Source organism: Paenibacillus alkalitolerans (assembly GCF_016482785.1).
GTDB lineage: Bacteria > Bacillota > Bacilli > Paenibacillales > YIM-B00363 > Paenibacillus_AE > Paenibacillus_AE alkalitolerans.
Genome location: NZ_JAEMXM010000002.1, coordinates 115,343 through 172,433, shown reverse-complemented (window position 1 = coordinate 172,433; position 57,091 = coordinate 115,343). Strand labels below are relative to the sequence as shown.

The following is a 57,091-nucleotide window of genomic DNA, read 5'->3' as shown; positions in this document are numbered from 1 at the left end:
TTTTTATGATATTTGAACAAAAGGAAACCCATCGCCGCATCGTGCACCCCCCATTTCTAACATTTCACGATGAACAATGAGATTAATTATAACGCAGTGCGTATTTTTTGCAACGAGCAGGTATCGCTAACGGCGGCAATTAGTTCCTGATTCCGCGCTGTTTTAGACGTTTCTCTCGGATTTTTACAGTAATTTACAACCCCATATCTTCAAATTTTCTTTACATTCGTCAACGACGATTCGCGCACGATCAGCCGGTGAGGGATGATATGGCGTTTCATCGCCGGAGCGTTTTCACCTTTAATGGTTCGGATCAACTCTTGCGATGCCGTGTAACCCAACTGGTAGATGCCGATGTCTATGCTCGTAATCGGCGGAGTGGCAAGCTCCGAAAACGCAATGTTATTAAACGAAACTAAGCTCATATCCTGCGGTACGGAGAAACCGAGCTCCCCGAGACCGCGAAGTATACCGAACGTGACGACGTCGTCCACTACGACAAGACCGGTGGGCCGCTCCGGCAAACCCATCAAGAACGACATCGCCCGATACCCGCTCTCTTGAAGAAATTCGCCTTCAACGATCCATTCGCTTTGCACGGGAAGACCGGCTTCCTTCATAGCGTTCATGTAACCGTCAAGTCTGTCGCGGGACACGATCAAATTTCTGGGCCCGCTCACAAAGCCGATCCGTTCGTGACCTTGCGCGAGCAAGTGTCTTGTCGCGTCGTATGCGGCTTGAACGTTGTCGTTATCGATCGACAGCATGTCTTCGTAATCCGAGCTTCTTCCGACTAGAACAAAAGGGAAATTAAGCTCTCTCAACAGCGAAATCACCGGGTCGTTAATTCTAGAGTACAACAGAAGAATGCCGTCCACCCGGCGCCCTTTCACAAGCCGAGTGACCGTCTCCAACTCCTCCCGTTCCGTCGCGCCGGTCGCCATCAATAAATCGTACCCGGATCGTGTCGCTTGGGTCACGATGCCGCGGATCACTTCGGAGAAAAACAAGTTCAGAAACAGCTCCTCGGCCGGCTTCGGCAAAATGACGGCAATGGTGCGGGTCGTTCTCGAAACGAGGCTTTTCGCCATAATGTTCGGATGATATCCGATTTCCTCCATCACTTTGCGGACTTTCTCCGATGTCGAGGCGCTGATTCTCGGGTGGTTAGAGATGACGCGGGAGACGGTGGAGGGGGATACCCCGGCTCGTTTGGCCACATCTTTGATCGTAACGATCATGCGTAATCAGCTCCTGTATATTGAAAAATTGGCGTCGTTATTGTGCAACCGTTTTCGCACCGCATTAATTAGTGCAATCGTTTTCACTTGTAAATATTATGTTAACCTATGGTTCGGCTCTTGTAAACCGGGAAAATATAAGGGTAAAAGTCCATGTGATAAATAATACGCAAAAAAGGAAGTAAATTGGAGTAAATGTGAGTAATAACTACATAGTTTATAATAATTGCGGTATTTCGGTAATTTCGTCTGCGTGCAAACGATTTAACGATTGCGCTATAATCAGGTCGAAAGATGCACGTAAAGCGTTTACAATCGAAATGAAAACGCTTTTGTATTACCGGAAAAGCCATTTCGCGACTTTTTTGCACAATCGTTTGCACAAAGAAGTGTGCAAACCGTGAATATGGCAATAACATTGCGGAGTGGAGGAACGCAGCCGCCTCCGGTGCGGGTTGCACCGTAACGCACGGACCGGTGGCCAAGCCTCATCCTAAATAATTTTATTGAAAGAGGGTCAAGCATCTACATGAAGATGAAACCGTGGTTTGCACTCATTCTTGCGCTTGTTCTCGCGTTCTCGCTCGCTGCATGCGGCGGCAGCAACGCAACGGAGGAAAATGATGCGGCAGGAGGCGATCAAGCTTCCGCCGAACCGGCAAATCAAGAAGCTGAAAATACCGGCGAAACCGATGAGTTGACACCGGAAGACGGAGCGAAGCTCGTTGTGTGGGAATCCCAAGAAGAAAAGCCATTCATTGAAGAGGTCGGCAAACGCTTCGAAGAGAAATACGGCGTACCTGTAACTGTCGAAGTAGTTCCGGGAGGAGACCAAGGCGGGCGCCTTGCGACGGACGGACCCGCGGGGTTGGCCGCGGACATCCTTACGCTCCCGCATGATCAAATCGGTCCGGCGGTGACGGCGACACTGCTGCTTCCGAACGACATTCATGAAGAAGAAACCCGCAACAGCATGGTAGAAGCGGCGATTACCGCTTCCAGCTACGACGGAATGCTGTACGGCTACCCGAAATCCGTTGAAACCTATGCATTGTTCTATAACAAAGACCTTCTTCCCGAAGCACCGAAAACATGGGATGAAGTGATCGAGTTCTCCAAGACATTCAACGACGTTAACAATAAGAAATACGGAATAATGTGGGAAGTCGGCAACTTCTATTTCGGCCACATCTTCTTCTCCGGCTTCGGCGGATACGTATTCGGAGACAACGGTACGAATCCGGAAGACTTCGGCCTGAATAACGAAGGCTCGGTCGAAGGCTTGAAGTTCATGCAAAGCTTGAAAGAAATTCTTCCGGTCAACACAGGCGACATTACTTGGGACGTGAAGACCCAATTGTTCACGGAAGGCAAATTGGCGATGAACATTGACGGTCCTTGGGCGGTAAGCTCTTTCCGCGACAAAGTGAACTTTGGCGTGGCACCTCTGCCGAAATTCCCGAACGGCAAAGATCCGATTTCGTTCTCAGGTGTTAAATCTTATTATGTAAACTCGTACACGAAATATCCGAATGCGGCGAAATTGTTCGCGCAATTCGCATCCAGTAAGGAAATTCAGTTGTTGAACCATGAAATGACGGGAATTATCCCTGCGAACAAAGAAGCGAATCAAGATCCGGTCATTGTGGATAACCCGATTGTCAGCGGCTTCTCGCAGCAATTCGTGAATTCCACGCCGATGCCTTCCATTCCCGCAATGCGTGACGTATGGGAGCCGGGCGCGGGCGCATTGACGACGGTATGGAACGACGGCGCCGACGTGAAGGCGACGCTCGATACGAACGCAAACACCATTAAGGAAAAAATTAAAGCCGCTCAGTAACCGTTCGAACTAAAGATTTATGCAGGATTTCGTCTCTTCCAAGGATGCGGAATCCTGTCATTTTACTTGCGGGGGAGGATGGGAGAACGTGGCAAGCCGGCACCAAAAAACAGCTGCACTGCTGTCCGTCCTGTTTATGGGTTTAGGCCAGCTGTACAATCGGCAATGGATCAAAGGTGTTCTGTTTTTAGCCATCGGCGTTCTCGGTTGGTATTTCTTCATAACCGATTTGGCTGAATCGATTAGAGGATTAATCACGCTCGGCGATCAGGCTGGCGGATTGGTAAAGGTCGGAAAGCAATTCAAAAGAGTGGAAGGCGATCACTCCGTCTACTTAATGATAGAAGGTCTTATCGCGTTTATCGTTATGGGAATTATTGCATTTTTGTACACATTAAACGTAAAAGACGCTTCTCAAACCGGAAAACTTCGAGATGCTGGGAAGGACATATATTCGTTTCGGCAGACCTTGACTAACGTGAACGAAAAGTATTTCCCTTTCATCATACTGTTTCTACCCATCATCGTTACTATATTTTTAACCGTATTGCCGCTCGTCTTCAGTATTTTGATTGCGTTCACCAACTTCGGCGGGAACAATTTGCCTCCGGGGAAGCTCGTCGACTGGACGGGATTTAAGACGTTCTTGAATCTGGTGCAGTTAAAGACTTGGAGCCGAACGTTCGCCGGCGTTCTCTCATGGACATTGATTTGGGCCGTCATCGCGACAGTTACGACGTATTTCGCAGGAATACTGGTTGCCTTGCTCATTGAACAGCCTCGTGTCCGATTGAAAAAATTGTGGAGAACGGTTCTCATTATTCCATTTGCCATTCCAAACTTGGTATCTTTGCTTGTCATGCGCAACCTGTTCAACAACCAGTTCGGTCCGATCAACGATTATTTGCGGATGTTCGGCTTGCAAGGGCTGCCTTGGCTGACCGATCCGTTCTGGGCGAAAATAACGGTCATTCTGGTCAACATGTGGATCGGCATTCCGGTTTCGATGATATTGGTTTGCGGCGTATTAACGACGATTCCGCGGGATATGTACGAAGCTGCGGAAGTTGACGGGGCAAATCCGTTCCAAAAATTTAAAAATATTACGATGCCGTTCGTATTGTTTGCTACCGCGCCTATCCTGATCATGCAATTTGCGGGAAACATCAATAACTTTAACGTGATCTTTTTGTTAACGAACGGGGATCCGGTCAACCCGAAATATCAGTATGCGGGCAGTACCGATTTGCTCATTACATGGCTTTATAAATTGACCTTGAATAACCAGGAGTACAACTTTGCATCCGCTCTGGGCATCATTATTTTCGTGATGATTGCCACGTTCTCCATATATAATTTCCGCAAAACGAAGTCGTTCAAAGAGGAGGATATGATCCAATGAGCCGACGGGGAAAGGGCAACGCCGGGTTGTTTCTAAGTTACGTTATATTGATTCTGCTTTGTCTCGCGGCCATTTATCCTGCGCTTTGGATCGTCATGTCCTCTTTAAAAGCCGGAAACAGTTTATATAGCGATACACTGATTCCAAGAGCTTTCACGGTGGAGCATTACCGCAACTTGTTCACGAAGACGGATTATCCGCTTTGGTTCATGAATACGCTCAAAATAGCGGTTTTTTCGACCATGTTCGGCACCTTCTTAACGCTATTGACTTCATATGCGATCTCGAGGTACCGGTTCAAAGGCCGTAAGCAGGGATTGACAGCCGTACTTGTTTTACAAATGTTTCCCAGCTTCATGGCGATGATCGCCATCTACATTTTCCTATTGCAATTGAACTTATTGAACAACCATTGGGCGTTGATTTTGGTTTATAGTGCCGGATCGATTATTCCGAACGTGTGGGTGGCCAAAGGTTTCTACGATTCCATCCCGAGAAGCTTGGACGAGGCGGCGAGAATTGACGGGGCGGGTCATTGGACTATCTTCTTCAAAATAATGATGCCGCTGACGAAACCGATGATCACGTATGTGGGCCTGATGATTTTTAACGGAGCGTGGGTCGATTTCTTGTTCGCCCAGCTCATCTTGCGAACGGAGGAGCAGCGCACGCTCGCGGTAGGTCTTTGGAGTATGGTCAACCAGCGCAATTCCACAGAATTTACGCTGTTTGCGGCAGGCGCTGTCCTTGTCGCCATACCGGTCACGATTTTGTTTATTTGGTTGCAGCGATACCTCATTCAAGGATTGACGGCGGGTGCTTCCAAAGGATGATAAAGACTGTGCGTCTGATCGTTCCCTTGTTGGTTCTCATCTTGCTGTTCACGGGCTGTACATCGCCGTCGCCGGAAGCGGCAGCGTTTACGGCTGCGGATCAGCCGTCACGTGTTTATTATGAAATATTCGTCCGCACCTTCTACGACACGAACGGTGACGGCATCGGCGATTTGAACGGCGTTACCGAAAAGCTGGATTACTTGGCCGATCTGGGTGTGCGCGGCATATGGCTAATGCCGGTCAATCCGTCCCCAAGCTATCATGGGTACGACGTAACCGATTATTATGGCATTAACCCCGATTACGGTACTGTTGATGATTTGAAGCGTTTAACGGATGAAGCGCATAAACGCGATATAAAGATAATCATGGATTTTGTCGTGAACCATTCCAGCGTGCAGCATCCGTGGTTCATCGAGTCGGCGAAAGGGGAAGACAGCCCGAAGCGCGATTGGTATACGTGGGCCGACGTGGAAACGCCGGTTACCGGCGGCAGCGCGACAGGCGCGTCCAAAGCGTGGCACGCGAAGAACGGATCGCACTACTTGGGTGTATTCTGGGAAGGCATGCCCGATCTGAATTTGGACAACCCCGAAGTTCGCCAAGAAATGATCGCCGTCGGGAAACATTGGCTTGAACTCGGCGTTGACGGATTCCGTCTCGATGCAGCTAAACACATATACGAGAACTTGCAGAGCGATCGCGGCAAGCCTGAAACAGCGGAGAAAAACATGGCCTGGTGGCAGGAGTTTCGGAAGGCGATGGAGGAACAAAATCACGGCATCGTCATGATCGGGGAAGTATGGGACAGTCCCGCCGTCGTCGCGCCTTACTTCAATCATGCGATGAGCTCGGCCTTTAACTTTGATCTTGCCAAACGCGTGCTTGATATGGTTCGATCGGAAACGAGCTCCAATATCGCTTTCTCGTTGGATCGAATATACGCGTTATACCATAAGTCTGCCGGAGGAGCTTTTACCGATTCGATCTTTCTCGCCAATCACGATCAAAACCGTGTAATAAGCGTATTGGGCGGTAACTTAGACCATGCGAGAATGGCTGCCTCCGTGCTGCTGACGCTGCCCGGCAATCCGTTCCTCTACTACGGGGAAGAAATCGGTATGGCGGGAATGAAGCCTGACGAACATATCCGCGAACCGTTCCCGTGGACGAACGACCGGACTGCCGCCGGAAACACGTCTTGGATCGTTCCGAAGTTTAACGGGAAGGAAGCCGCGTCCGCCGAAGAGATGGTTTCTGATCCCGACTCTCTGTATTCGCACTATAAGAGGCTAATCGAATACCGGAACGGCGACCCGGCGATGCATAACGGCGGAATAGTGGAATTCAAATTGGACAATGACAAAATAGAATCCTACATTCGGGCGACTTCGGGAGGAGACGCTTCACTGGTCGTCCACAACTTGGGCAAAGAACCGGCCGAAGTGAACATTGCTTCCGTTATGGGCGGAGAGACCTTCAAGAACGCAGCCTTCACCACCGCGGATGGAGCTGCACTGCATGCTGACGGGACATTGACGCTTCCGGGCTACTCGACGGTAATATTGAAACCGTAAGGGAAATGCGGCGGATATAGCATAAGAAAAATTTCTTCGAAGTATGCAAAGAAGCCAGACCGCGATAAGAGGGAGTTTTTCTTGAAACTCTAGATAGCAGTTCACTTCGTGAAAACTATGGGATTCTAGAGTTATAACAAGAGCAGTCGGACAAGGGTTACCCTGACCAACTGCTCTTTCTGTTTGGTATTCCCCTGCGATGACTCTCGGTAACAGCCCGTTCCGTCCGTTATGGAAAAGGTCAGTTTATAAACTGTTGTCTTCTCGTACGTAATTTTAGTTATTTTCTATCAGCGGTTTTAATTATGGCAATGGAGTGTTTACAAAATGTAGTCCGGACAACACGATACGGACATTCCATTGCCATAACCCTGAGTTTACATCGTGATTGCGCCAAACTATGAACACTCGGACAACAGCATGTGAACAGATTTTTGCCATAATGAACTTGAGGACGTATAGGGGCCACAAGGATAAGCAGCGGTTACTCGATCAGTTTGCTTAATCCCGGATTCTCGTGCGGTGGGTTCGATTTATTCAAAGTATTCTCCAAGATGTGCCACCAATCGTACATTTCCAGATACACCAAATCGAAGATCATAATGCCGTTCGTTTCGTTTACCGTCATTTCCACCGCTTGTTTGAACCGCTCCGGTTGGCCTTGATACTGCAGCAAGTATAAACTGCCATATACAAACGTATCCTGATCCACCACTTCGGTGCTCAAATGCGCCGCGCCTTCGACGCTCATCCATTCCGGATTGCTCTTCGCGACCGCTTCTTCTTCGGTAATTTCAGGGTAGTAAAGGCCCGTCATAATAAAGTCCAGCAAACCGGCATACCCGTATTTATGGTAATCTTCGCTGGCCCACGGTTCATCAGGGATGTACCGCTTGCTTCCCCAGTTAACTCCTTCGTTGTAGTAGTACGGGTACCAAGATCCGACATAGGTGCTGAAGTACACGTCGTCTTTAACCGATTTGACTAAATCCCGGGCATCGTTGAAGAAATTGTAGATATTGTGCGCCCGCCATTCGATCCATTTTTTAAACCACGGACCGGCGACAAGCTCATCGCCCGTTTCGGTGAACTTGACTTGGAATATATCTTCCGGCCAGTTTTCCACTTGCGCGCCGATATACTTCTCGAATTCACTGCGGCTCAAATCGCTGAAATCCGCGTAAACGTTCGAGTAACGGGCACGATCCAGCACGACTCCGTCCACGTCGTATTTAGATACGATTTCTTTTACAATATTTAATTCGTACTGGCGCACCTCCTCGTAGATCGGATTCACAAACGTTGCGAAAGTGGGATATTGCGCAGCGGGGATAATATCCGTCCTGGATCGGCTAAGATCAACCGCATCACCGATATGCAAGTGCTGCAATATCCAGGTCCGCCCTTCGCCATGCCCCGATAAGACGTAACCGTCTTCAGGCACCGCCGCAACTTCCCCCGTCGTTACACCGTCAATTATTTGAACGACTTTATTGTCGATAACAACCGCTTCGGCTCCCCAACGGTTGACCCTTGGAGTCACATTGTAATCGGAAGTATATTTCACAATCGTATTTGCGGCCCTTACTTTATTTTGACCGAACAGATCGTATTGGCTGCCATCGGGCGCAGTCACGACTTGAACGGCATAATAATACCGGGTCTGCCAATCGGGATTTCGGAAAGCCGGACCGTCTTTATAGGTGTTGCTTCCTTCGGAAAACACGTTGACGGCCGCATGTACTTTGAGATTTCTAGCTTTCGCTTCTTCAATAACAACAGACAACAGATCATAATTCTCGTCATAATAATTTTGATACGGAGGGATGGTGCTTGAACTGATATGAGGCGCAATTTCGCTTTGATAGGCGACAAAACCTGTGTAATTTTTAACGTCGACTACGATGGTGTCGATATTTGCTTTCTTCGTTTTGTCGAGTATTGTTTGCACGGATTCACGGGAGTTCAACCGGCTTAAATTGGCGGATAAATCGAACCAGAGTATATTGCCTTTCAAACCGTTGTCTTGAATGGCTTTTCCATTATACCGTTCGGAGGGGCTTTGGCCGTTCAAACCTTTAATTTCGATACCTTGGCTGTTATAGAAGTTTTCCAACAGATGATCCTCTTCCAACAGTTCCGCTGCGTGAGGCGCTTTCGCGGCCGCCGTATAGAAAGGCAGCACCAACATGGACACCAGAATGAAAGAAACGATAATTGCTTTGCATCGCTGCTTCATTTCCATTCCTCCCTGCGCTTTTGTATACACATGCATATATTATTTTCAGTGACTGGAGGATAATTCCTTTTTATTTGCAAAAAAATAATTTTTATTTCCTATCGCGTTTTTGTGCGCATGATGGCAGATTATCAATTTTTTCCTTGAAAACAAAATGTTAGCGGCTATACTTATATAGAAATAAACAACATTGAGGTTACTAGATTAGTATGAAAACTTACTTTATAGATTTGTTCCGGCTGCCGGCGGCGGTGCGGCGATTTATCGCGACGGAGAGCTTGCTCGGCGTCGGTATCGGCATTTTCGCTTTGATTTTGAACTTGCACCTGTTGGATCGCGGAGTTCAGGAACGCGATATCGGAGCGATCAACGCCGTCGCGGCGTTAATAACAGGCATCGCCTCGATTCCGGCGGGATTCGCCATGCGGCGCATCGGCCGGAAACGCGCGCTGGTCGCCGGTCTTCTGCTCATGGCCGCAGGGTATGCGGCTTATGGCGTCGCCGATGAGCTTCCGGCCTTTTACGCGGCGCAATGCGTCGTTTCCGTCGGGGTTACGCTGCTTATTACATCCGAAATTCAATTGCTGTTCCGGTATTGCAAAGAAAAGAAAGATGAGCCGAGGGCGTACGGGGCTCTGTTCGCTTCGTTCACGTTGTTTACGGGAGCCGGGACGCTCCTCGCCGGTTGGCTTCCGAACGTACTTCCACGGGGAGAGTCGCAGTACTCGGGGGCGCTGTTCGTTGCCGCCATTTCGCTATGTATTGCGGGTTTGGCAAGAGCGGTGCTGCTTCCCGCCGAGCCGGCGGAGATGAGCTCTAAACCGAACGGTTCGGACAACGAGGAGCGGGCTGAAACCGTGCCGCCGAAGCGTGATTACCGGAACGTTGCGGTCCTGGCAGTATTCTTGTTTCTTTCCGGGATATTGTTCGGGTTTGTCGTACCGGTTCTTAATGTGATCGTCAAGCTGCGGTTCAACCTGACGGACGAGCCGTTATCCGCTATATTCGCGGTTTACGGCTTTGCGTTGTTCCTCGGATCGTTGTTGATGCCTTATGTGCTGGAACGGTGGGGAATAGGCCGAGCATTCGGGAAGTTATACGCCGCCGAGCTGTGTCTGCTCGTTTTGCTTGCGGCTCCGCTGCCGGTCGGCGCGTTCATTATCCCGTTTGTCTTGCGGGGCGGCACTTACACGATGCTGAACAATTTGGCCGAGAGTCAAACGATGTCCGCCGTACGCGACGATCTGCGCAACATATTTGCGGGAGTCCGTTCGGTTGCAAGAAATCTGGGAGTATCGCTCGCATCGTTGATTACCGGATACGTTTTGACGGCAAAACATTACGGATGGCCGTTTCTATTGGCCGCTGCGGCCATCTTGCTTCATGCATTATACTTCTATGCGGCGGCAAAACCGCTAATAGAAAAAAAATCGGAAATGAACAAGTTGTGAGAGGATACGGGAACTATGCCGAAATGGATTGCACGCGCATTAACGGTGCCGATAATACTCGCGTTCACAGCCCTAATCAGCGTTATGCCGGTCGTCATTCAACCTTCTTCCGGCGGAATCCTTTTGAATGTGTCGTCCGGTTTGGCAACGATCCGTTTATATATTATCGGACTTATTACGGGCGAATCTTGGCTGTATTACTTAGGGAAGAACGAATACGGTTTTTTGGATCATGTGCAAGGATATATCGTCGTTTCATTCGGATACGTTACGGCTGCGGCGCTTGCCGGCCTGACATTGGGTATTCTGGCGGGCGTTCTGTTTTCTTGGACGAAAAGCGAGTGGTGGAAGCGTCTCTTGGAATTAACGTCCGTGCTTCCCGATTTTGTCGTCATTATTTTGCTGCAGTTTCTCGTTGTCTACATCGTTCAACAGACGGGCATCGTCGTATTTAAAGTAGCCAGCGTGTCGTCGGATTCCGAACCGGCAATCATGCTCCCCTTACTATCCATGGTGATCGTACCGGCATTGTATGTGACAAGAAACGTCGCACTGCATATGAGGTTGACGTTGACCGAGGATTATATCGCGAATGCGAAGGCGCGTGGTTTGCCGAGAGGTTACATCTATTTCTTTCACGCGCTTCCGAATGTGTTTCCGTTCATACGCGCCGACTTACATAAGTTAATCGGCATCATAATGAGCAATTTGTTTATCGTCGAATACTTGTACAATTTGCGGGGCGTTACGTCCATGCTGTTTACCGGCGCTTTTTTATGGAACGAGACGTACCAATTCAGGCTTGTGTTTAACTGCTTGGCCACTTTATCGGCATTATACGCGGTAATCTATTTTCTGGTTCGAACCTTTTTACGGATATGGGAAAGGGCGTTTGTCCGATGAATAAAACGCTGCTCTCGGGTGTGCTCATAACGGCGTTTATGCTCGTTATTGCGGTTTGGGGACCTTCTGTGGCGCCATACGATCTTGATTACCGGGCGAAAATCGATTTTATAGTGAAAGAGGACGGAACGTCCGATTTGCTCGCGCCGCCCGTTCCGCCGGGAGCATTGTTTCCGTTCGGGACGGACAAGTGGGGAGCGGACATCATGACGCAATTGCTCTATGGAGCGAAATTTACGATATTGCTGTCGCTGGTCATCGCTTTCGCCCGGGTCGGTTTCGGCGGATTCCTTGGAATGTTTCTCGGTTATGCCGGCCAAAAGCGTAAACCGTGGCCGCTTTGGAGCGTATTGAACGGGATTCCGTTGTTTATGATCGTGTGGTTTATCATGGCGGGCATATCTTTCAATTCGCCGCTCCCTCCAAATGCGTTAACGCTCATTCTAGCAGTTGTGATGGTCGTTATCGGGCTGCCGAGCGTCGTGTCGACGGTCAAAGAAAAAGCGATTGAAATCAAGCAGCGCCCGTTCGTGCTCGCTTCCCGCTCGCTTGGCGCCGGTCATTGGAAGATCGTGAAGACCCACCTGTTTCCGCACCTGAAAGAAAGCCTGCTCATTCTGCTCCTTAACGAAATTATTTTAACGCTGACGTTATTCGGACAATTGGCGCTGTTCAACATCTTCGTCGGAGGTACGATCGTATACCCCGATCCGGTCGAATATCATAGCGCCACCAAAGAATGGGCGGGGCTCATCGGGATGGCCAAGTCGAGCATATATGCGAACAAATGGATGCTGTTCATTCCATTGGCCGCTTACGCCCTACTCATTCTCGGTTTTTACTGCATATCCAAAGGCTTGGAATCGATTTATAGAGGGAAATACAACAAAACCGCCCATGTTTAAAATTTTTTTAAAAAATGATGATAGATTCGCATCCCGGCCGGCATTGATCATATAAGGGGAGCGAAAGGAGCTTGACGCGTGCAGCAGTTGGCAGACAATGTTCAGGAAGAATTGAAATCATTGTCCGAAGAGCGGCTGACCGACTTGGCGAAAGAAGGCGACCGCCAGGCGTTCGGAGAGCTCGTGCGGCGAAGCCGTGCGAAGATGTACAGTTGGGCGCGCTCGCTTACTTATGACCATCATATGGCGGAGGACGTCGTGCAGGAGGCGTTGGTCCAAGCCTTTCTGCACGTCGGCCGGCTGGCGGACCACAGCCGGTTCACGCCGTGGCTGTCGAGAATCGTCCGCAATCAGGCGTATATGAAGCTGCGCCGCGGCGGCCCGTACGCGAAGGAACGGCCGTTCTCGAGCTTTGAGACAGGAGCTTCCGCCGCAGCTTTGCTCGGCGGCCGGCCGGCGGCGGTGGCCGTAATTGATGGAGAGGCGCACGATTGGCTAGACATCGACCGCGTTCTGTTCCACATGAGCCGCCATTCGGAAGCTGCCGCACGGGAAGAGCAGGATCCCGCCGCCGCTCTTATGCGCAAAGAGCTGGTGGACGGCATCAGGCAGCTTTTCGCTTGCTTGAGCGCACGGGAGAAAGAAATATTCGAAGCGCACTTCTTCCGGTATGTGACGCCTTATGAAATCGCCCTCGTGCTCGATACGCCGGTCGCGAACATCTACAACAGCATTTCCCGCGCCCGAGGCAAGCTGCAGCGCGAACGGCTCCGCCTGCATATCAGCATGTACGTCAAGCAGCGGCGCGACGCCGGAAAACCGAAAGCGAAGCTTCTCGCTCCTCCAATCTTATACCGTCCAAGGGAGTGTTAGGCTATGGGGAACCGCCCCGATTTCACGAACAACTTTAAGCACACGAATGTAACCGATACCGGTTCAATCTACTCGATCCTGCAATATACGGATTGGCAAAATCTATCTCTCGTTGAAGTTGCAGGATATACCGCGAACGCGTTCAGGATCATCATCGACCGCGAACGTGTGGACGTCGCCGGGTACTCGGCGTTTGAATGGCCGCTTCATCACGAAGAGCAGTTCGCGAATTTAGGCTTCCGCACCCGGTATGAAGGCGGGCCGACCGCAATCCCGCCGACACCGGAGGAGCTGGAACGGGCGCTCAAATTGATTCAGTGGAGTGTCGATAGAGGCATAGCTGTATTGGCGTGGGACCTGTTCGTGCCTGAATTCGGCATCATCTACGGCTACAATGATGAAACCCGCACTCTTCGCTGCCGCGATATTACTAAGGATGGCGAACTGCCGTATGACAAGCTGGGCCGCGGTCAAGTGCATGAACTGTACGTAATGGCCGTGACCGAAACGCTGCCTGTCGACAAACGGACGATGCTGCGCGGCGCGCTGAAGCTGGCGGTCCGGCATGCGCGCGAACAAGGTTATAAACGGGAAGACTCTCGATATCGCAACGGATTGGCAGGATATGACGCTTGGATCGAGGCGTTCGGAAACCGAAACGTCGATGTGTACGGCAACACGCTGCACGGGCTATACGTGTTTGACCAGCGATGTTTTGCGGCGCAATTCTTGAAGCAAGTCGCTTTGGAATATGAAGGCGAATCGTCTGCGGATAAACAGCTAAGTTCACTAGCCGGCAAGGCGGCCGTTCATTACGATAACGTCGCCGACCGGTTGGGCGAGTTCGTCGTCCGGTTCCCGTTTCCGAACGGAGGCGATCCGAACAACCCGGAGGAAGCTGCGGCGGCTGTCCGCATCCTAAGAGAAGCCCGGGCGGAAGAGGAGCAGGGCGTCCGGTTGTTGGAGCAGATGCTGCAAGTGCTTGACGACAATTCGAATGGATCAGCTATATGACGTTATATCAAGGAAACGGTGCATATTGTTACGCAAACTCAGCTCTAACCGCGGTTAAAATTTCCGGAAAAACACGGAAACCATAGGCGCCAACCCAACCAATACAATTAGCGGATTCATAAAATGGTAAGGAAATCACATCCTTGCATCCTCCATACACTTACCTCGGCTGCGGCCGGGGCTTTTTTGTTTTCTCATAATCCTTGCATCGAAGGAAACACTACGTGTATGCAACTATGAGGAGGGGTTATGAATGGCGCGTAGAAACCGCCGGCTGCTCGTTCCGCAAGCTGGCGACGCTATGTCCGCATTGAAGACGGATGTCATGAGGAGCGCCGGTTATGCGGTCGACCCGGCAAGACCGGATGCTGTGAAATATGAAGTTGCACGCGAGTTGAAAGTGCCGCTGGAACCGGGATATAACGGATCGTTGAGAACGGAGGAAGCAGGCAAAGTCGGAGGCGAAATCGGCGGAAAAATGGTGCGGGAGCTCATACGGCGGGCGCAGCAGCATTTGGCGGACGAGACGGGCGGGGGAGGTGGATCTCGTGGCGGAACGCGATAACTTTCAGCAAAAACGGCCCAGCAAGAGCTTCAACGAGCAAAAAAACATGGCCGAATTCGCGGAGGAAGAGACGACGCTTCGTCCCGGCAAAGCGAAGGAATTTCCGGCAAGCCTGAACAATATCAATAAAAAGCTCACGGATTGACCGTTCCAATGCGCTCCCTTACTATGAAGGTGAGCGCATTTGCACTAATCGGGGAGAGAAAGCATGTGATATTATTATTGACGGGCTTTGAACCATTCGGAGATCATCCCGAAAATCCGACGGAACGTCTGGTGCGGTCCTTGGATCGGAACGAATTCAAGAATGTCATATTGGAAACGGCCATATTGCCGGTCGTTTTCGATAAATGTGTGGTCAAGTTGATGGAAACAGTCGCAGCTGTCCGCCCCGATGCCGTTATCTGCTGCGGGTTGGCCGCCGGAAGAGCGGCCGTAACGGTGGAACGGATCGGAATTAATGTGAAGGATGTCGGCGACGGTACGGCAAGGAGAGACAATCGCGGAGCGGAACCCCATGGAGAACCGATCGTGCCCGGAGGACCGGACGGCCTGTTCGCTACCATTCCTGTGGAGCAGATCGTCCGGAACATCAAACACGCCGAAATCCCAGCCGAGATCAGCAATACGGCGGGAACCTATATATGCAACAACACGCTCTACGGTATATTGTATCAGGTGCGCGAGCGCCAGCTGCCGATCCGGGCAGGCTTCATACATTTCCCCGCAACGCCAGAGCTCGCACAACGGCCAGAGATGCCGTGCATGCCGCACGGTACGATGAAAAAAGCTTTGGAGATTGCGATACAAACGGTCGCCGCTTCAACTCATTAGTTTCGCCAGCGGCCGACTACAAACAAAAGCAGGAACGATATGGCGGCCATCACCGCGGACCAAGCCCACGCCAGCGAAAACTGTCCCGATTCTACAGCTATATAAATAGCCGAAGGGACGGTCTGCGTTCGTTCGGGTATGTTGCCGGCTACCATCAGCGTGGCGCCGAATTCACCGAGGCTGCGGGCAAAGGCGAGGATGAACGCCGCATAGAGCGAACGTCTGGCAAGCGGCAGCAGCACATAGCGAAGCAGCTGTCCAGGTGAGGCTCCCATGGAGCGGGCCGCATCCAGCAGCTCGTCCGGCACATCCTCGAAGCCGGATCGAGCGGTCATATAAGCTAAAGGAAAGGCAATGATGACCGATGCGATGACCGCGGCCGACGGAGTAAACAGGATGCCGGAATGCCATATGAGCTTAAGGAGCGGCTGGAGCGGACCGTTTTTGCCCAATACGAGCAGCAGCGAAAACCCGATCACGGTCGGAGGGAGAACGAGCGGAAGAAGAAACAGCGTCTCGAGCAGCGTCCTTCCGGTGAACCGGCGTTTTGCGAGTCCCCATGCGGCGGCGACTCCTATAATGAATGCGATGGTTCCGGACAGCGCCGCAACGCGCAGCGACAAAAACACCGGAACCCAGAACGATTCGGTAAACAAATTCAATCTACCGCCTTAACGGAGGTCAACAAAACCCATATCGGAAAATATGCGCATGGCCTCTTCTTCTTGTAAAAATGCGATAAAATCCGCAGCTTCCTCTTTATGCTCCGATTCGTCCACCAGACCGACCGGATAGACGGGCTGATCGTAACGATCGGCATCGGGGGCGAAAGCGACCTCGACCCGACCGGAAACGAGCGCGTCCGTCCGGTACACTAATCCGGCTTCCGCATTCCCCGTCTCCACGTAAGTCAACACGCTGCGCACGTCTTTTCCGAACACCAGTTTATCGGAAAGCGCGTCCCATAACCCGGCGCTGTCCAGCGCCTGTTTCGCGTATTGTCCCGCAGGAACCGTCTCCGGCTGCCCCAAAGCGATTGCGCCGAAGGTGTCTTCCTGCAGTTGTTCCAACGAACCGGGGACTTTGCCCGCGCCTTTCTTAACGATGACCACGAGCTGATTTCCCAGAAAACGCGAAACATTTTCCTTACGAATAAGCCCTTTCTCCGTCAATGCATCCATCTGTTCGGAGCCGGCGGACACAAAGATGTCGGCAGGAGCTCCTTGTTCGATTTGCCGCTGCAAAGTGCCGGAGGCAGCCAGATTGATCGATACTTCCACGTGCGGATGCTGCAATTCATATGCCGTCTCGATTTTTTTCATGCTTTCCGCCAAGCTTGCCGCCGCAAACACGAGCAGCGGAACGGGTTCCGAACCGGAATAGGAGGGCGGAGGCTGCGCTTCGCCCGGCAGACCGACATCGTTCCCGGAATGCGGAAATTCCGGTTGTTGTCCGCACGCCGCTGCGATCACTGCGGCCAATCCGAAGAGCGCGCATAGAAAACCATTTCGAAAAACCACAAACAGCACCTCGAAAAATGCAAGCAAGATTTCTCCATATCATATCATGTCCTCACCGCGAATACAGCCCGGACGCCGGGGACACGATAAAAACGGAGGAGGGAAGACAATGGAAGAGACGTTGATTGAAAAACTGAAACAATTTTACTTCGATTACCGGCAGACGGCGGATCCGGAGGAGAGCTTCTCGCTGGCGATGCAGACGATGCCGCATTTTGTTTTGCATACGGCGGGGCATATGGCCGATGAGAACGATCTCGAAGGAATTCGCAGCATCATTCGGCAATATGAAGAATTTTCTATTGCGCCTGAGGGAAGCAACGACTCCGTGCAGGAACGGTTCGAGAACGAGTTTAGAGAAGCCAGACGCAAGTCGCTAGAGCCGGTACAGTAAACTTGCGTTCGGGACATTCCGCGAGAGGGACGATCCCTGCCCGGACTCCGTCGCATAGAAGCTTCCAACGGCCGTGTACCGCTTCGGGAAGGACGATATCGGCCGGCGAACGGTTCCCGTTATGCGCAACCGCAACGGTTTGGGCATCGGTGCCATCGTCGTCTTGGCCTTTCAATGTATACAAAATCGTACCTTTGGACGAATCGTGGAAACGCAGCCGCCGCCGGATCTGCTCCGCGGTTCGCATCCTCAGCGCCGGGAACGTTTTTCTGATAGCGATCAACCCTTTTACATATTCCACCGTATCTTTATGGGCTTCCATCCGCTCCCAATCAAGACGGTTCATGTCGTCGGGAGAGCGGTAACTGTTATGCTCGCCGCCTTTCGTCCGGAAAAACTCTTGGCCCGCATGCAGGAACGGGATTCCCTGCGACGTGAGGACGATCGCCGTGGCGAGCCGGTGCATGCGCATTCGAATTTGTTCGGAATCATCCGGATTGGATAGCAAGAGTTTATCCCATAACGTATGATTGTCGTGCACTTCGGCGAAATTGACCGTTTGCTCCGGTTCGGAAGCGAAGCCGGCGATTGCACCACCGTATCTTATACCACCCGCGATGCCGGACTTGACGTCCTCGGCACGGATGCCGCCGCCGTTAACGAAGCCCCGTTCCCGTGCTCTAAATACACTTCCTTTCAACCCGTCGCGAAGCTTGTCGTGAAATTGGCCGATTTGCGGCATACGATGCGCGTTGCGTTGACTCGCTTTCTCATTCTCATCCAGCGCCGTTGGCAGAGACCAGCCTTCGCCGTAGACCAGGATCGAGGGATCGACCCGGTCGAGCGAGGCCCGGACCGCATTCATCGTCTCAACGTCGTGGATGCCCATCAAATCGAATCGAAACCCGTCGATATGATATTGCCTCGCCCAACGGACCACGGAATCGACGATCAGCTTGCGCATCATCGGCCGTTCGGACGCCGTGTCGTTGCCGACTCCCGTTCCGTCCGACGGGCGGCCGTCGGGCAAGTAACGGAAGTAGTATCCGGGCACCAGTGCCCCGAGATTCGAACGATCCGCAGAAAACATATGGTTGTATACTACATCCATGACCACGCGCAATCCTTTGGCGTGCATCGCTTGAACGAGCGATTTCAACTCCCGGATGCGCGCCGCCGGATCATAGGCGTCGCACGCGTACGATCCTTCCGGCGCGTTATAGTGTCCGGGATCGTACCCCCAATTGTACGATCGAGGAGGATCGGCCGTCTCGTCCACCGAGACGAAGTCGGCAACCGGCAGCAGCTGAACGTGCGTGACTCCGAGTCCGGCGATATAATCGAGACTTGTCGGCTCACCGTTCGGAGTCCGGGTTTCTCTCTCCGCAAGACCGGCATATTTGCCTTTCGCCCGAACGCCGCTTAACGGATGTACGGTTGCGTCCCGGACGTGCAGTTCATAAATAACGGAATCGACGGGGTGCGGCAAGGGGGGACGAGTGTCCGACTCCCATCCCGGCGGATTCGTCTCCGTCATATCGAGGATCGCTCCTTTGAGGCCGTTGACGGACAAAGCGTTGGCGTACGGATCGGTCGCTTCGTTCCATTCGCCTGCGACACGCACCAGGTATGTGTAAAATTGTCCGTGAAGATTTTGCCCGACGTCGGCCTTCCACGTTCCATGTTCCGCTCTGCCCATCGGGATCCCGCGCCCCTCCGCCGCATCCCAAGAATCGTACAGCATGACAACCGCCTCCGTTGCTGTCGGAGCCCATAAGCGAAACGAAGTGAGCGTTGGTGAACAGCTTGCGCCCAAGTCGTCTCCTTCATATGTGTACGCTTGAACAAATTGCGGGCTGTCGAACATGCCTGTCAAAGTGACGGGCGACGGTTCCCAACCGGCAATATGCAGTATGTATTCGTGAGATACATCCATCGGATGTTCCGTACGGATATGAAACATTCTCGCGCCAACGGACGTTTCAGGTTGATCGGCGGCAACCGCTTCTTCAATATTTACTTTGCGGCCATCTTCCGTTATATCGGTCAAAGAGAACATTCCCCGCACCTTGTCCGGGTCGGAAGCGGCGCAAGGAACATTGAGAGCCGCCTCAATTGTATTTTCATCGGTCATAACGGCGGAGACGATTCGGGCCGTTTTCCTCGAATGCGCCATCCGCTCATCTTCGTAGACGCGAGCGTCTCCTTGAATGATCCAAACCTCGGACGAACCGTCAGCATCCGCCCATTCTATGTACCGGTCTCCGATTTCGCGCTGATCCCATTCGTTCCCGCGCACGCTTTTTCTTATAATAAAACCGATTTTTGGCGAATGCTCCATCGAATCGACCGTGAAGCTGGCCGTAATTCCGAACTCGCCCGACTCCGAAAAACGATGCTCCGCACCTTCCCGGCCGTACGGCCACGCCCATATGTTCCAACCGTCGTAATTGCCGTCAAACCGGTAGTAGTGCAGCGTAACATGAACTTGCTCCGCTTGAATGAACAACGGTCTCTCCTCGCTTTCGATTCCGGGTGTCCATACCATTGTAAACAATTTCAAAAGCCATTACACGCATGGTATCATATGGGATGGACCGGACTAAACGATAAGGAGAGATAATTATGCGGATTACGTATCTTGGGCACTCGGGTTTCATTGCGGAGGGAGGCGGCAGGCGCGTTGCGATTGACCCTTTCCTCACCGGCAATCCGAAAGCCGCGATGGCGGCGGAACAAGTGAAGGTCGACGCTGTTGTGTTGACTCACGGCCACGGCGACCATTTGGGCGATGCGGTTGCCATCGCCAAGGCGAATGATTGTCCGATATTCGCGGTATTTGAATTGGCGGCATACTGCGCCGGCAAAGGCGCCAAGACGCACGGTATGAACACGGGCGGCTCGTTCGAAGAGAACGGCATAAGAGTCAAGTTCACTCCCGCGTTTCACAGCTCTTCCATCGAAGAAGGAGATACATTTCTATATGCCGGCCAAGCTGCGGGCGTGCTTCTAACGCTCGGCGGCAAGACGTTTTATCATACGGGAGATACGGCGCTGTTCTCGGATTTGAAGTTAATCGGCGAACGGCACCGCATCGACGTTGCGGCGCTTCCGATCGGCGATTATTTCACCATGGGTCCGGAAGATGCAGTCGATGCGGCGGTTTGGATCGGTGCGCGGCACGTCATTCCGGTTCATTACAACACGTTTCCGCTTATTGAGCAAAACGGGAACGCATTCGCCGCGCGTCTGGCGGAGAAGGGGATCCAAGGCCATCCGCTGCTCCCCGGGGAAACGTTGGAAGTGTAAGTTTGCATAGAACGATTCTGCTTCTTGGCCGGGACAATTTTCTTGCCAGGTCTGTCCCGCATCATAAGGTCAATTGTTGACCTAATATCAATTTGACCGTTCCGACCAAGTTGCAAGGTCAATATTGAGGCTTCGATTCATTGTTAACGCGAACTTGCAGTCGCTAATTTTTCGCTTACAGCGTATGTATCCGGCACTTTCGGCCCGCTGCGCCTTACTAACCGGAGAAAGTCCGGTTACAGCGCTCATTTTCGGCCGGCTGCGCCTTACTAACCGGAGAAAGTCCGGTTACAGCGCTCATTTTCGGCCGGCTGCGCCTTACTAACCGGAGAAAGTCCGGTTACAGCGCTCATTTTCGGCCGGCTGCGCCTTACTAACCGGAGAAAGTCCGGTTACAGCGCTCATTTTCGGCCGGCTGCGCCTTACTAACCGGAGAAAGTCCGGTTACAGCGCTCATTTTCGGCCGGCTGCGCCTTACTAACCGGAGAAAGTCCGGTTACAGCGCTCATTTTCGGCCGGCTGCGCCTTACTAACCGGAGAAAGTCCGGTTACAGCGCTCATTTTCGGCCGGCTGCGCCTTACTAACCGGAGAAAGTCCGGTTACAGCGCTCATTTTCGGCCGGCTGCGCCTTACTAACCGGAGAAAGTCCGGTTACAGCGCTCATTTTCGGCCGGCTGCGCCTTACTAACCGGAGAAAGTCCGGTTACAGCGCTCATTTTCGGCCGGCTGCGCCTTACTAACCGGAGAAAGTCCGGTTACAGCGCTCATTTTCGGCCGGCTGCGCCTTACTAACCGGAGAAAGTCCGGTTACAGCGCTCATTTTCGGCCGGCTGCGCCTTACTAACCGGAGAAAGTCCGGTTACAGCGCTCATTTTCGGCCGGCTGCGCCTTACTAACCGGAGAAAGTCCGGTTACAGCGCTTAGGGACACGTATCGAGATGACAGAATAGCTTATGCAGATGCCAATACTGATTTTATAAGGGGAGTACTGGAGAAACTCTCCTATTAAAAACGAAAGACCTCCCCTTCTCGGCGGTTTTCAACAACGACTATCCCCAAGGAAATTGAGGAGGCCGCCATGATCGACGGGTATGGCTGGTGGGGCATCTTCGGCAGAATGATTCTTCCGCTTTGTCTGCCGATTGCCGCGACGATTGCGATCATTGCATTTCTCCGGTTTTGGAATGATTTTTCTTTTGCGCTCGTATTCATGAATTCACAAGCGTTAAAGACGCTGCCTTTAAGCTTGTCGTTGTTCTCCGACGGCTTCGGGACGGATTACAGTCTCACGATGGGGGCGATGGCGGTGGCCGTCATTCCGACGATCGGCGCGTATTTATTGCTGCAAGAACAAATTATGAGAGGCATGATCGCAGGCGCGGTGAAGGGCTGAAACGGCGTGAGCGACCGGCTGCCGGAATTACTGCGGCCTGCCTTAATGTATCCCAATCGAGGTGAAGAACGTGGTGACTGATCGGCTTGAGACCCCTTGCATCGTCGTCGATGCGAATCAGATGCGGTGCAACATACGCCTCATGGCGGAAAGAATCGATTCTTGCGGCGTCGCCCTCCGGCCGCATGCGAAGACGCATAAAATTCCTGAAATCGCCAAGCTCCAGATCGAAGCGGGGGCGGCCGGCATTACGGTTGCGAAGCTGTCGGAGGCCGATGTGATGGAAGCCGCGGGAATCCGGGATATCTTCATCGCGTACCCCGTCGTCGACCCGGTCAAGCTCGAGAAGGTCGCCCGCATGAGCAGCCGCATTCGGCTCATAGTCGGCGTCGACAGCCTCGAAGGCGCGTCGCGAATTTCCGCGGCGGCGTTACGAGGCGGCGTACGCATAGCGGTCCGGCTCGAGGTCGATACCGGGCTTCGCCGTACCGGAGCGCCTTACGAAGCGGCTGTTGAACTTGCCCGCCGTCTCAACGGAATGGAAGGCTTGGATTTTCGCGGCATCTATACGTTTCGAGGGAACGTATTGAACGGTCGGCCGACTTTGGAAGTAGAGGAAGCCGGGGCGGAGGAGGGCAGACTGATGGTTGCCCTTGCGGAGAGAATTCGCGCGGAAGGCGTTGAAGTGAAAGACGTGAGCATCGGATCGACGCCGACGGCGCCGTATGCCGCGAAAGTGCCAGGCGTCACGGAGGTTCGGCCGGGGACTTACGTGTTTAACGATCGTATGCAAGCGGCTTTAGGGACTTGCGGATTAGCGGAGTGCGCCGCGAAGGTGCGCGTCACGCTCGTCAGCAGACCTTATCCCGACTTAATCGTCGTCGACGGCGGCAGCAAGACGTTCGCGACGGATGTGCAGCCCGATACGAGACCGCTGCAGCTTCAAGGCTTCGGCTATATCGAGGAGCTGCCGCACGCGGTGTTCGAGCGCATGTCCGAAGAGCACGGCATGATTCGAGTTCGGCCGGAAGACGTCTTAGAGGTCGGGGATGTGCTCCATATCGTGCCGAATCATGTTTGCAGTACGGTCAATTTGCATAATAACCTTGTGCTTCTCGACGAAGGGCGGGAACGTGTCGTACCGGTCGCCGCAAGGGGCATGCTGACATAAGTCGGGAGGAAACGGGAGGCAACGATTCCATGCTGGACACGATTATTAAGAACGGCAGAATTGCGGACGGCACCGGCAACCCTTGGTATTACGGCGATATTGGCATTCAGGGCGGCAAGATCGCGATGGTGGGCACCGTAGAGCAGGAGGCGGCTCACGTTATCGACGCTCGCCGGCTCGTCGTCGCTCCCGGTTTCATCGACGGTCACTGCCATTCCGATTTGATGATTCTTAATTACCCGCAGTGCGATATTAAGTTAAGTCAGGGAGTAACGACCGAAGTCGTCGGCAACTGCGGGTTGGCGCCGGCCCCCTGCTTGGAACCGTACGGGAAGCAACTGCAGGAATATGTGCAGCCGATCCTCGGCGGCACGCGGGAGTGGTCGTGGCGCACGATCGGCCAATACATCGACGCGCTTGCGAAGAGACGGCCGTCGGAGAACGTGTCGACGTACGTGGCGCACGGCGCGCTCCGAATCGCGGTGATGGGATTCGCCGACCGCCCGGCGAGCGGCCGGGAGCTCGACCGGATGAAGGCGTTGCTCGAAGAAGGGCTGCAAGCGGGAGCGATCGGATTGTCCATCGGATTGTTATACGCGCCCGGGAGCTACGCCGCGAAAGAAGAAATCGCCGCGCTTTGTTCCGTCCTTCCGAAGTACGGCGGCTTATTCTCGACGCATGTTCGGGGGGAAGGCAACCGGTTGGTGGAATCCGTGAAGGAAGTGATTTGGATTGCGCGCCATGCGGGAGTGCCGCTGCATATCAGCCACTTGAAGGCTGCCGGCAGGCGGAACTGGGGGAAGGCGGAGGCGGCGATGGAGCTCATATCCGATGCCCGGTCGCAAGGTATGGACGTTACTTGCGACGTCTATCCGTACAACGCCAGCTCTACGATGCTGACAACCCTACTGCCGCCCTGGGCGTTGGAAGGCGGCTTGAAGAAGATGTTACTCCGGCTTCGGGATCCTTCGATTCGGGAGAAGGTGAAGGCGGAACTCGCCGAGGAGCGGGAGGATTGGGATAATCTGGTTTGTTCGACCGGCTGGGATAAGGTGTTTATCGCTTCGGTGCGGACGGAATCGAACCGGCCGGTCGAAGGAAAGCACATCGCGGAGATTAGCGAAATGCGGGGGGTCCACCCCGCGGAATGCGCGATGGACCTGTTGTTGGAGGAGGACGCGCAAATTTCCATCGTTTATTTCCTCATGTCCGAGGGCGACGTCAAGCAGGTCGTGACTTGGAGCCATTCCTTGATCGCTTCCGACAGTCTTCACTGCGATACCGGGAAGCCTCATCCTCGATTGTACGGCTCATTCCCCCGCGTCTTCGCTAAGTACGTTCGCGAGGAACGGGCGCTAACGCTGGAGCAGGCGGTCCGGAAGATGACCTCCTTCCCCGCGCAGCGGTTCAAGCTCGGCCGGCGCGGGCTGGTCGTGCCGGGCTACGCGGCGGATCTGGTCGTGTTCGACCCCGAAGCGATACAAGATCATGCCACGTATCGCGATCCGAAACAAGCGCCGAGCGGAATCGGTCACGTGTTGGTGAACGGAACGCTAACGATGCGCGAAGGGGTTCATACGAACGCGAAAGGCGGCGTATTCGTGCCGGCCCGCCGCTGTTGCACTCACTAACTTGATTGTGATAAAAGGGGCTGAAGAAATGTCCGTTGCGGAACAACGGCTCTTAGAACTCGGCATTACGCTGCCTGTTCCGGGAGAACCGAAATTTTCCTATATTCCTTGCAGTCGAACGGGGAATCTCTTGTACTTATCCGGCCAAGATTGCCGAATCGACAATGTATTGATGTACGAAGGGAAGCTCGGGGCGGAGTTGACCGTCGAACAGGGACAGGAGGCGGCGAGGCAAGCGATCGTCAACTGCTTGGCGGTGATAAAGGCGTATCTGGGCGATCTGGATCGCGTCGTCAAGATCGTCAAGCTGCTCGGGTTCGTGAACAGCGCGCCGGGCTTTGCCGGTCAGCCATATGTCATGAACGGGGCTTCCAACCTTCTGGTTGACGTCTTCGGCGAGGCGGGGCGGCACGCCCGATCGGCGATCGGCACGAACGCTCTGCCGTTCCATACGCCGGTGGAGATAGAAATGATCGTAGAAATTCGCGATTGAGAAACCTTGATTGGCCATACGGCCTTTCAAGGTTTTTATTTTGAAAACAAGCTGACATCGCCAAAGCTGCAACCAAGTGATCAAATACTTTCTCCTTTCACCGCCGTCTGGGCTAACGCATATGATGGATACACATGACATTTACATGTTGAAAGGAGTAACGATGGCGATGGAAGCAAGCTTGAGGCGACCCGTGAAAATAGCGGCAATTATCGTTCTCTGCATCGTCACGCTCGCAGCGGCCGCATGCTCGAACGGTTCTAAGGAACCGGAGAAGGTGCGGATCGGCGAAGTGACAAGATCGATTTTTTATGCGCCAGAATATGTGGCGATTAGCCAAGGATTCTTTACGGAGGAGGGGTTGGAGGTTGAGTTGACGACCACGTTCGGCGGCGATAAGACGATGACTGCGCTGCTGACGGATGCGATCGATATTGCGCTGGTCGGCTCCGAAACGTCCATCTATGTTTACAACCAAGGGGCGGAGGATCCGGTGATCAACTTCGCGCAGTTGACCCAAACCGACGGGACGTTCCTTGTCGGGCGAAACCCGGACGACAATTTCTCGTGGGATAAGCTGAAAGGAAGTACGTTCTTGGGTCAGCGCAAATACATTTTAGTGATACCCAATTACGATACTCTGTGCTATTATTATAAGCAAATAATGGACAAGGTGATAGTGAATGAAAGCAGCGATATATGCACGTGTAAGTACCGATGAACAAGCAACTAAAGGTAATTCGATTCCAGAACAAATTGATCGCGGTCAAGCTTATTGTAAAGCAATGGGATATGTTGATGTCGATGTATACATAGATGACGGATACTCTGCAAAAGACATGAACCGTCCTGACCTCAAACGAATGTTAGATAACTCCAATAAGTACAAGTTAATCGTTACCACAAAAGTAGACCGCTTATGCCGTAACCTACTCGACTTATTGACTATCGTTGACGATTTCGATTCTAATCAAGTTGCCTACGCATCTGTAAGCGAAAGTTTTGATACCTCAACACCTGCTGGACGAATGGTGTTACAAATCCTTGGTGCATTTGCTGAATTTGAACGTGAACGAATCAGAGAACGTGTTAAAGATAACATGAAATCAATCGCACGGAAGACAAATAAAGTGTTGGCTCGTCCTTGTTTCGGTTATGACATTATTGATGGTCAGTATGTAATCAATCAGGAAGAAGCTGAACATCTTAGGAATATGGCACAATGGGCAATTGAAGGTTGGGGAGCATTAAAAATTGCTAAAGCCTTAAAAGGTGTAACCACGAAAGAAGGAAAACCGTTTAGCGAAGGTTCGGTAAGAAAGTTGTTGCATCGTGAAACTATCGCCGGGATGTTTGTTTATAATCGTACTTACAATCACAAAGGAAAAATATTAACCCGACCAAAGGAAGAATGGATTATAAATGAAAATCATCATGAACCGATTATCGATAAAGAAACATTTGAACAACTTCAACTTGCATTAAATTCTCGTGGAATAGCAAAAAAGCAAGCCGATAATGAAAGATGGCTCCTATCTGGAATGGTCACATGTGAACATTGCGGTTCTAAGATGGTTGGACAACATCGTAAGAAAGGGAAACGTGAATACTTCCAATACCTATGCTCTAATTACCACAAAAAAGGTGGATGCTTCCGACATTACATTAACCGCAATGATATTGAGGAATTGACAATAAAGAAAGTGCTTAGTTTTGAAGTCAATACTGGGAGCAAAGAATTTGTCTCTTTAGATGCATCCAGAGTTGAGGATGTTGATCTAAATGAATTACAGGAAAAACTCAAGAAAATCAATAAGAAAATGCAGCGACAAATTGAACTGTATGAAGATGAGGAAATATCGAGAGAAGACTTTCGAGAAGCTAAAGCGCGAATTGAAAAGGATCGGGCATCATTGTTAGAGGAAATCGAGAAAGCAAAAGAAGGTTCTAATGTTCAGTTACAGAAAAAGTTGAAAAGTCGAATAGATAATTTGAAGGATGACTTGCTATCCGATGATCGGAGTAAAGCAAAGAATGCCATTAGACAATTAGTACACCAAGTAAAAGTAACAAATGGAGATTCATTCAATGTAGTTTACAAACTTTAATTTTGACCATACGACACTTACCGTTGTGTAGGTGTCTTTTTATATACCCTCACACACATCTACCCTCAACAACCTACAAACGCACGCCAAATTTGGGCTTTTGCTGACGTGTAGAATACCATCCTAAGATTATTATTCACCTATGTAAAATTACATGGTATCATCTTCCTATATTGATTGAAGGAAGTGGCCTGAAAAAACTTATATGATTGAATACATTGAAAAATTCGAAGGAATAATTGGTGCATTGTTAGGTGTCATTGTTACTTTAATAGTAACTCATATTCTCAGAAACTCTGGAAAAATAAAAATGTTTCTAGTTCATCAAAAGGTCAAGTTAGAAAAAGAAGTAGTTAGTAATATTGGTGATACTCGTTATGATGAAGTAGATAAATCAGAGGCTAAATATTGTAACATTGAAGTTGTGCTAGAAATATATAATGGCTCTGAAGTAAGTAAGATTTTTCGTGATATTAAAATTTGTTTTTATAGAAATAAAGAACTTCAATATTCAATTACTCCCGATGATAAGGCAACCAAAGTAAGCGGACAATATTGGACTACTTATGATGAAGCATTAAATATTAATGTACCTGCAAAACAAATTTCCGTTTTGGAATTGAGGAAATATATTAGGTTTGAAGATTCCATAGACAAACTGAAAAATTCGGATTCTATATATATCGAGATGAGAAATCACAATAGTAAAAAATATCGACTGAAGATTGCAGCTATTTAAAATACGTATTTATTAGGTGAAGTTGAATTTATGAAAAATAATCCGCTTGATGAATTCACGAAGAAGCGATTAAAGATTGAAGATTATGTATTAGTGGAAGATGAAACCCGAGGAAAGTACCACCGCATTTTTGAAGTTTATCACGACGACAATGAAATTTATACTCTTGAAAAATACACTGTTGATTTAAACACTGGGGAAAGAGTAGATGAAAATCAAATATATTTAAATGTTTGGGATGCAGAGAAAATCATCCAATCATTGCAATCGTATATTGAAAAACGATCAAAGAATAACCGGAAGTAATATTTCCAAACAGATGGGGAACTAATCCTCTCTGTAGTTAATTTTGCTTCTATGGAGAGTGGAACATGGAGGATAAACTAAAGTTTAGCTCAATGGAAATTATCCAACATTTTGAATCACAAGAGATCAAAGTATTAAAGGGCTATTCAGGCGAACCAAATATAATATTTGAATCAGACAATGGTGATGGTTTCAAACAATTTCTTCAATTAGCCACAGAATTAAATGTATCTCATGTGTTTATCGATGTCTCCGTATTAGAAGAAGATGATATTGAAATGGCACTTATCTCTGATGATGATTTAATCGAAGCAGGTATCCTAATTGATTATCTCCCTAAAGTAAAGGACGATGTTGATGAATACAATGAAAAACTTAATGCATTGAGAAAAAATGTCGGAGAAGAATTGATGATCGATCTTGTCTTTGCACATCAAGGAATTTTATATTCCTATAACATGAATGAGAATAGTGACAGGCTTGATCTAATGGGCGAAATGGAATCATTCATTGAAACATTAAAAAAAGAGCATGAAGCAAGTATTCGTGAACACGAAGATAAACATCGAACACTCATAAATGAAAATAAAGAGAAGGTATTAGAACAGTTAGAGGCAGATATATTGAATGATGATGGATTTAGAAAATGTACTAATTCCAATTTGAGAAAGAGTTACGCAATCAATATTTATAAAAAAGAAATTGAGTACTTTTCTAAAAATCGAATTGCTCCTTCAGAAATAACAAATACAGTTGAAATTGCATGGCGCAAGTTCAAAGAAAAAAATTGATCGAGCTGACCACTTTGTAAAATCAGAGTGGTTTTTTTATTGTCAAATTTTACTTGTATAAATCCTCATCATCCCGATGCTACAATAATTATATATGGTAATTAATGTAAAAAAATACGGTATTTTATTTTAATTTATCTTTAAAAGGAGCATCCAGATGAGCAGAAGAAAGCAGAAAAAAGAGTTTGTTGAATACTCAGTAAGAAATCATATGATTAAAGATTTATTAGACGCAATTTTAAAAGTGCATAATATAGACATACAGGAATTTCCCCTTGAAGTAATTCCCCAAATGGAAAGAATCGTTAAAGATGAGGACATCCAAGATATTTTTACATCTTTTAATATCTCAGAATATTACATTGGCAATATTGATCTAATAAACAAAGTAATAGATAAGTATAAATTTCCCTTAAGACAAGATGAAATAATGTTCTGCTTATATATGTTGTTTAATGATAAGCAATGGCTGAAAAGTAGAATCATTTCATTACAGGGGCAAGTCAATCAAAAAGTAATGGATCGCGATGAGAAGTGGATAAATCAAGAACAAAAACGATTACTGACAAAGACCAATTACCAATTGTTTTTGATCCAATACACATTATGCAAATTATGAATAAAGGGAGAAAACAGATTTACGACTGGTTAAATGAAATAGAAAAAATGGATAAATCGAATAAGCCATTCCCTCTGAAACGTGTTGGTCGCGAGTTTAAGATCTCACGAGGTAAATTTTTTGACTGGTTAGATAATTAATCTGTAATGTTATATGTCCCTGTCCGTGAACTATTTAATTTTGATTTAAAGGAGCATCTTAGAATGAACGAAATGCCTGATAAGACCAAAAAAGTTAAGAACAAGCCGACAAAATGCACATTTGTATTCAAAAACTATACTAATATTGCTGATTACAGAAAATTCATAGAAACAGTAAAAGAGATGATTGTCGAAGATATCAAGCGTGGATGACAGCCGATACAGTGGAAGAACTGGTAAAAGAACTGCAACAGGTAAAACGCGATCATATAGAAATAAAATTACAGTTTGGTGATCCAATACCTGAACTTAATGATAATTAAGGATGTTTTGTAATACTTCCTGCCACTTTTCTACTTTTAATTTACACTTAAAAGGAGCAACTTAGAATGAGCCGACAAAGAAAGCAGAAGAAAGAATATGTAGAGTGTGTGGACTATTTGGTGTCAAGAAAGAAAACTTTTGCGAAGGAAAAGCAGAAGGTGATTCAACAGTATTACGAAGAAGATGAATCCTTAGTAACTGAATCTTTGGTTAATGGTAAACCATTTACAGTAAGAGTAGTAGGTGAACTTTCAGAAGTAGCAAAGGAAAATTTTAACAAATCAATGCAGAAGGAATTTATTGAGAATTTTTACAGTAAGCTGCCCAAGATAGAAGATGAAGAATTACTGAATCGACTTTATTTATGGTTTGTTGCAAAATTCTGGAGTGGTGAAGTCAATGAGGAGATGCAACAACAATTAGATGAAGATTTAAAAGAGTACTATTTGCGGAAACATGGACGAGAGAAGAATGGTGAGTAACAACATGGTTAAAATGATCGGAAAAAGCGGGAAAGAGTATGACGTTACTATTTCCTTTGTCGATAAATTTTCTTTAGAGCCACTTGGAGACGATCCTGATGAAGTATTTACTAAGTTACCATTGGAACGACAAGTACAGTTCAAAGCATTGTGTCTTCAAGCGATAACAGGAAAAGTACATGTTGTTAAGACAGGTAAGCAAAATGAATAATAATTAAGATTGCTCATCAATTTGAGTTTCAATGTACATCATAGCATCATGAGACAAAGACAATGCGCCGCATTTTGTGCATTTAAGTGTAGGTATATCCTTAACGACGATTTGCTTATTGTTTCTGCTGAATTTTTCACTCATTAAAATCTCAACGTGCTCATTGTTTCCGCATTCTGGACAGGAAAAATACTCAAAACGTGTCATGATATCCGCTCCAATTTGTTTAATTGATTATTGGTCGGTGACAAAGTATTTGCAACAAAGATAAACAGAAAGAGGTATGTAAGATGGAGAAGAAGAAACATGTAAAACAAACGAAGAAACCGAAGCAGAAAAAGGAGTTATATCTTGAAGAAGAAATATTTCTTAATAAATTTCATTTAAAAGACTATATATTAAATGAATATAAAATCTACTTGGAAAGCTATAAATTAAGGATGAGATAGACAAAAGGTGGCCTAGATCCGGATGACAAACAACAAAGATAATATTAAATCAAAGTATAAGAAAATCCCGATTAAAAACAGAACAATCTTGAAAGAAATTGATCTAGATGAATTTTTAATCCAAGATTTAACTATCTGCTTACAGATGGATGAAAAGAAACGATTAGATCAATTGTTGAAACAGCAAATTGAACAGAAGTGAAGTTAAGAGATGGGACTAGTTCCCATCTCTTTTTTTGTACTGGACTCTTATTTTTGTAATTGAAGCAGGATTGTTTGCGATTCTTTAGGTAATACAGTCGAATGTTCATAAACCTTCATTAAATACCTAATAACATCACTTTCATTACTTAGTTTTAGATGGTCTTTAAGTTTTTGTAGGTCATCTTTTACATCAGATTGAACCATGACACTTTTGCGTTCCACTTTATCTCTCCTTTCAACTATAGTATAGCATGTCCTGTATACAAAAGTAATATAAATATGTACAAATATTTTGATATTGAACACAAGGGAGTTGACAATGTATTCATTATGCCATATTATGATTACATAACAACGTTATATGTATTCAAACGCTTCCCATCACCCATCCTAGGCAGGATGATGTTCATATAGATGCTTTCCTTAATGCACATTGACAATCAAATTTTCAACATCTTAGAAGGAGACTGATGATGTATGAAGATCCATCCAGTACACCAACGCTTGGCTGAGTTAACGTCAAACAAAAGGATTGTCTCAAGATGAGGAGTTGGAACTGTACCATTGCCTGAAAGCCAATATTTCATTGTGTTTCCAAGCAGCTTACCTACACTATACTTCAAAAATTGCTTTAAAAATTGGAGACGTGGATTGGCAGAATGAAATTAAAATTACGGAAAACGACATGAATCTGTATTAAGCAGTGGATTCGCAATGGCATCATCATTAATCACCATTCTAAGGAGAGTGCCAATCATGAAATATGCAGCAATCCAGTTCCGGGACACGAAGAAGAAAAAACATGTATATTTTTACGGTTCGGAAAAGGTAGTCAAGGCCAAATTCTTGGAATTAAAGCCGCTTACTAAGTCGTTGAATATCTGGTCTGGTGATTATCTAGGAATGCGTAGTTTTAAGGATTATGCGAGTTTTAATCGGTATATACAGTTTAAGAAAGGGATCGAAGGAATTGTGTTTATCGAATTGACCGATAAAAAAGAAAAAGCCGTTGACGAAGTATCAACGACAATAACAAAGTAAATTAAGTTTAGCACAAGGGGAGGGTTATTTGTCAATCCTCCCTTTACATAAAATAAATATTGACATGATTAACAATTTTTAATAGATTGAAGATCAGCGAAGGTCAATTAGGGGGTTAACACTTTGAATAATGATAATGTATTAGTTAGTTTTTTGATGTCTACGGTCATCATTATTGCAATCTTTTTACTCATTCGCTGGTTTTGGTTGTGGTACTGGAAGATCAATATTAGAGTGGAGACGCTACAAAATATCGAATATCAATTGACACGAATTGCTGATAAACTATGCGGCTCAGAAGATGGTGAACAATACCCCAACGTAGACCATAACCAATGATACCTGCACGTCATTAAGGGGAGAGTGGCCTAGCTGCTCTCCTTCATGTTGACGGAACGCTAATTGTAGGAAACAAAAATGTTTGTAACAAAAACGCAAATAAACCATATACAATCGTACTGGTTTGTGGTACTATAAAAGTAGGTGTGCTTATTATACGGCATACTTACTTTTTCCAATTTTTAGGAGTTGATGCTTATTATATATTAAATCTATACTTTTATCTACGGAATATTATATGCGAGTTAGTGAACGAACGCAAGTGTTGTTTTAAAAAAATTATTTTATTTTAGGATTAGAAAATGGAGGATATATAACATGGTTTATAACAGGTCTGGTTATCATGGAAGATTTACACCACAACAAATGCACATTATTGCTAAACAAGAGCAGAGTAAGAATAATGCCAAAGAAAAACAAGCAATGATCTGGAATAAAAAACAAAAGTTTTACAGTGATTTGGAAGTAATCATTAATAAATATTCTTTGGATTCATATTTAGACATTGACCATTCATGGTTAAATAGAATTCATATCCCAGAAGCAGAAAACGATGAACAGGCTTACTACATTGCTTTAGATAAATATCCTGATTTATGTGAATTTATTGATAAAAGCGGAGTACTTGGAGAGAGTATTAAATTTGTTAAATAGGATATTGATCCGAGAAGGAGAGTGGCCTAAGCTGCTCTCCATCCTAAATCAATAAAAAAATCGAAATAGGGAATGAGTGAATCCCTTATGGCTCTTAGTGTTTCACGGATGCCCGATAAAAAATGCAGAAGTCCCTACATTTCAATAATAAGTTTTGTAAATAATTTGCTCTTACCCTAGATTAAATCATTAATAATCAATAAAAAAATTTCGATTTGGCGATATATGTATAGAAAATTAGCTTTCGATAAATTTTTACTCACTGCTTTTCGTGGATAGACATTAATTCTATAAATTAATTAGTTTTTGGCGATATAATCAAATCTATTTAATAATCTTGAATGAACTTAAGAATTTAATAACCCAAGAAATCGAAAAGATAGACCGCCTTTTCGCTTTCTTCCAGTAAAGATTTCTTGTACTGAAAGGAGAAGAGAACAAAAAATAAATGTTAAATTATACACTTGGAAATATAAAAATTAAATCTAATTGGTTTGATGAAAAAGGTAAGTATCAAAAGTTTGGGTATAAAGGATTCTTTCTGTATCTGTCATTGTTTAGGTTCCGGTTACATAATCAAAATGAAGCATACACCTTTAGTACATCTTTGAAGGAATTGCGTCAAGTTACAGGGTACTCTAAGGAAGATGTTCTTGAACTGATATTAAAACTAAAGAAAAGTAAAGTCATTGATTTTTTAAATATCACAAATATTTCTTCTCAATTATTACATGATCCTGCCTATGACCATAAACATTTGCTCATTGCTGCTAAAGATAGACCAAATTTACGTATCGAAGTAGTTGAAAAAAACGGAAAACAAACGAAAAAAGAATTGCCGGTTACAAATGATGATTATTACATCAACATCAGTACATCACTTCTTGAGCATATGAGAAGCATTGGTTTAAATGAACGGCACTTTGCTTTTCTTGCATTACTGATAAAACTATCTCGTGGTTCGGAAAACAAAGCCACAATGAAAATAAATAAGATGGCAGACTTGTTGATGATGGGCGATAACAACTTAAATAAGATGATTCGTGACTTAAATAGGAATCACTTATTATACACTCGTGCGAGAACAAGCAATACAAGAAAAAATGAAAAGAAATTTGAACATGTTCCTTGTACAAGCATGAAAGATTTTGAGCAATCTTTTACAAATCCCGAATGCTGGTTGTATGAAGAAATTGAAAAAAATATTGCTCGTTGGGATAAGAAGAAATTGAAATATGAAAAATTGCTGAAAACTGAGGACGCAGCAGATGTTGATAATGATGACTTGGTTGTCGAAGAGGTACCCGAAGAATTTGAGGAAATTTCTTATATCCCGTTAGAAGATGATGATTTTGCTGCTTAATAAATAAATCAAATACAAACTCATATTAGTTTTTGAAAAAAATCCATCAAAAGAATGATTTACCCAAAGAAAGAACCACCCAAAAACCTAAAGAAGAGGATGGATGAAAGATGACAAAGACGAAAAATTATAAATTACATTGGAGGAATACGTATATATGCAAAACACAGTCAATTATAAATATGTGGTTGAACAATACCGCCTAGGTAACAGTGAAGTTTTAAATGATTTGTTGGTACAAAGGCCATATGTAGTTAAGAACGGTTATGGGGGTAAGGATAGTGTCAAACTGACAAAGTACCTTCATCCGGTTATTGATCGGAAGTACAATCAGATTCAAAAGGTATATGCAAGGAAACTAGGAACAGATGAAGTGGAAAGCATTTTCCATCATGCAATATTTGATTTCATTTCCAACGGTGAAAAGTATCCTGTTGGCGACAGATCAGCTGAGACGCTTTTGAACTGGTGTCTTACAATTGTTGATTATGCGATTCAAAAAGAGTTAGAAAATAAATACGGCAAAATAATCGAGCGGGATGAAGATACAAAACAGATTATTTCGACTGAAGCAGCATTAATACTTCCGGTAGCAGATTGTGAAAGAGATGCTTATACAGGTAAATTAGATGAAGATCCATGTGATTTAAGGGATTTATACGCTCATAAAGAGTGGGGAAAGCGTGGATACTCTAATAGGTTCTCAGGATTTCTTAGTTCGATTGATTTTGATAAGTGTTTAACTGAACAGCAACGGAACGTTTATCTAAAACTCATCGAATATTACAACCTTAAAGATACTGAAGATTCAATTACATTAACCGACATAGGAAATGAATTAGGCATAAGCGAAGAACGAGTGATACAGATCAGGGAAGTTGTTTTTGAGAAGATTAGGGATATACATAAACTTTGGGAAAACACGATAAAGAAAAAGGAAATTCCGATTTCTCATAAAATGATCGAATATCTAACTATGTATGACTCACTTAAGGATAAGATTAAAGATTCAAATGTACATTTTGAGTTGTTGGTATCATGGTTAAAGTTAAATTATAAAAAAGGCGATTATGACCAAGAGCATATTACCTTGTTCGGATTGATTACGGATAAACTTCCGGATGAGGAAATTATAAATGTGTTGAAGGATAAGTTGCATGATTCGTCTTATGAGGTACTGTTCAATATTCTTGAACATAGTAAATATAAGAAGCATTTACGCAAATCACAGAAGGCCAGTATTGTAAATCGCTGCGTAAAAATATTCGAAACGTATTTGAGAATGATAAGGAAAGATGTTGACTCAATGGCTCGTTACGTAGCCGGTTATGAGAGAAATAAGGGAACGGATAAGAAAAAGAATGAAGAACGAGAAGAAAAATATAAAGAGTTCCGGAAAGTTGGAGAATGCAAAATAATTTAATATATCATAATTATTTTAAGTATGTCAATATATTTTGATTTTGCTCTTAGTATTTTTTTACATATATTATAGATAGTGAATACATACATATGAAACTTATTATGATGACTCATCTCTTTGAGGTGGGTCATCTTATATTTCCTCCAAGAGATTAGCAAATTGGGCAGGTCTTCGGATCTGCCTTTTTTGCGTTTGTCCGAGTCCTGCGGACGTTAATAGTACGGGAGACGACCTCAATTATAAAAGGTGGGGTTGATATGATCGGAGTATATGCAATTCGGAACAAAGTAAATGGAAAAATGATTATCGGATCGGCACAGGACATCAAGAAGCGTTGGAGCAACTACTTAACACTTTTGCGTAAGGGTGAATATGGAAACAAGTATTTACAAGACGAATGGAATAAATATGGAGAAGAAAACTTTGAGTTTATTGTTGTTGAAGAATTAACACGAAAACGGGATTTGTCAATTGTTGAGAAGTACTGGCAGGATTATTACAGGGCTGCTGATATGTTATACAACAAAAATAAAGTTAGGAAAACCAAAAAGAAGTTAAGACGTGGCAAGGAAGCTGCTAATCATAAGGAAAAGATGAGTGCTGTTCAAAGCGGAGAGAACAATCCAAGACATGCCGGAAAGTTGACAACTGAAGATGTGATTATGATCAAACAAATGATTGACCAAGGCATGAAAAATAAAGAGATCCATGCGAATTTTAAAGACAAAACAACTTCGACAATGATTAGTCGAATTCGTACTGGTAACAGGTACAAGAGCGTTAAAGTCGGTGACGTTGGTTGAGTCTTAAATATTCAGTGATGAAAACCATGATAAAAATAATTGACCGATTAGTTATGGTTAGTGCTGCGGGATTGTATTTGTATGCTATGTGTTTGCTTTGGGGGCAATTTTTGTTTAATGGACAGTAGTGTCAGTATCAACAGCAACAACAAAAACACATGATGAGCGAAAGTACCATTGACGATTTAATCGGACGAAATCTTCGTTAAACTCCTTTATGTAGCCGGTTCCGATTATTTCATTTCCTTGATAAGCATTAATCAGACAGTTCCCATGCGTAGATGATGAGCCAAGTCAAAATCAGTTTTAATTGGTTTTTGCACAAGATTCACCTATTTGTAGTTTTTTAGCATTTCTAAAACTTTTCGACCTTGTTCTTGCATTTTTTTGTTGTAGTGATACGACATTGCAGTTAAATGTTCAATCGTCTGTGAAGATACAATCAGAGAGATATTGTTAAGTTGGGCAACTGCATCATAATTTTCGATCCATGAAAGCAGCTCATAAAGTTCAATAATTAATTGGTTATCTTTCTTAGGATGAAGTATATCAGAGGTTAGGACATTATATATCAGTGCTTTTCTTCCCGGCAAGAACCAAAAATATTGTGATTGTGAAATATCTTTTTTTGGATATTTGGTTAATTCATATCGGAGAACGTGGAGCAGAGATTTTCGCTTTTCTTTTCGTTTACGTTCTTCGATAACTTTTATTGAGATTAACGCACCTAATACTAAACTGACAATTGTGTTAAATATGTTGTTAGCTACGATGTTTTCAATGATATCCCAATTGATATTCCAATTCATTTAATTGCTCCCTAAGCGTTTAGCAAATAATACGTCGAAGATTAGCACTTGTTTCATTTAGGTTATTAAATTGAATTCTCTTGGGTTAGAGGATTTCCCTTCTTCTTGTCGAATTTCGATGAGAATAAGGGAGGTGGAGATATTTTGAGAATTGAAGGTAAGCATAAATGTAACAGTGCTTATAATGAATGTAATCATGAGTATGAGTGGATGGTTATTATACCTCAGCATATTAATTCATCAACATTACAGGTTGAAAAAATTGATAAAGTGCAAGGAAGGATTATCGAGAAGTCAGAAAACAAATGTATAATTAGAACAATTTGCCCTAATTGTCATCAAGATAATGTGTTTGAATATTTAAATTAAATAAAGGCATCCGAGTAATCGGGTGCTTTAAGTTCTCTGTATAAGGTTAAAAATCCGTACACTTGTTTTACCCTCATTTATGCAGTTGAAGAACGTTCGTTCTTATTGTATCATATTACCAAGTGGTACAACAAAAAATGGGAGTGATTAAGTGATCCAAAAATATCTAGACACTGTTAATGTGGAAGGTAAAAGTTTTGTTTTTTGTGTTATTGCTCCTAAGGGGAAGTATCCGTTGAAGAGTTTTGGTAAAGAATTTGATAACTATGCAAGTCAAGTTTTTGGTGGAAAAGAGAAATATATTTCGTTATTTGAGCAGGGTCGGCCAGAAATACTACAAGATGTTGCATTTAAAATATATACACTTCCGTTAATTGGTGACTCGTATAGTGTAGGTCAAAGAGAAACTATTGAAGAAAAAAGAGCGACAAAAGATCAAATGGAAGCCTTTATTGTAGTGAAAGAGTTTTACAATACAGTTCCTTACGGTGAATTAATAGAGGAAGAAGCAATTAAACAAGGATTAGAAAAGGCAAAGGATTTCATTAAACGGTACCCTAAAGAGAAATACGATGTTGTTATTAAAAAAGTAAGAAGACATGATGATGGTGCCCAGATCTTAATAGATATGGAGTTTGACCGAGACAATAAGGAGTATGTATTTGATTTTTGTTATTGCCACTAAAGAAGTTTTTTTGGGTGAAGACATCCGTTAATTCGGATGTTTTTTCTTTTAAAATAAAAAAACCACTCTGTATTTTCAGGCGGTGTAGATGAAGAAACGGATTCGGCATTATTAGAAAAATATCTTGAGCATGTGAGACAGCCTTCGACAAGCGGTAATGCTAATCATTATGTTGAATGGGCGAAATCGGTATCAGGAATTTCAGACGCAAAAGCCATTGAACTTTGGAATGGAAATGGAACCGTTAAAGTTATTTTGCTTGATGACGAAAAAACGTCTCCTGACGCTTCTAAAGTTCAAGAAGTTGCGGATTACATTGAATCTGTACGACCTGTATGTGTTGACGTAACTGTTGTTGGTGCTACAGAGGTTAATATAAATGTATCTGCTACTTTGACACTAAAATCAGGTTCAACATTATCAGAAGCGCAGACACAAATTGAATCTGCATTGACTACTTACTTAAAAGGATTAGCATTTAAAGATAGTGTTGTTCGATATTCGCAAATCGCAAACCTCATCTTAGAAGCTGATGCTATACTTGACTATTCAAATCTGACAGTTAATAGTGGAACATCTAATATCTCCATTGGTAATGAATCTGTCGCGGTTAGAGGAACGGTGACATTATCATGACGACAAGAACAGATATGCAGGATTACCTGCCACGATACTATGATGATTCTGCTTTTGTTAATGGAATACTGGATGCTGAAGCAATAGAGATTGATTCTCTTAAAGGTGAGATACAAGATGTATTAGATCAATTTTTTATTGATACTGCAACTTGGGGATTAACGAATTGGGAACGTGTTTGTGGTATTACCAAGGATACGACAAAAACATATGCAGAGCGAAGAAGCGTGATCAAAAGCAAACTTCGGGGAATTGGAATTGTAACGGTAAATTTAATCAATACCGTTGCTGAATCCTACAACAATGGCGAAGTTGAAGTTATAGAATCTCCATCAATATATACGATTACCATTAAATTTGTATCTACAATTGGCATTCCGAGTCGTATTGATGATATCAAAAATGCATTAAGGGAAATAATACCGGCCCATCTTGCCATCAATTACGAATTTAAGTACAACACATGGGAACAAGTAGCAACAAAGACATGGGAAGAAATAGCAACGTATACTTGGGATCAAGTATATCAAGGAAACATATTTTAAGGGTGGTGTTATAAGTGTCTCTGTATGACGATAAATTTAAAGAGATTGTACAAAGCAAATTTACACAAGAGGATGTAATGACACTATTTGAATCTTCGATTGAAGAACTTATCTCTAATTGTACAACGCAGGTTCTATCAACAATTCGCACGACAGCAATCATGGGTGAAAATTTGTATAATAAAAAGTTTGGTGACTTGTTTCCAGTTCCCTTGGCAGAAGGTGAACTGAGAAAAAAGGTTTTTCGAAAAATCGTTGAGTTGTATAATTCCTCGGATGATAGATTGTATAATATTGTGCTACAAGAAAGAGATGATATAACAAATGGCTAATTTTACGACAAACTATAATCTTACTAAGCCCACAAGAGCCACAGATACAGCAGATATAAATGTAATGAATTCAAATATGGACATCATCGACGGGCAACTGAAAACGAATGCGGATGCCGCTGCTGCGGCTCAAACCAACTTGAACAACCACATCGCCGATTACGTCCGTCATCCCGGATACGCAGTCACTACCGGCTCATCTAATATATATGCGATTACACTTAACCCCGCACCCACATCTTACGTTGATGGAATGGGTGTTGTAATTAAACCCAATGCTACAAACACTGGAGCATCGACATTGAACGTAAATGGTTTAGGTGCAAAGCCTATCAAAAAGCAAAACGGTGATGATCTAAGTAGTTGGGATTTTAGGTTAGACACAATTTATACTCTTCGATACAGTGCTTCGGCAAATTCAGGTACGGGGGCTTTTATCTTACAATGAGCGATTTGAAGCGAATCAAGCATTACTACGACAAAGGTTAGGCAACGAAAGCACAGGTTGATTACTGATGAACCATACATAGCGTCATAAGAGCACTCAAATTAATTGGTGCTCTTTTTTATATTAATAAAAATAAGGAGATGTAAAAAATGGCTGATGAATTATTACCAAATCATCCAATGTTATTTACAAGAGATCAAGAAACAGGCAAACTTGTGCCCAATATGATGCTAACGGGCAGAAATGTTGCAGAAGAAGTTACGCTTCAAAACGCTGTCACCGCTGCCGGAAACGGTACAGCAGTCTATATGGGCGGCGCGGACACGTTTAAAATCACGGAGATTTCGGGAACGTCCACATCAAAAACAATCGTCTTCGAAGTATCCAATGCGGAGAACGGCACGTATTCGCCCATTCAAGGGGTTAAGCTGTCTGACCTTTCAATGGCTTCGCAAACAGCCAACAACGGCGAAGTGTGGCAAATTGACGGACTTGCGGGATTGTGGTTCCGGGCGAGGGTTTCCGCCGTTGCTGGCGGTACGGTGACAGTCAAAGGCAAGGCGGTGGCCTAGATGGCGGATTTAGTTGCTAGGGCATTAGCTGCCAAATTAAAACCCGTAACTGGATGTAAAGTTATCGGACTTGGTGACTCTATTACGCAAGCCGATACAGATTTGCCGAATAATTCATTTGGCGACAGTTCGTGGTTTATGCAGTTAATCGCTCGATCCAACGGAAGGTTACGCTATGTGCGAAATTCTGGTATCAGCGGAAATACAACAGCAATGATGTTATCTCGGTTGCAAACGGATGTAATTGCCCATAAGCCTGACATGTGTGTTATTCTTGGCGGAACAAATGATGTAGGCGGTGATGTGGTCACATCAACAACTATTGGAAATCTTGAAGCAATGATAAAGATGTTGCTTGCGGCAAACATTACACCCATCATCGGAACGATGCCTCCAAGAGGTGACACGCTTAAAGATACATTGCTGGTTCAAACGAACACGGCAATAAAAGATTTGGCATATCGCTATAAACTCATTCTGCTTGATTTTCATTCGGTGCTTGTCGATCCGGCAAACGGTAATTTCAAGGCAGGATACGCAGGAGACAACCTCCACCCAACATCAGTTGGATCAAAAGTGATGGCTGAATATGCATTCGAAAAGATTTCGCCATTTCTTCCGTATGCTGAAACGTTACTTCCTGATTGGAATAATGACCCTCATAACATGCTTGCTAACGGTCTGTTTATAACGGATGGCGATTCAAACGGCGTGCCTGATAGCTGGATATCCTACGGAAGTTCAAGCGTCACAACATCGCTTGTAGACAACGCAAATATCGTCGGGAAAGCTGCAAAGATGACGGCAACCTCAAACGCCAGCGGCAATCGATATCTCGAACAAACGATTAGTGACACCAATAAGTTTGCTGTAGGCGATAAGATTGCTTTCTGCGGAAAGTTTATAGCGGAGATGACAAATGATGTTGATGTGATTTATGGCGCGGGTGTGGCATTTACCGGTGGGACTCCCGGATTGACACCGTTGAAGGATTGGGAAGTGAAAGTGGATAACGGTCGATTCTACCATGAAGTTACTGTTCCGTCAGGGACGACTGCTATAGTGACACGCTTCTCGGTAGGAAACGGCACAGGTTCGGCTTATTGGGGGCAGGTTGGATTATACAATTTGACTAAGATGGGATTAGCGTAATCTAAAATTCCTCACCCAAGGATTTAGAGGAATTTATCAGTTGTTGTCGTAGTTATCTTTCTGAGGGAGGATTACTACGATGAAAAAATATAATTGGGAAAATAAAGACTGGTACTGGCTTCTGTTCACATTAGTTTACACTTTTGGTTTTTTTATTTTTGATGATGACGAGATATTATCGCTTCTTTCTTATGCTGCCACTGCTGTTTCTATAGCTTTGGCCTTAGTCGCTATTTACATCTCCTTAAAAGAGGCACTTAAAACAGATGACACGAAAACAAATATTGAGCGACTTCTAGGCAAACTAGACGAAAAGATTGCTCAAGTAGACGGAAAAGTAAACAACATCGATTTAAAGCTTATTAATCAATTCGGAGACAGGCAGACTTATGAGACGTTAAAGCGCATTAAAAAGGTCATTCAGGAGTCTGTGAATGACATCGCAACTCAACAGCTCTTGATAAAAGCAACGACAAAAGAAATCACAGAAACCTCAGAGCTTATCAAAGAAAGAGTGAAATATAAAATGGCTTCTAACAGCATTGAAATAGAGGATTTCAGCAATGATCCGTTAGGGCTGATTAGATACGAAATTAGTGTTACGCCTTTTTATTATATGGATGTTTCGGGGAACATGGTGACGAGTACCGTCCCTGAAGATTTTATTCCAAGATTTCAAAAGTACTCCCAAGAAAAACTGAGTCAGCATTTTGGAGAAGTGCCGGTTGAAATCAACATCAGCGAACCGATAAAAGTTGAAACGACGCATTTCAACAGAGTCAGCTATTACCTCGACTTAAAAGCGCCTAAAGGTGTATTGGAGAAGATGGCACCTGAGGAATATTCGTATAACATTTTCAACAGATACTCTAGCGATTTGGATATGAAATGTCACGTCGATGGTATTCTCACGATTAAGAAAGAATTCTAACGCTAACGAAGTTCGATAGTTTTATATGAAAAATCAATGGGGTAGCAGAAATGCTACCTCTTTTTGTTGTTGGAAAGGGGAAAATTATGAGTGATTTTGACAGAATAGATCGGCTCGAACAAAATTTTAAAGAGGAAATCAACGAATTAAAAGCTGAACAAAAAGAACAGCGCAGACTAATTACGGAAACAATCACAGCCATGAAGGAAAACTTAATCGAATTAAAAATTCTGACTAAGAATCATAGCGACAGACTCGACAAGCAGGATCAGCGACTTGAGAAGATGGGTGAAGATATTACTGCTCTTAAAGTTAATACTCAACAAAATAATCAACCACAGGACAATGATCAATGGTTTAAGAAAATGTTGGAGGGGAATTGGAGAATACTTTGGGTCGTACTCTTAGTTGCTCTGAGTGTTGCTTTTGGTGTTAAGGTTGGCGAGTTGCTGAAGGTGATGCCATGACATTTAAAATGAAATATAGAATTATTTCAGATTATATCACTAAACCAAGTAAAAGACGTTCCGGTATTTTGATGTCTAAAGTTGGTTTTGTTGTTGCTCATGACACTGGAAACAAAAATTCTACAGCAAAAAACAACGTAGATTATTTTAAGCGTTCAAAGAATGAAATGTCTGCATCTGCTCACATTTTTGTTGACGATAAACAGATAATTGAGTGTGTTCCGTTACTTACTGGGACTCCAGAAAAAGCATGGCATGTGTGGTATGACAAACCGTTAGACAATCAGATGTATGGCGATGACGCTAATGATATCGCAGCAGGGGTCGAGTATTGTTTTGGAGATAATATCAATGCTAATGAAGCATATAAACGTTACATATGGGTTATGGCATACATTTGTTACAAATATAATTTGAATCCAAGTAAAGATATTGTCGGACATATGATTCTTGACCCTCAACGAAAGACTGATCCGCAAAATGGCTTAAAGCAATCTGGGCGTTCCTATGAACAAATGTTGGAAGATGTAGTTAAAGAATACAATGATTGTTTGGTACAGGAACTTCCGTCGATTCAACGGGAAATTGGCGTACAGGTCAATGGAGTTAAAGCAGAGAATGCTTACTTAATCAATAACACATCTTATGTTCCAGTTCGTTTTGTATCTGAGCAATTTGGGGCAACTGTTGGATTTGATGGGAAAAATGTGATTATTAATAAGGGGATGGAGAAATGATTCAAAAGTTAACATCACTTCTGGAAACAAGGAAGTTATCTGCATTAGCAATTATCTTATTGTTTATCGTGCTTTCCTTGATGGGCAAACTTGAGGTCAATTTTATTCAGACGGTTATCATCAGTGTTGTTTCGTTTTATTTCGGACAGAGCACGGCAAGAGATAATCCTAAGAAAGAGCAATAATATAATATCCCCCATTAACCATAATAGGCTAGTGGGGGATATGTTTATCTATTCGCAGGCAATCCCATCACCATCACGATCTAATTTTGTGCTGTACCCAGGGTCGCCTTTATGTAACGGAGCTTTACCAGCTTCTCTCGCTGCGGCACAGTTTGCGAAAGTAACCTCCGTTTCTGACGTGCTTTCCGAAGATTCCACAGTAACAATCCTCTTTGAACCGTCGTAATTTACGGACGCACCAAGCGCCTCGCTAACGAAACGCAAAGGAACGAGGGTTCTACCGTTAATCACTTGAGACTTTTGCGATAACTTAACGGTCTTTCCGTTAACTAAAGCGGTATCTGATCCAATCGTTAGGTTAACGACAATGTCTCCGCGTTTCGCTTCGATATCTTTTCCGTCAAGTGTAAGCGTTGAATCTAGCGCTTCGAAGATTCCTCGCAATGGCACCATGACGCTTCCGTTAATAATCGTCGGTGGCTGGTCGTAAGTTTGCGTTTTCCCATCAATTTTAACGATGATTTCATTGCTAATGTTTGCGAAGATAGATGTAGGTTGTAATAGAAGAATAGATGTTAATAATAATAGGATATGTTTCTTTAATCGAAATATCATTAGTATCCCTCCAAGTGTATTTTGACTTGCAATTAATTCTATAAAATATTCCATATTCCTGCTAAAATGGGAAGAAGAATTGCTAGTGAGCAAAGGACGGACTTGGAACACATGGGAAATCTTAATAAAACAACAATAGGTATCATTGTAATAATGGCAATCGTGATTTCATTCGTATTCGGTGTTCCCCATAACATCAGATATTATTTCGAAAAACAGTTTGGCGAACCTCATACGTTTTTCTGGGGAACTGGATTAGGGGTAATAGTGGATAAGGCGGGGTATTATGAGGACGAGATAAATTTAGACGATACTGACTCTCCGATAATAAATGTTTCACAGTATGGAAAAAACTTTGAACTATTTCTATACGGTAGAATTACTAATAGCAATGATCCCTTAGTTGTTATCTTGAACGATAAGGTTTTATATAATGGTCATCCATCGAGGGAAAATGGAGATATATTTGGCGAATACTACATTGAAAAACATTATGTTGTTAAGTTAGAGGGGATAAAACGAAATAGTAATAATAAATTGATTATTTCTACAGGAAATAATTCTGAGAAATACAATATTGTGACAAAATAGAAACTAATGAGAAAAATTAATCGGTTAGATTTACTTTGACTAAATGATAATCTCCACTGGCAAATATGCTGGTGGGGATTTTTTGTTCAAATGCAAAGAAACTATGGACAAATCATCCATAGCGTGTTATTCTGAAATGTCAGGAGTGTGACAAGTAAAATTTTTTACCCTTGACATATTATTCCATTTTATCGGAGTTGGTGCTTATCAAATAATAAAACAAATCATTTATCACTTGGAACATTATATACGATTGATTTTGTTGATGCAAGTATCATACATAAATAAACATACAGGTTTCATATTTCTTTCTTACATAATCGCAATTGTGAAGGAGAGGGAGTACGAAGCCCTCTCTTTTTGATCGAATAGAACAAATCTACTCTTATGAAAGGTGGAATGCATCCACACAATGAGTCTAACAAGCTCTTTTAAAAATTCTTCAAACTCTTTAGTGTTTAAAAGTAGTCCTATCAAGTCGCCCGCATACCCTACTATTGAGGGCGGTGCTGATATGGTTAATGAGACTACAATGAAAACACGGAGCGGCAAAGAATACAAAGTATCAGTGTCCTTTGTCGATAAATATACACTTGAACCACTAGGAGATGATCCCCAAGAAGTATTTAATAAGTTACCCCTAGAACGCAGGATACAATTCAAAGCACTGCAATTGCAATTATCCACTGGAAAAGTACATATTCCCAAGAAATAATATATTCAATTTACAATAGTGCAATCCTATCTGGGTTGCATTTTTTTTATTTGTCTCTAGGTTACACTAAACAACACTTACGACAGCGCAAAGGCGGTATGCCGCAGATGGCGGGAGAATTCGCAATGAAGAAGAAGGGGATCGATCCGCATAAAGACATGGAATTGATCCAAAACGTGGAATTCGCAAACATTGCGACGGCGTTCGCTTCCGGAACGGGCGATTACGTACAGCTGTTCGAGCCGCAGGCGACGATATTCGAGCGGGAAGGCAAGGGCCGCGTTCTCGCAAGCTTCGGTGTGGAAAGCGGCCGTCTGCCGTACACGGTGTTCATGGCAAAGAAAAGCTACATCGACAACAACGGCGAAACCGTGCAGAAATTTACAAACGCACTTTACAAAGCGCAGCAGTGGGTGCAAGAGCAAGATACGGCGAAGATTGCCGACGCGGTGAAACAATTTTTCCCGGACACGGATATCGAGATCATTAAGGGAGTTATTGAACGATACAAGTCGCAAGGCTCATACGCAACAGACGGCATTGTCGACGACGAGGAATGGAACAACCTTCAAGACGTCATGGAAGAAGCTGGAGAGTTGAAGGAGCGAGTGGAGCATTCCGTCTTGGTTGACAACAGCTTTGCGGAGAAGGCGAAACAATAGACAGCGATTCATTCGAGATGAGGGAGGGAGAAGCATGGCTGAAGCGATTGGCTTTAACCGGGTAACGCACGCCTACGTGAATGACCGAGGTGCGGCGCTGTCGGTGAAACATATTGATTTTGCCGTGCATCCCGGCGAGTTCGTCTCATTGGTCGGTCCGAGCGGGTGCGGTAAAACGACGATACTTTCGCTGATTTCCGGGTTGCTGGCACCTTCCGAAGGCGATGTGACCGTCTTCGGCGAGCGGGTGAAAGGCCCGCATCCGAAAATCGGCTACATGCTCCAACAGGACTACTTGTTTCCCTGGAAAACGATTCGCGCGAACGCCGCAACAGGACTCGATATTCGGGGCAGCCGCACCAAAGATAACGAACGATATTCTCTTGAGCTGCTGGAGAAGATGGGTCTTGCGGATGCGGCCAACCGATATCCCCACCAATTGTCCGGAGGCATGCGGCAGAGGGCGGCGCTGGTCCGCACGCTCTCCGTCCGCCCGAACATCCTGCTTCTTGACGAACCGTTCTCATCGCTCGATTACGTCACCAAATTAAAGCTGGAAGACCTCGTATCGGAGACGATTCGTTCCTACGGGATGACTGCGGTGCTCGTCACCCATGACATATCCGAAGCGGTGGCGATGAGCGACCGCGTATTCGTAATGGATCGCGATCCCGGGCGTATTCGGCGGGAGATCGGCATCCCGGAACGAATTCGCGGCGAGTTGCCGTTTAAAGCGAGGGAGTTGCCCGGCTTTCAGCAGCTGTTCCACGATATTTGGAACGAAATCGAACGGACGGAGGAGGGAGAAGCGTGAAGGAGCAAAATGCGGCCGATGAGGGCTTATTGAATAGAGTTTATGCGGAACACCGTGCTTCCCGGGACCGGGTTCGACGTGCCGTCCTTATCACTCAATGCGCAATCTTGATCGTGTTCTTCGGAGTGTGGGAAGCGGCGGGGCGGCTCCTTTGGATCGACGTGCTGTTGTTCAGCTATCCTTCGAAAATTACCGGTCTGCTGCTGGAGAAGCTCGCCGACGGCAGCTTGCTTCCGCACGTCGGAGCGACGGTCATGGAGACAGTGACCGGTTTCGTATTCGGCACGTTGATCGGCGCGGCGGCTGCGGCGGTGCTGTGGTGGTCGCCTTTTCTATCCAAAGTGTTCGATCCTTTCATCGTCGTGCTTAACAGCATGCCGAAGGTTGCGCTCGGACCTCTGTTTATCGTCGGCTTGGGAGCGACCCCGCTTTCCATTGTGGCGATGACGCTCGCGGTAACGGTCATCATTACCACGCTCGTCATTTATTCCAGCTTTAAAGAAGTGGATGCGAACTATACGAAGGTTGTCCTTCTATTCGGAGGAAACAGGAGAGACGTGTTTGCGAGAGTCATTTTGCCTGCATCGGTTCCTGCTATTCTTTCCGCATTGAAAGTGAATGTAGGATTGTCGTGGATCGGAACGATCGTCGGGGAATTTCTCGTATCCAAGCAAGGACTCGGTTATTTGATCATTTACGGCTTCCAAGTATTTAACTTCTCGCTCGTTATCGGCAGTTTGTTTATCATCGCCATAGTCGCCGCAATCATGTATACGATCGTTTCCCGCATTGAAAGTGCGTTTCAATATCGCTCTTAAAAATGGTAATATAATGGAAGAATTTATCCGCTGTTCAATAGAAGAGGTGGCGATAGGAAACGATGACGGATCGAATCGGTTTGGTGCTGGAAGGGGGAGGCATGCGGGGCGTATACACGGCCGGCGTGCTGGAACGGTTTTTGGAGCGGGAATTATTTTTTTCGTATGTCATCGGCGTGTCGGCGGGTGCCTGCAACGCCGTATCCTATCTGTCGCGGCAAAGAGGCCGCAACAGGCGCGTAACGGTAGATTTCGCGGATCATCCTGAATATATCAGCTTTAAAAATTGGTTCAAAAGCGGCAGTGTGTTCGGTATGGATCTCATATTCGACCGCATTCCGAACGTGATCGATCCTCTCGACTATGACAGACTGTTCTCCATTACGGAAACTTTCGTGATGGGAACGACGGACCCCGTAGACGGCAAACCTGCATATTACGGCAATCGGGAATGGACGGCGGACCGCTCGGCCTTTGCGGCAATCATTAGAGCTTCAAGCTCGCTGCCGTTCTTCGCGCCCGGCGTCGACATCGGCGGCAGGTTGATGTATGACGGAGGAGTAGCAGACCCGATTCCGGTTCGCAAAGCGTTGGACGACGGGTGCGACCGGGTCGTAGTCGTACTGACGAAGGATGCGTCTTACCGGATCAAGCCGTTTCGGCGCCGCCGGATTGCTCAATTGTTGTACAAGCGTTACCCGGGTCTTGTGGATGCGATGATACGAAGGGAGAGGGTATACAACGAAACGATGTCGTTGATCGGGCAGCTTGAACAGGAGGGACGAGCTTTCGTCATTCGCCCCACCGACAAGCTTCCGGTCGGCCGGATGGAGCGGGATAAATCCAAGCTCGAAGCGTTGTACGAGCTCGGTTTAAGCGACACGGACGAATCGTTTGAAGCGTTGGACGCGTGGATGCGTCCCCGCCAGGTGTAACGCAGTGTAAAGTATAAATAAGAACCTTGATGCCCCGATTTCTGTCGGGGTTTTTTGCCCGATTTGGCTTTGACCTGTGTTTCGGCTCCCCTTTGCAGTTCTCCTCATATGTTCAAATAAACCATTGTTACATGGCCGTGGTTCCCTGCCAATTCTAATTTTCTTGCGCACACTATCCCTTTGGTTCAGAAAATGGTAATGATGACGACAAATCGAGTGTCCGCAAGAGGATCCGAAACGTGAAGTCTCTGAGAGCATCGGAGCGGAGGATCAGTCTGTCTGAAGCTAAGGCAGAGTGTACATACGGGAATCAGCGAGGAATTAATATATTCGATTTATTCAAAAATCCAATAGATCATATTGAACCGTGTAATGAATAGTTAACCTTTCATAAACATAAGGCAAATACTCGGATAACAGATTTATGAGACGATGCAGGCATTGGAGGTGGAGACGATGTTGCTTCAAGTGCAGCAGTTGTCCAAAAGTTTCGGGTCGAAGCCCGTTTTGCATCAGGTCGACTTTCAAGCGGATAGAGGTGAATTCATTGCCGTTCTCGGTTCCAGCGGAGCCGGGAAGTCGACGCTTCTTCGCTGCATTAACGGGCTTGTCATTCCTACATCGGGGAAAGTTGACGTGCTTGGAATGGAAATGAATCGCAAAAATTTACAGAGAGTACGCCGGCATGTCGGATTTATTTTTCAAAACTTCAACGTGATTGGAAACTTGAGTGTACTGCAAAATGTGTTGATCGGTCTTTTGGGCGCAAAAGGGTATTGGAACGTTATGTTCAGCCGCGAAGAAAAAAGGAAAGCGGAAGAAGTTATCGACATTGTCGGGTTGGGTGACAAGCTGCATGAACGGGCGGACCGCTTGAGCGGAGGACAAAAACAAAGAGTAGGCATCGCTCGGGTGTTAGCGCAAAATCCGGATATCATCTTGGCGGACGAGCCGGTGTCAAATCTGGATCCGGTAACCAGCCGCGAGATCATGGACATTTTGCGAACGATCAACGAAACCAGGGGGACGGTCATTCTTTGCAATCTGCATCAACTGGAACTGGCTGCCGAATATGGACATCGCATTATCGGCATTCATAGCGGTCGCGTTTGCTTCAACGGAAATGCGCATGACTTGCGGGATGAAGATTTATCGCTGATTTACGGCGGCAAGTATGTTGGAAATACAGAAACAAGAGTAAATCACACAAGAGGAGAAGTGTTGGTATGAGAAATATTGTCATAATCGCATCGATCTTGATTTTATCCGTTATATTCGCCGGTTGTACGCAGGACAAGCTTGCCGACGGGTCGGTGACGGGAGTCCAGCCGAATCCGGACAAATTGAGGGTGGCGCTGCTTCCCGACGAATCTCCCTCCACTGTTATACGTAACAACAAGCCGCTTCAGGATTATCTGGCCAAAACGTTAAATAAAGAAGTGGAGATTGTGGTGACGACAGACTATTCGACGATGATCGAAGCGATGCGCAAAGGGCAAATCGAATTCGCGTATTTCGGACCACTCTCGTATGTACTGCTGAAGACAAAAATGGAGCAAGCCGAGCCGTTTGCAGCCAAGCTGGATAAAGGATCCCCGACATATAACGCGGTTGTGATCGCCAACGCCGAGGCTGGGATCGAGAAGCTGTCCGATATCAAAGGCAAAACCGTTGCCTTCGGAGACACTGCATCCACTTCCAGTCATATGATTCCTAAGGAGATGCTTAAAAATGCCGGACTTGAACCGGACGCAGATTACGAAGAACAGTTTGTCGGCGCCCACGACGCGGTGGCCAAAGCGGTGCAAAACGGCAATGCGCATGCGGGCGGATTGAGCAAGCCGATTTTCGAATCTCTTGTCGAAAAAGGTGCAATCGACAAAAACAAGGTGAAAGTAATCGACGTGTCCAAACCGTATCCGAATTATCCGTGGGTTTTGAACAGCGAGCTGGATCCGGAGCTGAAGGAAGCGATCAAGAATGCGATATACGGAGCGAAAGATCCGGAAGTGTTGTCACCGCTCAAAACAGAAGGGTTCGTACCGATTGCGGATAAAGATTTTGACGTGATTCGTGAGATGGTGAAGATGATCGGAATCGACTTGGAGAAAGTGCAATGAGCCGCCGGTGGGCATTCATCGGATTCGTTGGTTTCTCACTTGTGCTGGGGTCGTTCGGATATACGGTTTGGGTAAGTTGGGACGCGTTGACGAGCGGGAGGACGATCTACAACTTGGTCTCAACATTGGGGGAAATGTTTCCTCCGGATTTCCGGATTGTTTCCTCGCTTGGCAAAGCGGTCGTCGAAACGCTCGTCATGAGCGTTATGGCGACTCTGCTTGCCGTATGCATTGCGTTTCCCGTCAGCTTTCTGGCCGCAGATAATACTGCCGGCAATCCCGCCGTCAAGCATGCAGCCAAAGCCATATTCAATGTCCTGCGTACCATCCCTGAACTGGTGATGGCGATCATTTTCGTCGCATCCGTCGGGTTCGGCATACTTCCGGGCATACTGGCGCTTGGTATCCATTCCGCAGGCATGCTCGGAAAATTTTATGCGGAGGCGATCGACAAGGTGGATACCGGGCTGATCGAAGCGGTCGAGGCGTCCGGCGGATCACGGTTTCACGTGATCGTATTCAGCGTCATTCCGCAAATATTGAGCCATTCCATAGACTTCACACTGTACCGTTGGGAGTACAATTTCCGCGCTTCGACGGTAGTAGGGATGATCGGGGCGGGAGGGATCGGCTTTCAATTGATCGCCTCGCTTCGTATCATGGAATATCGAGAAGTGTTTGCGATATTGGCCGTAGTATTTCTAATGGTGCAGCTTGTCGACGCGTTCGGAAATATAATCCGCAATCAGCTGGTTCGCGGAGACACTGTAAAATAATCGGAGGATAAACTGCATATGACAAGACCGAAAGTTTTCATTTCCCACCGGATGCCTGAAGCGGGCATCCGCCTGATCGAGGATTATTGCGATATCGATTACTATGGAGGAACCGAACCTTTGTCGAAGGAAGATTTCGTCGCCCGTGCCCGGGAGGCCGATGCGGTGCTCGCTTTCGTCTGCGATTTTGTTGATGAAGATATCGTTCGGAGCATTTCTAATGTGCGTGTAATATCGAGTTTCGGCAAAGGGTACGACAATATCGACGTAGATGCGTGCACGAGACATAATGTTCTTGTGACGGTCAATCCTGACGCATTGACTGATTCGACAGCCGATTTGGCCATCGGTCTGCTCCTCGCCGTCTCGAGGAATATATTGCCCGGAGACCGTCACGTTCGAAGCGGAAAGTTTGCCGGTTGGCATGCGACCAACTGTTTGGGACGCGATTTCCATCATTCTGCGATTGGCATTGTAGGTCTCGGTGTAATCGGACAAGCTGTCGCGCGCCGGGCGGCCGGCTTCGGCGTATCCATCCTCTATCACGATATTCGCCGGAAGCCCGATTGGGAGGAAGCTGGCAAGGTGCATTATATGGAGTTGGTTGATTTGATGAAGGAAAGCGATTTTATTCTCGTTGCCGTCGATCTGAGACCCGAAAGCGTTCATCTGATCGATGAAGCGGCATTGCGTTTCGTGAAACCCGGCGCATACCTTGTTAATGTAAGCCGCGGATCGATCGTTGACGAGGCCGCCGTTGCGAGAGCATTGAAAGAAGACCGTTTGGCCGGATATGCGGCGGACGTATTCGAATTCGAAGACCGCGCCGTCCCGGAGCGGAATGTTTCTATTCCCGATGAACTTCTTCAGGAGACAGATCGCACGGTGTTCACTCCGCATATAGGGACTGGGACCGTTCAAGCGCGGGAGAGACTCGCGGTGTCCAGTGCAAACCAGCTGCTCGCAGCGCTCCGCGGCGAGATCCCAACGGGTGCGGTCAATTCGGTGCGGGTTCCCCGGATGATTTAACTTTCACTGTCGAATCTCTTCAAAATATAGTCGGTAAAGGTGTAAGCCGCTGTGGTTTGCGCCTTGTTTTTGTCGGAAACGATATAAAAATATCTCTTGAAACGAACCCCTTTGACGTTCACAATACGAAGCGTCCCGAGCTTCAATTCTTTCAAGATGGCCGATTTCGAAAGGATTGTGATGCCTATGCCCGCTTCGACGGCGGCTTTGACCGACTCCGTATTGCCAAGCTCCATCACGACATTCAATTCGTTCGGATTGAAATTGACGTTTTGAAGGCTTTCATTGATGATTTGCCGCGTTCCCGATCCTTGCTCCCGCAAGATCAGCGGAATATCGCGCAAATCTTTTAGCGCCATCGATTCTTTTTTGGCCAGAAGCGGATGCTCGTAGCCATCGGAACACACGGCGACCAGCTCGTCCTCCAAGAAGGGAAAATGCTGCAACAGCGGATGGAAGATTGGCGCTTCGATGAAACCTAAGTGGATTTCGTTTTTTAGCAGCTGGTCGACTATCGTTTGAGAATTGCCGATTCTCATCCTCAGCAAGACGCTGGGATACTGTCTTTTGAAGTTTCCGAGAAGGTAAGGAAGAACATGCTCGCCGATGGTAGTGCTTGCACCGATATCCAAATCTCCGTGCAGTGTTTGGGAAAAGACGGTCAATTCTTTTTCGGCGCTCTGGACCAATTGGATAATACGTTCGGCATATCGGTATAAAATATATCCGGCTTGAGTCAGCTTGATTGTACGGGTCGTCCGTTCGAACAGCTTAACATGAAGCGTGTCTTCCAGCTGCTGTATTTGTTGGCTGACGGTAGGTTGAGACATATGCAGTGCTTTGGCGGTTTCGGAGAAGTTTCTATTCGTGGCGGCGGCATAAAAGACGTTCAAGTGATCGAAATTCACGGCAACTTCCTCCTTACAATCGCGGCTCGGCGGGTGGTCTGCGAACGGGCCGTATATATCCAGTATAATAGAAGATTGTTAACCGTGTGTAATATCGAGCTTTTCCGTCATTGGAACATGCTGAACCAAAATACAACCCGACTTTTGAACAAGAATCGGGCCGCATTTCACTTTTAGCGCAAGTTTAACCGCTTCTCCAACATTATCATCGTACTAACTACATCTTCCTCAAAACCTATGATTACGAAGTAGGGGGCTGTTTCCTCGTTCGTCGGTTCAATTGAGAGTTTTCCGCCGGAGAACTGGACCAACCGCAGCTTTCCGTCCACCGGCACGTAACCTTTCGCCCGAAGAAGCCCCTTTCCCCAAGATTTAGCCGCTTGCATTAATTCTTTCGACGATAGCTGCACGGCAGGGTTGAGAGGGATGGCCATCGTTTTTATTTTACTGAAAGAGTATTGGTTTTCGGGGATCGGGTCGGAATGGTCTTGTTTAATTACATTGAACGATTTCACCGGCGACTTTCCTTTGTTGAGATGAACCGTTATTTCGGTATTCAAGTTGGATTTCGGGCGAGGGGCAATTTCTTTAAATATATAGTCCGGGCTAATGTCCGCACCTGTCGTAGGTCTGATCGGCGCCGTACGATTGAGAGAACGCACCGATTTTTCGACTTTTACCAACGTATTTTCGGTGACGAGATCTATCTTGTTGATTATGATAAAATCCGCGGTCTCGACCTGGCGGCGAAGCGTGTGAGTAAGCTCTCTATCCGGATTAAGAATGCTGTTGTATTCGAGGAACATGTCCGCGTTAACTACCGTCACAATACTATGAAGAAATACTTGACGGATAACGGACGGTTCGGTTAAGGCGTCCGCGATTTCTTCGGGATTCGCCACCCCGGTTAATTCAATGATAATCAGGTCCGGGCTGCCTGAAAGCAATTTGTTCAAGGAAGCTGAGATTTCGCTTTTCTTGCTGCAGCAAATACAACCGTCCATCAACTTCTCAAGCTGCTCATCCGGAAGTGCGCCTTTCAGCATTTGGCCGTCGACATCATAGCTTCCCAGCTCGTTCATAAGAACAGCCGCCGAAAGGGATCTATTCCGGGCATCTAATAAAAGCCGCTGAAGCAACGTTGTTTTTCCGCTTCCCAAGAAACCGCTCAGGACAATTACAGGCACTTTCACTATATATACCTCCTCCCAAATTGGATTTATTTATTAAGTTTATTCGTAATTATTACGATTAGACAGATTGAATTATACACTCGCGGGTATAATTGTCAACAAAAAGTGGGGCTGTCCTGAATGACAGGACATCCCCTAGAAGCGGTCTATTCAATTATCGCGACCGGATCTCTTGACGCATGAAAGCGAGATAAGACAATCCGAAGAAAATCATTGTACCGGCGATCAAAGCGGTCAATTGCGGCCAAACGAGCAATAAGCTTTGAGTAAGAGGAAGCGGGCTGGCGATCGCTCCGTACGCTTGTTCCACCGTTAAGAAACCGCTCAACGTCCGGATTTCCGGAACCAACAGCGTGCTCGTCGCCTCTTCAAACAGCGTGTTCGGACTGATCCTCGTCAACGAATTGGTCCATTGCGCGTATTGGTACGTGTCGGGAGCAGCCATACTCCCTGCAA

66 protein-coding genes and 4 pseudogenes (2 of these 70 cut by a window edge) are annotated in these 57,091 nt (G+C 46.0%); 57 read left to right on the top strand and 13 right to left on the bottom strand.

What is annotated here, in order from left to right:
* Both JET16_RS04585 and JET16_RS04580 read right to left on the bottom strand, forming a co-directional pair.
* On the bottom strand, nt 1–40 hold the beginning of the coding sequence (locus JET16_RS04585) for an LTA synthase family protein (RefSeq protein WP_199614479.1). The gene continues 1,892 nt to the left of window position 1, outside the view; only the first 40 of its 1,932 coding nucleotides appear in the window; its start codon is at nt 38–40; its stop codon lies off the left edge, out of view.
* A 169-nt stretch (nt 41–209) separates the two neighbouring features.
* Entirely contained in the window at nt 210–1,241 is a 1,032-nt protein-coding gene (locus JET16_RS04580) for a LacI family DNA-binding transcriptional regulator (RefSeq protein ID WP_199614477.1), read from the bottom strand.
* A 529-nt stretch (nt 1,242–1,770) separates the two neighbouring features.
* Here JET16_RS04580 and JET16_RS04575 point away from each other — a divergent pair.
* The 4 genes from JET16_RS04575 (at nt 1,771) to JET16_RS04560 (ending at nt 6,899) form a co-directional block, all read left to right on the top strand.
* Nucleotides 1,771–3,084 carry a sugar ABC transporter substrate-binding protein gene (locus JET16_RS04575; RefSeq protein WP_325176615.1) on the top strand — a complete coding sequence of 438 codons (1,314 nt, stop codon included), beginning with the start codon at nt 1,771–1,773 and terminating at the stop codon, nt 3,082–3,084.
* A gap of 136 nt (nt 3,085–3,220) precedes the next feature.
* Complete coding sequence (locus JET16_RS04570; RefSeq protein WP_233531137.1) at nt 3,221–4,486, top strand: carbohydrate ABC transporter permease; 1,266 nt, start codon at nt 3,221–3,223, stop codon at nt 4,484–4,486.
* Nucleotides 4,483–5,319 carry a sugar ABC transporter permease gene (locus JET16_RS04565; protein ID WP_199614473.1) on the top strand — a complete coding sequence of 279 codons (837 nt, stop codon included), beginning with the start codon at nt 4,483–4,485 and terminating at the stop codon, nt 5,317–5,319. The genes JET16_RS04570 and JET16_RS04565 overlap by 4 nt, the downstream gene beginning before the upstream one ends.
* Complete coding sequence (locus JET16_RS04560) at nt 5,316–6,899, top strand: alpha-amylase family glycosyl hydrolase (protein WP_199614471.1); 1,584 nt, start codon at nt 5,316–5,318, stop codon at nt 6,897–6,899. Before JET16_RS04565 ends, JET16_RS04560 begins: the two co-directional genes overlap by 4 nt.
* Nucleotides 6,900–7,383: 484 nt before the next feature.
* Here the strand turns inward: JET16_RS04560 and JET16_RS04555 are convergent, their stop codons facing one another.
* Entirely contained in the window at nt 7,384–9,138 is a 1,755-nt protein-coding gene (locus JET16_RS04555; protein ID WP_199614470.1) for an alpha amylase family protein, read from the bottom strand.
* A gap of 209 nt (nt 9,139–9,347) precedes the next feature.
* On the opposite strand from JET16_RS04555, the gene JET16_RS04550 reads away from it, so the two are divergent.
* The 8 genes from JET16_RS04550 (at nt 9,348) to JET16_RS04515 (ending at nt 15,683) form a co-directional block, all read left to right on the top strand.
* Nucleotides 9,348–10,589: an MFS transporter gene (locus tag JET16_RS04550; RefSeq protein WP_199614469.1), complete on the top strand. Its 1,242-nt coding sequence runs from the start codon at nt 9,348–9,350 to the stop codon at nt 10,587–10,589.
* Between the two features lie 15 nt (nt 10,590–10,604).
* Entirely contained in the window at nt 10,605–11,492 is an 888-nt protein-coding gene (locus JET16_RS04545; protein ID WP_199614468.1) for an ABC transporter permease subunit, read from the top strand.
* Nucleotides 11,489–12,397: an ABC transporter permease gene (locus JET16_RS04540; RefSeq protein WP_199614467.1), complete on the top strand. Its 909-nt coding sequence runs from the start codon at nt 11,489–11,491 to the stop codon at nt 12,395–12,397. The genes JET16_RS04545 and JET16_RS04540 overlap by 4 nt, the downstream gene beginning before the upstream one ends.
* Before the next feature lie 78 nt (nt 12,398–12,475).
* Complete coding sequence (locus tag JET16_RS04535; protein ID WP_199614466.1) at nt 12,476–13,270, top strand: RNA polymerase sigma factor; 795 nt, start codon at nt 12,476–12,478, stop codon at nt 13,268–13,270.
* Between the two features lie 3 nt (nt 13,271–13,273).
* Nucleotides 13,274–14,284, top strand: a complete 1,011-nt coding sequence (locus JET16_RS04530) for a hypothetical protein (protein WP_199614465.1) — start codon at nt 13,274–13,276, stop codon at nt 14,282–14,284.
* A gap of 253 nt (nt 14,285–14,537) precedes the next feature.
* Complete coding sequence (locus JET16_RS04525) at nt 14,538–14,849, top strand: alpha/beta-type small acid-soluble spore protein (RefSeq protein ID WP_199614464.1); 312 nt, start codon at nt 14,538–14,540, stop codon at nt 14,847–14,849.
* Complete coding sequence (locus tag JET16_RS04520; protein ID WP_199614462.1) at nt 14,833–14,994, top strand: hypothetical protein; 162 nt, start codon at nt 14,833–14,835, stop codon at nt 14,992–14,994. The genes JET16_RS04525 and JET16_RS04520 overlap by 17 nt, the downstream gene beginning before the upstream one ends.
* 65 nt (nt 14,995–15,059) lie before the next feature.
* On the top strand, nt 15,060–15,683 hold the full coding sequence (locus JET16_RS04515) for a pyroglutamyl-peptidase I (protein WP_325176614.1): 624 nt from the start codon (nt 15,060–15,062) through the stop codon (nt 15,681–15,683).
* Here the strand turns inward: JET16_RS04515 and modB are convergent.
* Both modB and modA read right to left on the bottom strand, forming a co-directional pair.
* Entirely contained in the window at nt 15,680–16,345 is a 666-nt protein-coding gene (gene modB / locus JET16_RS04510) for a molybdate ABC transporter permease subunit (protein ID WP_199614461.1), read from the bottom strand. The two genes, JET16_RS04515 and modB, sit on opposite strands and share 4 nt — an antisense overlap.
* Before the next feature lie 9 nt (nt 16,346–16,354).
* Nucleotides 16,355–17,203, bottom strand: coding sequence for a molybdate ABC transporter substrate-binding protein (modA, locus tag JET16_RS04505; protein ID WP_199614460.1), 849 nt, complete (start codon nt 17,201–17,203; stop codon nt 16,355–16,357).
* Between the two features lie 109 nt (nt 17,204–17,312).
* On the opposite strand from modA, the gene JET16_RS04500 reads away from it, so the two are divergent.
* Nucleotides 17,313–17,597, top strand: a complete 285-nt coding sequence (locus JET16_RS04500; RefSeq protein WP_199614459.1) for a hypothetical protein — start codon at nt 17,313–17,315, stop codon at nt 17,595–17,597.
* Here the strand turns inward: JET16_RS04500 and pulA are convergent.
* Entirely contained in the window at nt 17,557–20,160 is a 2,604-nt protein-coding gene (pulA, locus tag JET16_RS04495) for a type I pullulanase (RefSeq protein ID WP_199614458.1), read from the bottom strand. The two genes, JET16_RS04500 and pulA, sit on opposite strands and share 41 nt — an antisense overlap.
* A gap of 62 nt (nt 20,161–20,222) precedes the next feature.
* On the opposite strand from pulA, the gene JET16_RS04490 reads away from it, so the two are divergent.
* From JET16_RS04490 to JET16_RS04425, 14 genes and pseudogenes are all read left to right on the top strand, one after another.
* Nucleotides 20,223–20,906, top strand: a complete 684-nt coding sequence (locus JET16_RS04490) for a metal-dependent hydrolase (protein WP_199614457.1) — start codon at nt 20,223–20,225, stop codon at nt 20,904–20,906.
* 1,046 nt (nt 20,907–21,952) lie between these two features.
* Nucleotides 21,953–22,300 (top strand): annotated as a pseudogene (locus tag JET16_RS04485) (carbohydrate ABC transporter permease); the annotation flags it as partial.
* A 73-nt stretch (nt 22,301–22,373) separates the two neighbouring features.
* Nucleotides 22,374–23,471 (top strand): alanine racemase, encoded by a 1,098-nt coding sequence (locus tag JET16_RS30750; protein ID WP_325176613.1) that lies wholly within the window; start codon nt 22,374–22,376, stop codon nt 23,469–23,471.
* Between the two features lie 29 nt (nt 23,472–23,500).
* The gene (locus JET16_RS04475; RefSeq protein ID WP_199614456.1) at nt 23,501–25,102 is read left to right on the top strand and encodes an N-acyl-D-amino-acid deacylase family protein; all 1,602 of its coding nucleotides are present in this window, start codon (nt 23,501–23,503) and stop codon (nt 25,100–25,102) included.
* A 28-nt stretch (nt 25,103–25,130) separates the two neighbouring features.
* Nucleotides 25,131–25,595 carry a RidA family protein gene (locus JET16_RS04470; RefSeq protein WP_199614455.1) on the top strand — a complete coding sequence of 155 codons (465 nt, stop codon included), beginning with the start codon at nt 25,131–25,133 and terminating at the stop codon, nt 25,593–25,595.
* 169 nt (nt 25,596–25,764) lie between these two features.
* Nucleotides 25,765–26,205: pseudogene (locus JET16_RS04465) on the top strand (ABC transporter substrate-binding protein); the annotation flags it as partial.
* Nucleotides 26,206–26,278: 73 nt separating this feature from the next.
* Nucleotides 26,279–27,703 (top strand): recombinase family protein, encoded by a 1,425-nt coding sequence (locus JET16_RS04460; protein ID WP_199614453.1) that lies wholly within the window; start codon nt 26,279–26,281, stop codon nt 27,701–27,703.
* A 205-nt stretch (nt 27,704–27,908) separates the two neighbouring features.
* The gene (locus tag JET16_RS04455) at nt 27,909–28,442 is read left to right on the top strand and encodes a hypothetical protein (protein ID WP_199614452.1); all 534 of its coding nucleotides are present in this window, start codon (nt 27,909–27,911) and stop codon (nt 28,440–28,442) included.
* A 30-nt stretch (nt 28,443–28,472) separates the two neighbouring features.
* Nucleotides 28,473–28,748, top strand: coding sequence for a hypothetical protein (locus JET16_RS04450; RefSeq protein ID WP_199614451.1), 276 nt, complete (start codon nt 28,473–28,475; stop codon nt 28,746–28,748).
* Between the two features lie 65 nt (nt 28,749–28,813).
* Nucleotides 28,814–29,539: a hypothetical protein gene (locus tag JET16_RS04445; RefSeq protein ID WP_199614450.1), complete on the top strand. Its 726-nt coding sequence runs from the start codon at nt 28,814–28,816 to the stop codon at nt 29,537–29,539.
* 157 nt (nt 29,540–29,696) lie between these two features.
* Entirely contained in the window at nt 29,697–30,158 is a 462-nt protein-coding gene (locus JET16_RS04440; RefSeq protein ID WP_199614449.1) for a hypothetical protein, read from the top strand.
* A gap of 203 nt (nt 30,159–30,361) precedes the next feature.
* A complete protein-coding gene (locus JET16_RS04435) occupies nt 30,362–30,511 on the top strand; it encodes a hypothetical protein (protein WP_199614448.1) in 150 nt (49 codons plus the stop codon).
* Between the two features lie 176 nt (nt 30,512–30,687).
* Nucleotides 30,688–31,104, top strand: coding sequence for a hypothetical protein (locus JET16_RS04430; RefSeq protein ID WP_199614447.1), 417 nt, complete (start codon nt 30,688–30,690; stop codon nt 31,102–31,104).
* A gap of 4 nt (nt 31,105–31,108) precedes the next feature.
* Nucleotides 31,109–31,315 carry a hypothetical protein gene (locus JET16_RS04425; protein ID WP_199614446.1) on the top strand — a complete coding sequence of 69 codons (207 nt, stop codon included), beginning with the start codon at nt 31,109–31,111 and terminating at the stop codon, nt 31,313–31,315.
* A gap of 3 nt (nt 31,316–31,318) precedes the next feature.
* On the opposite strand, the gene JET16_RS04420 is transcribed toward JET16_RS04425, so the two are convergent.
* Nucleotides 31,319–31,522 carry a YgiT-type zinc finger protein gene (locus tag JET16_RS04420; protein ID WP_199614445.1) on the bottom strand — a complete coding sequence of 68 codons (204 nt, stop codon included), beginning with the start codon at nt 31,520–31,522 and terminating at the stop codon, nt 31,319–31,321.
* 83 nt (nt 31,523–31,605) lie between these two features.
* On the opposite strand from JET16_RS04420, the gene JET16_RS04415 reads away from it, so the two are divergent.
* Complete coding sequence (locus JET16_RS04415) at nt 31,606–31,764, top strand: hypothetical protein (RefSeq protein WP_199614444.1); 159 nt, start codon at nt 31,606–31,608, stop codon at nt 31,762–31,764.
* Between the two features lie 22 nt (nt 31,765–31,786).
* Entirely contained in the window at nt 31,787–31,966 is a 180-nt protein-coding gene (locus tag JET16_RS04410; RefSeq protein ID WP_199614443.1) for a hypothetical protein, read from the top strand.
* A 47-nt stretch (nt 31,967–32,013) separates the two neighbouring features.
* Here the strand turns inward: JET16_RS04410 and JET16_RS04405 are convergent, their stop codons facing one another.
* Nucleotides 32,014–32,190: a hypothetical protein gene (locus JET16_RS04405; RefSeq protein ID WP_199614442.1), complete on the bottom strand. Its 177-nt coding sequence runs from the start codon at nt 32,188–32,190 to the stop codon at nt 32,014–32,016.
* 310 nt (nt 32,191–32,500) lie between these two features.
* On the opposite strand from JET16_RS04405, the gene JET16_RS31230 reads away from it, so the two are divergent.
* The 7 genes from JET16_RS31230 (at nt 32,501) to JET16_RS04375 (ending at nt 37,591) form a co-directional block, all read left to right on the top strand.
* Nucleotides 32,501–32,668: a DUF7667 family protein gene (locus tag JET16_RS31230; RefSeq protein ID WP_456093978.1), complete on the top strand. Its 168-nt coding sequence runs from the start codon at nt 32,501–32,503 to the stop codon at nt 32,666–32,668.
* A 56-nt stretch (nt 32,669–32,724) separates the two neighbouring features.
* Entirely contained in the window at nt 32,725–33,009 is a 285-nt protein-coding gene (locus JET16_RS04400; protein ID WP_199614441.1) for a hypothetical protein, read from the top strand.
* A gap of 123 nt (nt 33,010–33,132) precedes the next feature.
* Nucleotides 33,133–33,348, top strand: a complete 216-nt coding sequence (locus tag JET16_RS04395) for a hypothetical protein (protein WP_199614440.1) — start codon at nt 33,133–33,135, stop codon at nt 33,346–33,348.
* Nucleotides 33,349–33,666: 318 nt separating this feature from the next.
* On the top strand, nt 33,667–34,002 hold the full coding sequence (locus tag JET16_RS04390; RefSeq protein WP_199614439.1) for a hypothetical protein: 336 nt from the start codon (nt 33,667–33,669) through the stop codon (nt 34,000–34,002).
* Nucleotides 34,003–34,450: 448 nt separating this feature from the next.
* Complete coding sequence (locus JET16_RS04385; protein ID WP_199614438.1) at nt 34,451–35,365, top strand: hypothetical protein; 915 nt, start codon at nt 34,451–34,453, stop codon at nt 35,363–35,365.
* A 157-nt stretch (nt 35,366–35,522) separates the two neighbouring features.
* Entirely contained in the window at nt 35,523–36,788 is a 1,266-nt protein-coding gene (locus tag JET16_RS04380; RefSeq protein WP_199614436.1) for a hypothetical protein, read from the top strand.
* A 257-nt stretch (nt 36,789–37,045) separates the two neighbouring features.
* Nucleotides 37,046–37,591, top strand: a complete 546-nt coding sequence (locus JET16_RS04375; protein ID WP_199614434.1) for a GIY-YIG nuclease family protein — start codon at nt 37,046–37,048, stop codon at nt 37,589–37,591.
* Between the two features lie 332 nt (nt 37,592–37,923).
* On the opposite strand, the gene JET16_RS04370 is transcribed toward JET16_RS04375, so the two are convergent.
* The gene (locus JET16_RS04370; protein ID WP_199614432.1) at nt 37,924–38,400 is read right to left on the bottom strand and encodes a hypothetical protein; all 477 of its coding nucleotides are present in this window, start codon (nt 38,398–38,400) and stop codon (nt 37,924–37,926) included.
* Nucleotides 38,401–38,544: 144 nt separating this feature from the next.
* Between JET16_RS04370 and JET16_RS04365 the strand changes: the two genes are divergently transcribed.
* From JET16_RS04365 to JET16_RS04310, 12 genes and pseudogenes are all read left to right on the top strand, one after another.
* A complete protein-coding gene (locus JET16_RS04365) occupies nt 38,545–38,769 on the top strand; it encodes a hypothetical protein (RefSeq protein WP_199614430.1) in 225 nt (74 codons plus the stop codon).
* A 151-nt stretch (nt 38,770–38,920) separates the two neighbouring features.
* Nucleotides 38,921–39,454: a hypothetical protein gene (locus tag JET16_RS04360; protein WP_199614428.1), complete on the top strand. Its 534-nt coding sequence runs from the start codon at nt 38,921–38,923 to the stop codon at nt 39,452–39,454.
* 75 nt (nt 39,455–39,529) lie between these two features.
* Nucleotides 39,530–40,090, top strand: a pseudogene (locus JET16_RS04355) (baseplate J/gp47 family protein); the annotation flags it as partial.
* Nucleotides 40,087–40,635 carry a putative phage tail protein gene (locus JET16_RS04350; protein ID WP_233531068.1) on the top strand — a complete coding sequence of 183 codons (549 nt, stop codon included), beginning with the start codon at nt 40,087–40,089 and terminating at the stop codon, nt 40,633–40,635. The pseudogene JET16_RS04355 and the gene JET16_RS04350, both read left to right, overlap by 4 nt.
* Nucleotides 40,636–40,649: 14 nt before the next feature.
* Complete coding sequence (locus JET16_RS04345) at nt 40,650–40,967, top strand: hypothetical protein (RefSeq protein WP_199614426.1); 318 nt, start codon at nt 40,650–40,652, stop codon at nt 40,965–40,967.
* Nucleotides 40,960–41,415 carry a hypothetical protein gene (locus JET16_RS04340; RefSeq protein WP_199614424.1) on the top strand — a complete coding sequence of 152 codons (456 nt, stop codon included), beginning with the start codon at nt 40,960–40,962 and terminating at the stop codon, nt 41,413–41,415. The genes JET16_RS04345 and JET16_RS04340 overlap by 8 nt, the downstream gene beginning before the upstream one ends.
* Nucleotides 41,416–41,564: 149 nt before the next feature.
* A complete protein-coding gene (locus tag JET16_RS04335) occupies nt 41,565–41,987 on the top strand; it encodes a hypothetical protein (protein ID WP_199614423.1) in 423 nt (140 codons plus the stop codon).
* Nucleotides 41,988–43,139: a GDSL-type esterase/lipase family protein gene (locus tag JET16_RS04330; RefSeq protein WP_199614421.1), complete on the top strand. Its 1,152-nt coding sequence runs from the start codon at nt 41,988–41,990 to the stop codon at nt 43,137–43,139.
* A gap of 79 nt (nt 43,140–43,218) precedes the next feature.
* Nucleotides 43,219–44,070 carry a hypothetical protein gene (locus JET16_RS04325; protein WP_199614420.1) on the top strand — a complete coding sequence of 284 codons (852 nt, stop codon included), beginning with the start codon at nt 43,219–43,221 and terminating at the stop codon, nt 44,068–44,070.
* A gap of 86 nt (nt 44,071–44,156) precedes the next feature.
* Nucleotides 44,157–44,537, top strand: a complete 381-nt coding sequence (locus JET16_RS04320; RefSeq protein WP_199614419.1) for a hypothetical protein — start codon at nt 44,157–44,159, stop codon at nt 44,535–44,537.
* Nucleotides 44,534–45,274: an N-acetylmuramoyl-L-alanine amidase gene (locus JET16_RS04315; RefSeq protein ID WP_199614418.1), complete on the top strand. Its 741-nt coding sequence runs from the start codon at nt 44,534–44,536 to the stop codon at nt 45,272–45,274. The genes JET16_RS04320 and JET16_RS04315 overlap by 4 nt, the downstream gene beginning before the upstream one ends.
* Entirely contained in the window at nt 45,271–45,459 is a 189-nt protein-coding gene (locus tag JET16_RS04310; RefSeq protein WP_199614417.1) for a hypothetical protein, read from the top strand. The genes JET16_RS04315 and JET16_RS04310 overlap by 4 nt, the downstream gene beginning before the upstream one ends.
* Before the next feature lie 48 nt (nt 45,460–45,507).
* On the opposite strand, the gene JET16_RS04305 is transcribed toward JET16_RS04310, so the two are convergent.
* Nucleotides 45,508–46,074, bottom strand: a complete 567-nt coding sequence (locus JET16_RS04305; RefSeq protein ID WP_199614416.1) for a stalk domain-containing protein — start codon at nt 46,072–46,074, stop codon at nt 45,508–45,510.
* Between the two features lie 111 nt (nt 46,075–46,185).
* On the opposite strand from JET16_RS04305, the gene JET16_RS04300 reads away from it, so the two are divergent.
* The 9 genes and pseudogenes from JET16_RS04300 (at nt 46,186) to JET16_RS04260 (ending at nt 54,534) form a co-directional block, all read left to right on the top strand.
* A complete protein-coding gene (locus JET16_RS04300) occupies nt 46,186–46,665 on the top strand; it encodes a hypothetical protein (RefSeq protein WP_199614414.1) in 480 nt (159 codons plus the stop codon).
* Between the two features lie 792 nt (nt 46,666–47,457).
* Nucleotides 47,458–48,042: pseudogene (locus JET16_RS04295) on the top strand (ABC transporter substrate-binding protein); the annotation flags it as partial.
* A gap of 34 nt (nt 48,043–48,076) precedes the next feature.
* Complete coding sequence (locus JET16_RS04290) at nt 48,077–48,856, top strand: ABC transporter ATP-binding protein (protein WP_199614410.1); 780 nt, start codon at nt 48,077–48,079, stop codon at nt 48,854–48,856.
* Complete coding sequence (locus JET16_RS04285; RefSeq protein ID WP_199614408.1) at nt 48,853–49,674, top strand: ABC transporter permease; 822 nt, start codon at nt 48,853–48,855, stop codon at nt 49,672–49,674. Before JET16_RS04290 ends, JET16_RS04285 begins: the two co-directional genes overlap by 4 nt.
* Nucleotides 49,675–49,736: 62 nt before the next feature.
* A complete protein-coding gene (locus JET16_RS04280; RefSeq protein WP_199614406.1) occupies nt 49,737–50,609 on the top strand; it encodes a patatin-like phospholipase family protein in 873 nt (290 codons plus the stop codon).
* Nucleotides 50,610–51,065: 456 nt separating this feature from the next.
* The gene (gene phnC, locus JET16_RS04275) at nt 51,066–51,839 is read left to right on the top strand and encodes a phosphonate ABC transporter ATP-binding protein (RefSeq protein WP_199614404.1); all 774 of its coding nucleotides are present in this window, start codon (nt 51,066–51,068) and stop codon (nt 51,837–51,839) included.
* Nucleotides 51,836–52,729, top strand: coding sequence for a phosphate/phosphite/phosphonate ABC transporter substrate-binding protein (gene phnD, locus JET16_RS04270; RefSeq protein WP_199614402.1), 894 nt, complete (start codon nt 51,836–51,838; stop codon nt 52,727–52,729). Before phnC ends, phnD begins: the two co-directional genes overlap by 4 nt.
* The gene (phnE, locus tag JET16_RS04265; protein ID WP_199614400.1) at nt 52,726–53,505 is read left to right on the top strand and encodes a phosphonate ABC transporter, permease protein PhnE; all 780 of its coding nucleotides are present in this window, start codon (nt 52,726–52,728) and stop codon (nt 53,503–53,505) included. Before phnD ends, phnE begins: the two co-directional genes overlap by 4 nt.
* Before the next feature lie 18 nt (nt 53,506–53,523).
* Nucleotides 53,524–54,534 (top strand): NAD(P)-dependent oxidoreductase, encoded by a 1,011-nt coding sequence (locus JET16_RS04260; RefSeq protein WP_199614398.1) that lies wholly within the window; start codon nt 53,524–53,526, stop codon nt 54,532–54,534.
* Here JET16_RS04260 and JET16_RS04255 read toward each other — a convergent pair.
* The 3 genes from JET16_RS04255 to JET16_RS04245 form a co-directional block, all read right to left on the bottom strand.
* Nucleotides 54,531–55,442: a selenium metabolism-associated LysR family transcriptional regulator gene (locus tag JET16_RS04255; RefSeq protein WP_199614396.1), complete on the bottom strand. Its 912-nt coding sequence runs from the start codon at nt 55,440–55,442 to the stop codon at nt 54,531–54,533. The genes JET16_RS04260 and JET16_RS04255 overlap by 4 nt on opposite strands.
* Nucleotides 55,443–55,615: 173 nt before the next feature.
* On the bottom strand, nt 55,616–56,635 hold the full coding sequence (locus tag JET16_RS04250; RefSeq protein WP_199614394.1) for a CobW family GTP-binding protein: 1,020 nt from the start codon (nt 56,633–56,635) through the stop codon (nt 55,616–55,618).
* Between the two features lie 154 nt (nt 56,636–56,789).
* Nucleotides 56,790–57,091: the final stretch of an ABC transporter permease subunit gene (locus JET16_RS04245; RefSeq protein WP_199614393.1), read on the bottom strand. The gene runs 640 nt beyond the window's last position; the window shows 302 of its 942 coding nt (coding positions 641–942); the start codon falls outside the window, past its right edge; its stop codon occupies nt 56,790–56,792.

Coding starts and splice junctions, on each gene's coding strand:
- JET16_RS04540 (WP_199614467.1), top strand. CDS start 11,489: ATGAATAAAACGCTGCTCTCGGGTGTGCTCATAACGGCGTTTATGCTC.
- JET16_RS04340 (WP_199614424.1), top strand. CDS start 40,960: ATGGCTAATTTTACGACAAACTATAATCTTACTAAGCCCACAAGAGCC.
- JET16_RS04420 (WP_199614445.1), bottom strand. CDS start 31,522: ATGACACGTTTTGAGTATTTTTCCTGTCCAGAATGCGGAAACAATGAG.
- JET16_RS04400 (WP_199614441.1), top strand. CDS start 32,725: ATGAAATATGCAGCAATCCAGTTCCGGGACACGAAGAAGAAAAAACAT.
- JET16_RS04430 (WP_199614447.1), top strand. CDS start 30,688: ATGAGCCGACAAAGAAAGCAGAAGAAAGAATATGTAGAGTGTGTGGAC.
- JET16_RS04555 (WP_199614470.1), bottom strand. CDS start 9,138: ATGAAGCAGCGATGCAAAGCAATTATCGTTTCTTTCATTCTGGTGTCC.
- JET16_RS04570 (WP_233531137.1), top strand. CDS start 3,221: ATGGGTTTAGGCCAGCTGTACAATCGGCAATGGATCAAAGGTGTTCTG.
- JET16_RS04500 (WP_199614459.1), top strand. CDS start 17,313: ATGGAAGAGACGTTGATTGAAAAACTGAAACAATTTTACTTCGATTAC.
- JET16_RS04565 (WP_199614473.1), top strand. CDS start 4,483: ATGAGCCGACGGGGAAAGGGCAACGCCGGGTTGTTTCTAAGTTACGTT.
- phnC (WP_199614404.1), top strand. CDS start 51,066: ATGTTGCTTCAAGTGCAGCAGTTGTCCAAAAGTTTCGGGTCGAAGCCC.
- JET16_RS04525 (WP_199614464.1), top strand. CDS start 14,538: ATGGCGCGTAGAAACCGCCGGCTGCTCGTTCCGCAAGCTGGCGACGCT.
- JET16_RS04550 (WP_199614469.1), top strand. CDS start 9,348: ATGAAAACTTACTTTATAGATTTGTTCCGGCTGCCGGCGGCGGTGCGG.
- JET16_RS04435 (WP_199614448.1), top strand. CDS start 30,362: ATGAACGAAATGCCTGATAAGACCAAAAAAGTTAAGAACAAGCCGACA.
- JET16_RS04580 (WP_199614477.1), bottom strand. CDS start 1,241: ATGATCGTTACGATCAAAGATGTGGCCAAACGAGCCGGGGTATCCCCC.
- JET16_RS04290 (WP_199614410.1), top strand. CDS start 48,077: ATGGCTGAAGCGATTGGCTTTAACCGGGTAACGCACGCCTACGTGAAT.
- JET16_RS04260 (WP_199614398.1), top strand. CDS start 53,524: ATGACAAGACCGAAAGTTTTCATTTCCCACCGGATGCCTGAAGCGGGC.
- JET16_RS04385 (WP_199614438.1), top strand. CDS start 34,451: ATGTTAAATTATACACTTGGAAATATAAAAATTAAATCTAATTGGTTT.
- JET16_RS04300 (WP_199614414.1), top strand. CDS start 46,186: ATGGGAAATCTTAATAAAACAACAATAGGTATCATTGTAATAATGGCA.
- JET16_RS04305 (WP_199614416.1), bottom strand. CDS start 46,074: ATGATATTTCGATTAAAGAAACATATCCTATTATTATTAACATCTATT.
- JET16_RS04280 (WP_199614406.1), top strand. CDS start 49,737: ATGACGGATCGAATCGGTTTGGTGCTGGAAGGGGGAGGCATGCGGGGC.
- JET16_RS04425 (WP_199614446.1), top strand. CDS start 31,109: ATGGTTAAAATGATCGGAAAAAGCGGGAAAGAGTATGACGTTACTATT.
- JET16_RS04470 (WP_199614455.1), top strand. CDS start 25,131: ATGTCCGTTGCGGAACAACGGCTCTTAGAACTCGGCATTACGCTGCCT.
- JET16_RS04415 (WP_199614444.1), top strand. CDS start 31,606: ATGGAGAAGAAGAAACATGTAAAACAAACGAAGAAACCGAAGCAGAAA.
- JET16_RS04490 (WP_199614457.1), top strand. CDS start 20,223: ATGCGGATTACGTATCTTGGGCACTCGGGTTTCATTGCGGAGGGAGGC.
- JET16_RS04320 (WP_199614419.1), top strand. CDS start 44,157: ATGAGTGATTTTGACAGAATAGATCGGCTCGAACAAAATTTTAAAGAG.
- JET16_RS04370 (WP_199614432.1), bottom strand. CDS start 38,400: ATGAATTGGAATATCAATTGGGATATCATTGAAAACATCGTAGCTAAC.
- JET16_RS04390 (WP_199614439.1), top strand. CDS start 33,667: ATGGTTTATAACAGGTCTGGTTATCATGGAAGATTTACACCACAACAA.
- JET16_RS04380 (WP_199614436.1), top strand. CDS start 35,523: ATGCAAAACACAGTCAATTATAAATATGTGGTTGAACAATACCGCCTA.
- JET16_RS04350 (WP_233531068.1), top strand. CDS start 40,087: ATGACGACAAGAACAGATATGCAGGATTACCTGCCACGATACTATGAT.
- JET16_RS04330 (WP_199614421.1), top strand. CDS start 41,988: ATGGCGGATTTAGTTGCTAGGGCATTAGCTGCCAAATTAAAACCCGTA.
- JET16_RS04410 (WP_199614443.1), top strand. CDS start 31,787: ATGACAAACAACAAAGATAATATTAAATCAAAGTATAAGAAAATCCCG.
- JET16_RS04460 (WP_199614453.1), top strand. CDS start 26,279: ATGAAAGCAGCGATATATGCACGTGTAAGTACCGATGAACAAGCAACT.
- JET16_RS04325 (WP_199614420.1), top strand. CDS start 43,219: ATGAAAAAATATAATTGGGAAAATAAAGACTGGTACTGGCTTCTGTTC.
- JET16_RS04315 (WP_199614418.1), top strand. CDS start 44,534: ATGACATTTAAAATGAAATATAGAATTATTTCAGATTATATCACTAAA.
- JET16_RS04450 (WP_199614451.1), top strand. CDS start 28,473: ATGAAAAATAATCCGCTTGATGAATTCACGAAGAAGCGATTAAAGATT.
- JET16_RS04310 (WP_199614417.1), top strand. CDS start 45,271: ATGATTCAAAAGTTAACATCACTTCTGGAAACAAGGAAGTTATCTGCA.
- phnD (WP_199614402.1), top strand. CDS start 51,836: ATGAGAAATATTGTCATAATCGCATCGATCTTGATTTTATCCGTTATA.
- JET16_RS04335 (WP_199614423.1), top strand. CDS start 41,565: ATGGCTGATGAATTATTACCAAATCATCCAATGTTATTTACAAGAGAT.
- JET16_RS04545 (WP_199614468.1), top strand. CDS start 10,605: ATGCCGAAATGGATTGCACGCGCATTAACGGTGCCGATAATACTCGCG.
- JET16_RS04575 (WP_325176615.1), top strand. CDS start 1,771: ATGAAGATGAAACCGTGGTTTGCACTCATTCTTGCGCTTGTTCTCGCG.
- JET16_RS04560 (WP_199614471.1), top strand. CDS start 5,316: ATGATAAAGACTGTGCGTCTGATCGTTCCCTTGTTGGTTCTCATCTTG.
- JET16_RS04530 (WP_199614465.1), top strand. CDS start 13,274: ATGGGGAACCGCCCCGATTTCACGAACAACTTTAAGCACACGAATGTA.
- JET16_RS04475 (WP_199614456.1), top strand. CDS start 23,501: ATGCTGGACACGATTATTAAGAACGGCAGAATTGCGGACGGCACCGGC.
- JET16_RS04440 (WP_199614449.1), top strand. CDS start 29,697: ATGAGCAGAAGAAAGCAGAAAAAAGAGTTTGTTGAATACTCAGTAAGA.
- phnE (WP_199614400.1), top strand. CDS start 52,726: ATGAGCCGCCGGTGGGCATTCATCGGATTCGTTGGTTTCTCACTTGTG.
- JET16_RS04455 (WP_199614452.1), top strand. CDS start 27,909: ATGATTGAATACATTGAAAAATTCGAAGGAATAATTGGTGCATTGTTA.
- JET16_RS04375 (WP_199614434.1), top strand. CDS start 37,046: ATGATCGGAGTATATGCAATTCGGAACAAAGTAAATGGAAAAATGATT.
- JET16_RS04445 (WP_199614450.1), top strand. CDS start 28,814: ATGGAGGATAAACTAAAGTTTAGCTCAATGGAAATTATCCAACATTTT.